The 56,357-nt window shown below is 70.3% G+C and carries 53 protein-coding genes (1 of these 53 running past the window's edge); 26 read left to right on the plus strand and 27 right to left on the minus strand.

The genetic code is table 11. From position 1 onward, the window contains the following. Positions 1-190, plus strand: a 190-nt coding sequence (locus ACIRA5_RS39355) for an alpha amylase C-terminal domain-containing protein (protein WP_403699290.1), incomplete at its 5' end; no start/stop codon positions are given. 63 nt (positions 191-253) lie between these two features. Here ACIRA5_RS39355 and ACIRA5_RS39360 read toward each other — a convergent pair. From ACIRA5_RS39360 to ACIRA5_RS39375, 4 genes are all read right to left on the minus strand, one after another. Next, the gene (locus ACIRA5_RS39360) at positions 254-2,551 is read right to left on the minus strand and encodes a HelD family protein (RefSeq protein WP_403699627.1); all 2,298 of its coding nucleotides are present in this window, start codon (positions 2,549-2,551) and stop codon (positions 254-256) included. 148 nt (positions 2,552-2,699) lie between these two features. Beyond that, a complete protein-coding gene (locus ACIRA5_RS39365; RefSeq protein WP_095857766.1) occupies positions 2,700-3,014 on the minus strand; it encodes a co-chaperone YbbN in 315 nt (104 codons plus the stop codon). A 14-nt stretch (positions 3,015-3,028) separates the two neighbouring features. Beyond that, positions 3,029-3,457, minus strand: a complete 429-nt coding sequence (locus ACIRA5_RS39370; RefSeq protein ID WP_054233164.1) for a MerR family transcriptional regulator — start codon at positions 3,455-3,457, stop codon at positions 3,029-3,031. A 28-nt stretch (positions 3,458-3,485) separates the two neighbouring features. Beyond that, positions 3,486-4,001, minus strand: a complete 516-nt coding sequence (locus ACIRA5_RS39375) for an Lrp/AsnC family transcriptional regulator (RefSeq protein WP_403699292.1) — start codon at positions 3,999-4,001, stop codon at positions 3,486-3,488. A gap of 98 nt (positions 4,002-4,099) precedes the next feature. Here ACIRA5_RS39375 and ACIRA5_RS39380 point away from each other — a divergent pair, with 98 nt between their 5' ends. After that, entirely contained in the window at positions 4,100-5,005 is a 906-nt protein-coding gene (locus ACIRA5_RS39380; RefSeq protein ID WP_403699630.1) for an NAD-dependent epimerase/dehydratase family protein, read from the plus strand. Between the two features lie 27 nt (positions 5,006-5,032). Here the strand turns inward: ACIRA5_RS39380 and ACIRA5_RS39385 are convergent, their stop codons facing one another. Beyond that, complete coding sequence (locus ACIRA5_RS39385; protein ID WP_403699294.1) at positions 5,033-5,803, minus strand: DUF2127 domain-containing protein; 771 nt, start codon at positions 5,801-5,803, stop codon at positions 5,033-5,035. Positions 5,804-5,922: 119 nt separating this feature from the next. Beyond that, positions 5,923-7,620 (minus strand): MFS transporter, encoded by a 1,698-nt coding sequence (locus ACIRA5_RS39390; RefSeq protein WP_403699296.1) that lies wholly within the window; start codon positions 7,618-7,620, stop codon positions 5,923-5,925. Positions 7,621-7,779: 159 nt separating this feature from the next. Between ACIRA5_RS39390 and ACIRA5_RS39395 the strand changes: the two genes are divergently transcribed. Then, positions 7,780-8,397: a TetR/AcrR family transcriptional regulator gene (locus ACIRA5_RS39395; protein WP_403699298.1), complete on the plus strand. Its 618-nt coding sequence runs from the start codon at positions 7,780-7,782 to the stop codon at positions 8,395-8,397. Between the two features lie 157 nt (positions 8,398-8,554). Here ACIRA5_RS39395 and ACIRA5_RS39400 read toward each other — a convergent pair whose 3' ends face one another. Further along, complete coding sequence (locus ACIRA5_RS39400; RefSeq protein ID WP_403699300.1) at positions 8,555-9,970, minus strand: cation:dicarboxylate symporter family transporter; 1,416 nt, start codon at positions 9,968-9,970, stop codon at positions 8,555-8,557. A gap of 191 nt (positions 9,971-10,161) precedes the next feature. Here ACIRA5_RS39400 and ACIRA5_RS39405 point away from each other — a divergent pair, with 191 nt between their 5' ends. From ACIRA5_RS39405 to ACIRA5_RS39425, 5 genes are all read left to right on the plus strand, one after another. Then, a complete protein-coding gene (locus ACIRA5_RS39405; protein WP_403699301.1) occupies positions 10,162-11,895 on the plus strand; it encodes an ATP-binding protein in 1,734 nt (577 codons plus the stop codon). Beyond that, positions 11,892-12,572, plus strand: coding sequence for a response regulator (locus tag ACIRA5_RS39410; protein WP_403699303.1), 681 nt, complete (start codon positions 11,892-11,894; stop codon positions 12,570-12,572). Before ACIRA5_RS39405 ends, ACIRA5_RS39410 begins: the two co-directional genes overlap by 4 nt. 200 nt (positions 12,573-12,772) lie before the next feature. Beyond that, on the plus strand, positions 12,773-14,143 hold the full coding sequence (locus ACIRA5_RS39415; protein WP_403699304.1) for an extracellular solute-binding protein: 1,371 nt from the start codon (positions 12,773-12,775) through the stop codon (positions 14,141-14,143). Next, positions 14,140-15,003, plus strand: a complete 864-nt coding sequence (locus ACIRA5_RS39420) for a sugar ABC transporter permease (RefSeq protein ID WP_352051527.1) — start codon at positions 14,140-14,142, stop codon at positions 15,001-15,003. Before ACIRA5_RS39415 ends, ACIRA5_RS39420 begins: the two co-directional genes overlap by 4 nt. Position 15,004: 1 nt before the next feature. Further along, positions 15,005-15,844: a carbohydrate ABC transporter permease gene (locus ACIRA5_RS39425; protein WP_403699306.1), complete on the plus strand. Its 840-nt coding sequence runs from the start codon at positions 15,005-15,007 to the stop codon at positions 15,842-15,844. Positions 15,845-15,856: 12 nt separating this feature from the next. Here the strand turns inward: ACIRA5_RS39425 and ACIRA5_RS39430 are convergent, their stop codons facing one another. Next, complete coding sequence (locus tag ACIRA5_RS39430; RefSeq protein ID WP_403699308.1) at positions 15,857-16,354, minus strand: GNAT family N-acetyltransferase; 498 nt, start codon at positions 16,352-16,354, stop codon at positions 15,857-15,859. 198 nt (positions 16,355-16,552) lie between these two features. Here ACIRA5_RS39430 and ACIRA5_RS39435 point away from each other — a divergent pair, with 198 nt between their 5' ends. Continuing rightward, positions 16,553-17,182 carry an XRE family transcriptional regulator gene (locus tag ACIRA5_RS39435; protein WP_403699633.1) on the plus strand — a complete coding sequence of 210 codons (630 nt, stop codon included), beginning with the start codon at positions 16,553-16,555 and terminating at the stop codon, positions 17,180-17,182. Between the two features lie 55 nt (positions 17,183-17,237). On the opposite strand, the gene ACIRA5_RS39440 is transcribed toward ACIRA5_RS39435, so the two are convergent. Continuing rightward, the gene (locus ACIRA5_RS39440) at positions 17,238-18,263 is read right to left on the minus strand and encodes an ATP-dependent 6-phosphofructokinase (RefSeq protein WP_403699310.1); all 1,026 of its coding nucleotides are present in this window, start codon (positions 18,261-18,263) and stop codon (positions 17,238-17,240) included. Positions 18,264-18,481: 218 nt separating this feature from the next. Between ACIRA5_RS39440 and pta the strand changes: the two genes are divergently transcribed. From pta to pyk, 3 genes are all read left to right on the plus strand, one after another. Beyond that, positions 18,482-20,560, plus strand: coding sequence for a phosphate acetyltransferase (pta, locus tag ACIRA5_RS39445; protein ID WP_403699312.1), 2,079 nt, complete (start codon positions 18,482-18,484; stop codon positions 20,558-20,560). 35 nt (positions 20,561-20,595) lie between these two features. Next, entirely contained in the window at positions 20,596-21,813 is a 1,218-nt protein-coding gene (locus tag ACIRA5_RS39450; protein WP_403699635.1) for an acetate kinase, read from the plus strand. A gap of 120 nt (positions 21,814-21,933) precedes the next feature. Further along, positions 21,934-23,367 carry a pyruvate kinase gene (gene pyk, locus ACIRA5_RS39455; protein ID WP_403699313.1) on the plus strand — a complete coding sequence of 478 codons (1,434 nt, stop codon included), beginning with the start codon at positions 21,934-21,936 and terminating at the stop codon, positions 23,365-23,367. Positions 23,368-23,442: 75 nt separating this feature from the next. On the opposite strand, the gene ACIRA5_RS39460 is transcribed toward pyk, so the two are convergent. The 5 genes from ACIRA5_RS39460 to ACIRA5_RS39480 form a co-directional block, all read right to left on the minus strand. Next, positions 23,443-23,991, minus strand: a complete 549-nt coding sequence (locus tag ACIRA5_RS39460; protein ID WP_403699315.1) for a hypothetical protein — start codon at positions 23,989-23,991, stop codon at positions 23,443-23,445. A 150-nt stretch (positions 23,992-24,141) separates the two neighbouring features. Further along, entirely contained in the window at positions 24,142-25,461 is a 1,320-nt protein-coding gene (locus ACIRA5_RS39465) for a hypothetical protein (protein ID WP_403699317.1), read from the minus strand. Further along, complete coding sequence (locus tag ACIRA5_RS39470; RefSeq protein WP_261688439.1) at positions 25,451-26,074, minus strand: DUF6114 domain-containing protein; 624 nt, start codon at positions 26,072-26,074, stop codon at positions 25,451-25,453. The genes ACIRA5_RS39465 and ACIRA5_RS39470 overlap by 11 nt, the downstream gene beginning before the upstream one ends. Positions 26,075-26,194: 120 nt before the next feature. Then, positions 26,195-26,827: a DUF6230 family protein gene (locus ACIRA5_RS39475; RefSeq protein WP_403699319.1), complete on the minus strand. Its 633-nt coding sequence runs from the start codon at positions 26,825-26,827 to the stop codon at positions 26,195-26,197. A 658-nt stretch (positions 26,828-27,485) separates the two neighbouring features. After that, on the minus strand, positions 27,486-28,463 hold the full coding sequence (locus ACIRA5_RS39480) for a tetratricopeptide repeat protein (RefSeq protein ID WP_403699321.1): 978 nt from the start codon (positions 28,461-28,463) through the stop codon (positions 27,486-27,488). A gap of 278 nt (positions 28,464-28,741) precedes the next feature. Here ACIRA5_RS39480 and ACIRA5_RS39485 point away from each other — a divergent pair, with 278 nt between their 5' ends. Continuing rightward, complete coding sequence (locus tag ACIRA5_RS39485) at positions 28,742-29,368, plus strand: TetR/AcrR family transcriptional regulator (protein ID WP_403699322.1); 627 nt, start codon at positions 28,742-28,744, stop codon at positions 29,366-29,368. A gap of 156 nt (positions 29,369-29,524) precedes the next feature. Here the strand turns inward: ACIRA5_RS39485 and ACIRA5_RS39490 are convergent, their stop codons facing one another. The 4 genes from ACIRA5_RS39490 to ACIRA5_RS39505 all read right to left on the minus strand — a co-directional run bounded on the left by ACIRA5_RS39490 (position 29,525) and on the right by ACIRA5_RS39505 (position 33,583). Then, positions 29,525-31,225, minus strand: a complete 1,701-nt coding sequence (locus ACIRA5_RS39490) for a methylmalonyl-CoA mutase (protein WP_382119393.1) — start codon at positions 31,223-31,225, stop codon at positions 29,525-29,527. Between the two features lie 74 nt (positions 31,226-31,299). Next, entirely contained in the window at positions 31,300-31,638 is a 339-nt protein-coding gene (locus tag ACIRA5_RS39495; RefSeq protein WP_095852548.1) for a DUF3817 domain-containing protein, read from the minus strand. A 95-nt stretch (positions 31,639-31,733) separates the two neighbouring features. Continuing rightward, positions 31,734-32,243, minus strand: coding sequence for a MarR family winged helix-turn-helix transcriptional regulator (locus ACIRA5_RS39500; protein WP_403699324.1), 510 nt, complete (start codon positions 32,241-32,243; stop codon positions 31,734-31,736). Between the two features lie 11 nt (positions 32,244-32,254). Continuing rightward, complete coding sequence (locus tag ACIRA5_RS39505; RefSeq protein WP_403699326.1) at positions 32,255-33,583, minus strand: MFS transporter; 1,329 nt, start codon at positions 33,581-33,583, stop codon at positions 32,255-32,257. Positions 33,584-33,666: 83 nt separating this feature from the next. Here ACIRA5_RS39505 and ACIRA5_RS39510 point away from each other — a divergent pair, with 83 nt between their 5' ends. Continuing rightward, positions 33,667-34,653, plus strand: coding sequence for a DUF5937 family protein (locus ACIRA5_RS39510; protein WP_403699328.1), 987 nt, complete (start codon positions 33,667-33,669; stop codon positions 34,651-34,653). Between the two features lie 20 nt (positions 34,654-34,673). Here the strand turns inward: ACIRA5_RS39510 and ACIRA5_RS39515 are convergent, their stop codons facing one another. From ACIRA5_RS39515 to ACIRA5_RS39535, 5 genes are all read right to left on the minus strand, one after another. Beyond that, positions 34,674-35,306, minus strand: a complete 633-nt coding sequence (locus ACIRA5_RS39515) for a TetR/AcrR family transcriptional regulator (RefSeq protein ID WP_403699329.1) — start codon at positions 35,304-35,306, stop codon at positions 34,674-34,676. Then, on the minus strand, positions 35,303-35,959 hold the full coding sequence (locus ACIRA5_RS39520) for a DUF4166 domain-containing protein (RefSeq protein WP_403699637.1): 657 nt from the start codon (positions 35,957-35,959) through the stop codon (positions 35,303-35,305). The genes ACIRA5_RS39515 and ACIRA5_RS39520 overlap by 4 nt, the downstream gene beginning before the upstream one ends. A gap of 23 nt (positions 35,960-35,982) precedes the next feature. After that, positions 35,983-36,732, minus strand: a complete 750-nt coding sequence (locus tag ACIRA5_RS39525) for a hypothetical protein (RefSeq protein WP_403699331.1) — start codon at positions 36,730-36,732, stop codon at positions 35,983-35,985. Positions 36,733-36,883: 151 nt separating this feature from the next. Further along, on the minus strand, positions 36,884-37,177 hold the full coding sequence (locus tag ACIRA5_RS39530) for an MTH1187 family thiamine-binding protein (protein WP_352051542.1): 294 nt from the start codon (positions 37,175-37,177) through the stop codon (positions 36,884-36,886). Continuing rightward, positions 37,174-37,521, minus strand: coding sequence for a DUF3817 domain-containing protein (locus tag ACIRA5_RS39535; RefSeq protein WP_403699332.1), 348 nt, complete (start codon positions 37,519-37,521; stop codon positions 37,174-37,176). Before ACIRA5_RS39535 ends, ACIRA5_RS39530 begins: the two co-directional genes overlap by 4 nt. 214 nt (positions 37,522-37,735) lie before the next feature. On the opposite strand from ACIRA5_RS39535, the gene ACIRA5_RS39540 reads away from it, so the two are divergent. From ACIRA5_RS39540 to ACIRA5_RS39555, 4 genes are all read left to right on the plus strand, one after another. Beyond that, on the plus strand, positions 37,736-38,368 hold the full coding sequence (locus ACIRA5_RS39540) for an AIM24 family protein (protein WP_099920624.1): 633 nt from the start codon (positions 37,736-37,738) through the stop codon (positions 38,366-38,368). Position 38,369: 1 nt separating this feature from the next. Then, complete coding sequence (locus ACIRA5_RS39545) at positions 38,370-39,020, plus strand: AIM24 family protein (RefSeq protein WP_060900269.1); 651 nt, start codon at positions 38,370-38,372, stop codon at positions 39,018-39,020. Then, positions 39,017-39,826 carry an AIM24 family protein gene (locus ACIRA5_RS39550; RefSeq protein WP_060900268.1) on the plus strand — a complete coding sequence of 270 codons (810 nt, stop codon included), beginning with the start codon at positions 39,017-39,019 and terminating at the stop codon, positions 39,824-39,826. Before ACIRA5_RS39545 ends, ACIRA5_RS39550 begins: the two co-directional genes overlap by 4 nt. Positions 39,827-39,918: 92 nt before the next feature. Next, entirely contained in the window at positions 39,919-40,395 is a 477-nt protein-coding gene (locus tag ACIRA5_RS39555) for a MarR family transcriptional regulator (RefSeq protein ID WP_352051545.1), read from the plus strand. Between the two features lie 46 nt (positions 40,396-40,441). On the opposite strand, the gene ACIRA5_RS39560 is transcribed toward ACIRA5_RS39555, so the two are convergent. From ACIRA5_RS39560 to ACIRA5_RS39570, 3 genes are all read right to left on the minus strand, one after another. Next, entirely contained in the window at positions 40,442-41,734 is a 1,293-nt protein-coding gene (locus tag ACIRA5_RS39560; RefSeq protein ID WP_403699334.1) for an MFS transporter, read from the minus strand. 473 nt (positions 41,735-42,207) lie between these two features. Further along, positions 42,208-43,164 carry a methylmalonyl Co-A mutase-associated GTPase MeaB gene (gene meaB, locus ACIRA5_RS39565; protein WP_352051547.1) on the minus strand — a complete coding sequence of 319 codons (957 nt, stop codon included), beginning with the start codon at positions 43,162-43,164 and terminating at the stop codon, positions 42,208-42,210. Between the two features lie 41 nt (positions 43,165-43,205). After that, a complete protein-coding gene (locus ACIRA5_RS39570) occupies positions 43,206-44,408 on the minus strand; it encodes an acetyl-CoA C-acetyltransferase (protein WP_099943358.1) in 1,203 nt (400 codons plus the stop codon). A gap of 146 nt (positions 44,409-44,554) precedes the next feature. Between ACIRA5_RS39570 and mce the strand changes: the two genes are divergently transcribed. The 5 genes from mce (at position 44,555) to ACIRA5_RS39595 (ending at position 52,172) form a co-directional block, all read left to right on the plus strand. Continuing rightward, on the plus strand, positions 44,555-44,995 hold the full coding sequence (gene mce / locus ACIRA5_RS39575) for a methylmalonyl-CoA epimerase (RefSeq protein WP_054233200.1): 441 nt from the start codon (positions 44,555-44,557) through the stop codon (positions 44,993-44,995). Between the two features lie 265 nt (positions 44,996-45,260). Then, entirely contained in the window at positions 45,261-49,112 is a 3,852-nt protein-coding gene (scy, locus tag ACIRA5_RS39580; protein WP_403699336.1) for a polarized growth protein Scy, read from the plus strand. 183 nt (positions 49,113-49,295) lie between these two features. After that, positions 49,296-50,231, plus strand: a complete 936-nt coding sequence (locus ACIRA5_RS39585) for a cellulose-binding protein (RefSeq protein WP_095852560.1) — start codon at positions 49,296-49,298, stop codon at positions 50,229-50,231. Between the two features lie 217 nt (positions 50,232-50,448). Continuing rightward, positions 50,449-51,399, plus strand: coding sequence for an ABC transporter ATP-binding protein (locus tag ACIRA5_RS39590; protein ID WP_403699338.1), 951 nt, complete (start codon positions 50,449-50,451; stop codon positions 51,397-51,399). Positions 51,400-51,401: 2 nt separating this feature from the next. Further along, positions 51,402-52,172: an ABC transporter permease gene (locus ACIRA5_RS39595; RefSeq protein ID WP_403699339.1), complete on the plus strand. Its 771-nt coding sequence runs from the start codon at positions 51,402-51,404 to the stop codon at positions 52,170-52,172. On the opposite strand, the gene ACIRA5_RS39600 is transcribed toward ACIRA5_RS39595, so the two are convergent. Continuing rightward, positions 52,169-53,131 carry a hypothetical protein gene (locus ACIRA5_RS39600; RefSeq protein WP_403699341.1) on the minus strand — a complete coding sequence of 321 codons (963 nt, stop codon included), beginning with the start codon at positions 53,129-53,131 and terminating at the stop codon, positions 52,169-52,171. The genes ACIRA5_RS39595 and ACIRA5_RS39600 overlap by 4 nt on opposite strands. A gap of 201 nt (positions 53,132-53,332) precedes the next feature. Between ACIRA5_RS39600 and ACIRA5_RS39605 the strand changes: the two genes are divergently transcribed. From ACIRA5_RS39605 to ACIRA5_RS39615, 3 genes are all read left to right on the plus strand, one after another. Further along, positions 53,333-54,223 (plus strand): hypothetical protein, encoded by an 891-nt coding sequence (locus ACIRA5_RS39605; RefSeq protein ID WP_403699342.1) that lies wholly within the window; start codon positions 53,333-53,335, stop codon positions 54,221-54,223. A gap of 235 nt (positions 54,224-54,458) precedes the next feature. Then, positions 54,459-55,694 (plus strand): ABC transporter ATP-binding protein, encoded by a 1,236-nt coding sequence (locus ACIRA5_RS39610; protein ID WP_403699344.1) that lies wholly within the window; start codon positions 54,459-54,461, stop codon positions 55,692-55,694. Further along, a protein-coding gene (locus tag ACIRA5_RS39615) for an ABC transporter permease (RefSeq protein WP_403699346.1) crosses the window boundary here: on the plus strand, positions 55,691-56,357 show its 5' portion. 179 nt of this gene lie beyond the right edge of the window; 667 of the gene's 846 nt are visible here — the first part of the coding sequence; its start codon is at positions 55,691-55,693; its stop codon lies off the right edge, out of view. Before ACIRA5_RS39610 ends, ACIRA5_RS39615 begins: the two co-directional genes overlap by 4 nt.

A 56,357-nucleotide genomic window follows, 5' to 3' on the forward strand; every position in this document is an offset into this window, starting at 1 on the left:
CCGCCTCGGCATCCCCGAAGACATCCCCGCCTGGCACGAAGTCCTCAACACCGACGCCGCCCGCTACGGCGGCAGCAACATCCACAACCCCCACCCCGTCAAACCCGAGCCCCACCCCGCCCACGCCCACCCCACCAGCCTCCGCCTGACCCTGCCTCCCCTGGCCACGATCTGGCTGCGCCCCGCCTGACGCCTTCAGCGGCCACGACGAGGGCGGGGCGCAGGAGCGTGAACTCCTCGCCCCGCCCGGTGGTCAGACCGTCGCCGCCCGCAGCGCCTGAGGCAGCTCGCCCTCGTACACGATCCCGAGCGCCTGCGTCGCCCGCGTCAGCGCCACGTACAGGTCGCTCGTGCCGTACCGCGCCGGTTCGACCACGAGGACGGAGTCGAATTCCAGCCCCTTGGCCTGCCGGGGGTCGAGGAGGACGACCGTCCGGGTCAGGTCGGGCTCCTCCCCCGCCGTCACGTCCTCCAGCCGGGCCGCGAGCGAGGTGTGCAGTTCGCGGGGCGCGATCACCGCGAGCCGTCCCTCGGCGGGGGTCAGTTCTGCGACGGCCTTCGCGACGGTGCCGGGCAGGTCGTCCCCGGCGGCGCGCGCCCACGGCCGTACGCCCGTCGAGCGCACCGAACGCGGCGGCGCGAAGTCCGGGTGCCGCGCGCGCAGTACGCCCGCCGCCACGTCCATGATCTCGGACGGGGTGCGGTAGTTGACGGCGAGGCGCTTGTGCTCCCAGCGGTCCTCGACATAGGGGCTGAGGATCTCCGACCAGGAGCCCACTCCGGCCGCTTCCGCGGTCTGCGCGGGGTCGCCGACCAGGGTCATCGAGCGGGTCGGGCTGCGTCGCATCAGCAGGCGCCAGGCCATCGGCGAGAGCTCCTGCGCCTCGTCGACGATGATGTGGCCGAACGCCCAGGTCCGGTCGGCCGCCGCGCGTTCGGCGGCACTGCGGTGATCATCCTCCTCGTGCCGCTCGGCCATCCGCTCGGCGTCGATGATGTTGTGCGCGGACAGGACCTCGGAGTCCTCCTCGTCCTTGTCCTCGAACTCGTAGGTGCGGGAGGCGTAGGACACGTCCAGCACGCCCTGCGCGTACGCCACCTGGGCGCGGCGTTCCTGGTCGGCGAGGGCGCGGGCCACGCGGTCGTCCTCGCCGAGCAGTTCGGCGGCCTCGTCGAGGAGGGGGACGTCGGCGGTGGTCCAGGCCCGGGTGACCGGGCGGCGGATCGCGGCCGCGTCCTCGTCCGGGACGTATCCCTCGGGGTCCGCGAGGAAGTCGGCGACCAGGCGCTGCGGGGTCAGCCGCGGCCACAGCTGGTCGATGGCCGACCAGACCTCGGGGTTCTCGGCGAGGTCGTCGCGGATCTGGGTGATGTCGCTCGGGTCGAGCAGGTTCGAACCGTCGAAGGGGTCGGTGCCGATGCGCTCGGCCAGCATGTCGGTGAGCGTGTTGAGGATGTGGCCCTCGAAGTACTCGCGGGCCACGTTGTGCGGCAGCCGCGCCTCGCGGGTGCGCTCGCGGGCGACCTGGACGAGCCCGGCGTCGAGCATCAGGATGTCCCGGTCGTGCTCGATCGCGATGACCGGGTCGGGTAGCGCCTGGCGGCTGTGGACCACCGCGGCGAGCACCTCGGCCATGTCGGCACGGCCCTTCACGGCGGCGGCCCGCGGGGCGTCGGTGGCGGTCGCCCGGACGCCGGGGAACAGTTCGCCGACGGTCGCGAGCAGCACGCCCGTCTCGCCGAGCGAGGGCAGTACCTCGCCGATGTAGCCGAGGAAGGCGGGGTTCGGTCCGACGATCAGGACGGCGCGCTTCGCCAGCAGTTCCCGGTACTCGTACAACAGGTACGCGGCCCTGTGCAGCGCCACGGCCGTCTTTCCGGTGCCGGGGCCGCCCTCGACGACCAGCACGCCCTTGTGCGGGGCGCGGATGATCCGGTCCTGTTCGGCCTGGATGGTCTGCACGATGTCGCTCATGCGGCCGGTGCGCGCCGAGTTCAGCGCGGCCAGCAGTACGGCGTCGCCGGTCGGGTCCTCGTGGCCGGTGCGTTCGTGGTCACCGAGGTCGAGGATCTCGTCGTGCAGGTCGGTCACCCGGCGGCCGTCGGTGGTGATGTGCCGGCGGCGGCGCAGGTCCATCGGCGTGTGGCCGGTGGCGAGGTAGAAGGGGCGGGCGACCGGGGCCCGCCAGTCGATGAGGATGGGGGTGTGCTCGGTGTCGTCGGCGCGGACGCCGATACGGCCGATGTGATGGCTGACGCCGGAGGTGAGGTCGATCCGGCCGAAGCAGAGCGAGCCGTCCACGGCGTTCAGCGCGGCCAGCAGGCCCGAGCGCTCGGCGACCAGCACGTCCCGTTCGAGCCTGGCCTGCATGGGTGTGTTGCCCTGCGCGAGCGCGTCGCCGACGGAGGCCTCGGTGTCGCCCCGCAGCACGTCCACGCGTGCGTACAACCCGTCGATGAATTCCTGCTCGTGCAGCAATTCATCGTCGGGAAATCCTGTGGTGCCCTCTGCGTTTGCGCCCCTGTTTGACAATTCCGCTCCCGGCCGGATATACTGTGCCCAGTGAACTTCTCCGCGACTCAATTCTTCTGAAGTCGCGAATCATTCAATATACGCAGGGAAATCCCCCGAGCGCAATTGCTCGGGGGATTTCTTGTAGTTCTGCTGTATATCGGCGAGGCCGGAGCACGCCGGAGGGTCAGAGCACGTCGGACAGCTCCTCCAGCAGCCGGCGCTTCGGCCGGGCGCCCACCATCGACTTCACCGGCTCGCCACCGCGGAACACCATGAACGTGGGCATCGACAGCACCCGGTAGGCGTTCGTCGTCAGCGGGTTGGTGTCCACGTCCAGCTGGACCACCTTGAGCCGCTCGCCCTCCTCGGCCGCCAGGGCACTGAGCACCGGCCCCATCTGCCGGCACGGCGGGCACCAGTCGGCCGTGAACTCCACCAGCACCGGGAGCTCGGCGCCGATCACCTCCGTCTCGAAGTCCGCGTCCGTCACCGAAGCCACGCCTGCCACCTTGATCACCGTGTCCGCCCTTCCAGTTCGCATACGGGTTCCGGGCCGCCCGGAACCTCCGCCTCGGCCGCCAGCTCGTCACGCGCCCGCTCGGCCCGCGCCAGCTGCGCGCCGACCTCGGCCCGTACGGCCTGCAACTCGTCGATCAGCGAGTCGAGCTCGCCCAGCTTGCGCCGGTAGACCGCGAGCGAGGCCGGACAGGAGTCGCCCTCCGGGTGCCCCGCCCGCAGACACTCCACGAAGGGCCGGGTCTCCTCCAGGTCGAACCCGAAGTCCTGCAGCGTCCTGATCTGCCGCAGCAGCCGCAGGTCGTGCTCGTCGTACGTCCGGTACCCGTTCTCGCCCCGTCGCGCGGGCAGCAGCCCCCGCGACTCGTAGTACCGAAGAGTCCGCGTGGTGGTCCCGGCCCGCGCCGCCAGCTCGCCGATTCGCATGCCCCGACGGTATTCCTTGACCCCGACGTCAACGCAAGGGCAGCAGTGGCTTACGCGGCACCGGTGAGGACAGGACGATCGAGGTCGTCGTGCGCCCCAGTGCGGAGGTCTGTTCCAGGACGTCCTCCAGGTGGAGTGTGTCCGCGACGGCGACCTTGAGGATCCAGCAGTCCTCGCCGACGACGTGGTGGACCTCGATGATCTCCGGGCGGGAGATCAGCTCCAGGGTCCTGGGGTGGCGCAGGGTGTAGCCGCCGTGCGGGTCGACGCGGACGAAGGCCTGGATGCCGTAGCCGAGGAGGGGCGGTGAGACATGGGCGCCGTAACCGGTGACGGCTCCCGTGGACTCCAGCCGGCGCACGCGTTCGGCGACGGCCGCCGGGCTCAGCCGGACGCGCCGACCCAGCTCGCTGAGCCTGATCCGGCCGTCGCTCTGCAGCAGTTCCAGGATCTGCCGGTCCACCGCGTCGAAGGCCGCCGATGTTTCGTCGGCGGTGGCGCGCGGTTGCCGTGGTTCCTTCGGTGCAGCGGTCGGATCTCCCATGTCTCCCCCTTCAGACGTGGCGCGTACGCCGGGAGAATTATGACCACAGAGGCCCGGTGGGTGCGGGAAGTGCGAGGGGGAGGAACGCCGTGCGCGAGATACGCGAGATAGGTGTCATTGGCGGAAACCGCTATTTCGGAAAGCGGCTGATTGCCCGACTGCTGGCCGCCGGAGACCACGTCACCGTCATCAATCGCGGTTCCTGCGCACCGCCCGCCGGGGCGGTCCATCTCGTCGCGGACCGCAATGACGGGAATTCCCTGGAGAAGGCGCTGGGTTCACGCACCTTCGATGTCGTGGTCGACCAGGTCTGCTACACACCGCGGCAGGCGGAGATCGCCCGACGGATCTTCGCGGGACGCACCCGGCGGTACGTCATGACCTCCACCGTCGAGGTGTACGAGTACGAGGACTCGGCGGATCTCGTACGGGAGGACGCTGTGGACCCCCGTACCGTGCCCGTCGACCTCGGACTCCCCTGGGACGAGCCGGAGTTCCTCGAGGGCCACTACGGGGAGGGCAAGCGCCAGGCCGAGGCGGTGTTCGCGGCCGACCCCGCGTTCCCGTACACGGCCGTCCGGGTGGCCCACGTCCTGGGCGGGGACGACGACTTCACCGGCCGCCTCCAGCACTACGCGGAGCGCATCCGCACGGGCGAGGCGATCGCCGTACCGCCCGTGAACCGCCCGGCGACGTACATCCACGTCGAGGAGATCGCCGACTTCCTGTTCTGGGCGGCGGGCGAGGACTTCACGGGCCCGGTCAACGCGGCCTCCCACGGGCCGCTGACCACGCGGGAGCTGTGTGAGGCGATCGCCGCGCACCTCCCGGACGGCAAGACCCTCCTGCGGCCCGTCGAGGTCGGCGCGCTCTCCCCCTTCTCCTTCAGCCGTTCCTACGGCATGGACAACTCCCGGGCCGCCCTGCTCGGGTTCACCTTCGGCGACGCACGGGCGTGGCTGCCGCGCGCCGTGGCCGAGACCCTGGGCTCCGACCGCCCGTAGCCGCGGGCGCTGACGCCGTGCGGGGCGTCAGGCGTGCGCGGCCATGCCCGCCGACTCCTCGACCTCCAGCAGCGACGCGCTGTGCCGCTCCTCCTCGAACGCCTTGCGTCCGCCGCGCAGCCCGAAGAGGCGTTTGGCGAGGGCGATGTAGAGGACGGCGAGGATGTTGAGGACCAGGGTGGCGATCTTCAGGTAGCTGACGTGCTCGGTGAGTTCGTAGATCTCCAGGGGCAGGAAGGCGGCGGTGGCGACCACCGTCAGATACTCCGCCCAGCGCTTGGCGTACCAGAGGCCACCCGCCTCGACGAGCTCGATCAGCGCGTACGCGAGGAGCAATACGGCGACGAGAACGAGCGTCGAGTGCTTGTAGCCGAACGTCTTCTGGACGGAGCCGACCACGGGCGAGTGGTCGAGGTCGTAGTGGAAATGCCTGAACACCGGCCGGAAGACATTGAGGTACTCGTTGAAGAGACGGCGGACCGCGTCCTGGCTGTTGCTGAATTTCCATACCGCTACGGCCACGAGCACGATGAACACCCCGCGCACGGCCCGTTCGATCGCCAGGAAGCGCAGGATGAACAGATCGCGCAGCACCTTGCCGCGCGGCACCAGAGGAGCTTCCTCGGCGGGGCCCGAGCCATGTGGTTCGCCCAGCACGAAGTCGCCGCAGCGCAGACAGCGCCAGGCCTCGCCGAGGCTCGTCTCGGCGCGCAGCCGCCGGCGCAGTTCCGGCTCGCCGGGCGCGTACGTCACATGACCTTTGCGCGCGCACGTCCGCCGGTCCCAGTCGATCTTCATACTCCGTGTCCTCCGCAGAACATGCCGTGCCGTGCCGGTCAGTCCGGCACGGCACGGTAGTGCATGTTCTACGAGACGGCGGCCCGACGGTCACGGTTCCGAGGCGGGCGGGGGTGGGCTCAGCGCGTCGCCGCGCCGGTGAGTTCCGGCTGTTCCTCCGCCGCCTGCTCCGGGGCCCCCTCCGGGTGCGCGCCCCCCTTCCGGGGCAGCAGGACGGCGACCAGCACGGTGCCCACGCCCAGGATCACCGCACCGATCAGGCTGGTGTGCGCCACCGCGTCCGAGAAGGACGAACCGACGGCGTCCGCCATCCGCTGCGCCCCGTGGGCGAGCTGGTCGGCCTGTGCCTTCAGCTGCGCGGCCTTCTCGGCGTTCCCGGCGTGGCCCGCCCGCGCGGCCTGCTCGCCGAGTTGCCGGGCCTTGTCACCGATGCCCTGAGCGACCGCGTAGCCCGCGCCGACCGAGTCCTGCGCCGTGGACAGGGCGCCCGCCGGGAGCTTGCTGCCCGCGGTGGCGTCCGAGAGGTGCGCGGAGTACGAACTCGCCAGCACGGAACCGAGGATCGCGATGCCGAGCGAGCCACCGAGCTCGAGCGAGGTGTCGTTGACGGCTCCGCCGACGCCGAGTTCGGCCTCGGGGAACGCGCCCATGATGGCGTCCGTGCAGGGCGAGAGCGCGAGCCCGATCGCCAGACCCAGGAGGGTGAGGGGCAGCACGAGATCGCCGTAGGAGGATGCCGCGTCGACCCGGGTGAGCAGCGCGAGCGCCGCCGTGCCGCCGACCATGCCCGCGGTCACCGTGATCTTCATGCCGATGCGCGGGGTGAGGTAGCCGGTGAGCGCCGAGCCGACGAACACGGCCCCGGCGAGCGGCAGCATCCGCACCCCGGTGTCCAGCGCGTCGTAGCCGAGGACGAACTGGAGGTGCTGGGTGAGGTAGTAGAAGGCGCCGAAGACGGCCAGGAAGAAGAGGGCGACGGCGAGGTTGGAGCCCGCGAACCGGCGGTGGGCGAAGCGGCGTACGTCGACGACCGGGCGCGGGTGGCGCAGTTCCCACACCACGAAGGCCACCAGGCCGGCACCCGCGACGACCGCGGCGGTCACGGCTTTGACGCCCCATCCGAAGTGCGGCCCCTCGATGATCATGTAGACCAGTGAGCCGATCCAGACCACGGAGAGCAGGCCGCCGACATGGTCGATGCGGTGGTGGTGCGCGGCCCGGGACGGCGGTACGAGGACGAGGGCGCCGACGATCGCGAGCGCGGCGATGGGGACGTTGATCAGGAACGTGGACGACCAGCCGTGGTGCTCCAGCAGCGCACCGGCGACCAGGGGCCCGGCCGCGATGGCGAGTCCGGCGGTGGCGGTCCACAGGGTGATCGCCTTCGCCCGCTCCTCGCGCGGGAAGGTCGCGGCGAGCAGGGAGAGCGTCGCGGGCATGATCAGGGCGGCGCCGACGCCCATCACGGCACGGGCCGCGATGACCCCGGTGGAGCTGTCGACGAGCGAGCCCGCGACCGCGCCCCCGCCGAACACGACGAGCCCCAGGATGAGCGCCCCGCGGCGGCTGTACTTGTCGCCGATCGCGCCGAGCAGCAGCATCAGCGCGGCGTACGGGACGGTGTAGCCGTCGATGACCCACTGCAGGTCCGCGCTGGACAGGCCCAGGTCCTGGGTCATGTCCGGGGCCGCGACGGTGAGGGCGGTGTTCGCCATCACGATGATCAGCAGGCTCAGGCAGAGCACCAGCAGCGCCCACCAGCGCCGGGCGTAGGGCCGGTCCATCCCCTCGACCGGTTCGTTCATGACGAGACGCATGACTACGGTCGCCCTCTCTCTCGTTCCTCTTGCACACTGATGTGCAATTGCTCAACCATGTGCAATGTACGTCTATGCACAGCACTGTGCAAATGGAGGAGGTGGAGCCCTTGTGGAGGGCACGAGTGATCACCTCGCGCGGATCCGGGGGCGTGCAGAATGGCAGCCATGACCACGGGTAGCGCCAGCCGCGCGGACGCGAACCGCCGCCGCATCCTCGACGTCGCGCTCGCCGAGCTGCTGCGCGACCCCGACGCGTCCATGGACCAGATCGCACGGGCCGCGGGCGTCGTACGGCGCACGGTGTACGGGCACTTCCCCAGCCGCGAGGTGCTGATCAGCACGTTGACCGACGGCGCGGTGGAGGCGGTGGCCGCGGCGCACGCGGCGGGCCGGGAGAGCGGCCGGGACCCGGCGGAATCACTGGTCCGCTCGACGCTCGCCGTCTGGGAGATCGCCGACCGCTACCGGCTGCTGGTCGCCCTCGCCCAGCGCAGCGTCACGGTCCAGGGCATCCGCGAGCGGCTCACGCCGGTGCGCGAGGCCTGCACGGAGCTGCTGCGGCGCGGCCTCGACCAGGGCGTGTTCGAGTCTCCGCTGCCGGCGCCCGCGCTGGCGTACGTGCACGAGCAGATGCTGTTCGCCCTCATGGAGGCGGTGAACGACGGCCTGCTGGCACCGGAAGAGGCGGGCCGCTCCGCCGCGATCACCATGCTGACCGCGGCGGGCGTACCCGCCTCCAGAGCCACCGAACTGGTGACCAAGCTGAGCGAATGAGCTTGTCCTGCACATACACCGAGCGGCCAGGTCTACGGGGGGAGAACCTGGCCGCCCGGCGGCTCGGGGCCCCCGAAGGGGCGCGGGGCTGTGTCATCATGCGGCTCCGCCGCGTGGGCGCGACCAGCCACAACGGATCCGCAGCTCCCAACGGCGCTTACGCCTTGGCGAGCTCCTTCTCCCCACCCTGCTCCGGCACCTCCGCGGCAACGACCTCGTCCTCGTCGCTGTCCAGCAGGGTCGTCTCGTCGAACGGCAGCTCCCCGGCGAGAACCCGGTTCACCCGCTCCTTGTCGACCTCACCGGTCCACGTACCGATGAGCAGCGTGGCGACCGCGTTGCCCGCGAAGTTGGTGACCGCGCGCGCCTCGCTCATGAAGCGGTCGATACCGATGATCAGGCCGACACCGTCCACCAGAGCGGGCTTGTGCGACTGCAGACCACTGGCCAGGACGGCGATACCGGAGCCGGAGACACCCGCCGCGCCCTTCGAGGCGACCATCATGAAGAGCAGCAGGCCGATCTGCTGGCCGATGCTCATCGGCTGGTCCATCGCGTCGGCGATGAACAGCGACGCCATGGTCAGGTAGATCATCGTGCCGTCGAGGTTGAAGGAGTAGCCGGTCGGCACGGTGATGCCGACGACCGGGCGGCTGACACCCAGGTGCTCCATCTTGGCGATGAGCCGCGGCAGCGCGGACTCGGACGACGAGGTGGAGACGATCAGCAGGAACTCCCGGCCGAGGTACTTCAGCAGCTGGAAGAGGCTGACCTTGGCGACGAGCTTCGTCAGCGTGCCGAGCACGATGAAGATGAAGAGCGCACAGGTGATGTAGAAGCCGAGCATGATCGTGCCCAGCGCCTTCAGCGCGTCCATGCCGGTCTCGCCGATGACGGCCGCCATGGCACCGAAGGCACCGACGGGCGCGGCCCACATGATCATGCCCAGGATGCGGAAGACCAGCTTCTGGATGTGCTCGACACCCTTCAGCACCGGCTGCCCCGCACGGCCCATGGCCTGCAGCGCGAAGCCCACGAGGAGGGCGATCAGCAGGGTCTGGAGCACCTGGCCCTCGGTGAAGGCCGAGACGAAGGTGGTCGGGATGATCCCGAGGATGAAGTCGACGGGGCCCTCGGCGGCGGCCTCGGCCTGCGTGTGCCCGACGCCCTTCACGGCCTCGGTCAAATGCATCCCGCTGCCCGGGTGGATGATGTTGCCGACGACCAGGCCGATGGCCAGCGCCACGAAGGACATGCAGATGAAGTAGCCGAGCGCGAGACCGCCGACCTTGCCGACCTTGGCGGCCTTGCGTACCGAGCCGACGCCGAGCACGATCGTGCAGAAGATGATCGGGGAGATCATCATCTTGATCAGGCTCACGAAGCCCGTGCCGATCGGCTTGAGCTCCTTGGCGAAGTCCGGCGCGGCGAACCCGACGGCGATGCCGAGCACAACCGCGATGATCACCGCGATGTACAGATAGTGGGTGCGGTCCCGCTTGGCGGCGGGTGCGGCAGGTGCCGTGTGGGTGCTGGCCACGGCTGCCCTCCTTGACGACGTCATCGGCATCATCCGGCGTGCGGCTCACGTCCGGCGGAACCCGGGGTGCGGCATGCTCCGCGGGATCCCGGAATACGGCTCACTCGGGGGATCCCGGGGTGCGGCTCGCTCCGGGGGATGCGGTGACTATCTCCCGCCCTGTGAGGGCGGTCACCCTTCCGTTCATTTAGTTCACACTTATATGGAGAGGCAGACTGAACGACATGCGCTTCCTCCCCGTCCCGCGACCCCGCAGCCTGGCCGGCCAGCTCTTCGCCATGCAGGCCGTGCTCATCGCGGTGCTCGTCGCGGGGTACGCGCTGTTCAGCTACGTCAGCGACCGCAGCCAGGCCGAGGACGCGGCGGGCCGCCAGGCCATGGCCGTGGCCCGTTCGATCGCCGACGCACCCTCCGTCCGGGACGCCATCCGCACCACGAACCCCACCAAGGACCTCCAGCCGTACGCGCTCCAGGTACAGCGGGACACCGGCGTGGACTTCGTGACGATCATGAACCCGCAGGGCATCCGCTGGACCCACCCCGACGAGACGCTGATCGGCAAGCACTTCCTCGGGCACATCGGGCCCGCCCTGCACGGCAAGTCCTTCACGGAGACGTACACGGGCAGCCTCGGGGCGTCCGTCCGTGCCGTCACCCCGGTCCTGGACAACGGCCACATCGTCGGCCTGGTCAGCGCGGGCATCAGGGTCGAGGCGATCACCCAGCGCGTGCAGGACCAGGTGACCGCCCTCATCGGCGTCGCGGGCAGCGCACTCGTGCTCGGCGGCATCGGCACCTACGTCATCAACGCCCGGCTGCGCCGCTCCACGCACGGCATGAACGCGGCCGAGCTGAGCCGGATGCACGACTACCACCAGGCCGCGCTGCACGCCGTGCGCGAGGGGCTGCTGATGCTGGACGGGCAGTACAGGGTGGCGCTGATGAACGACGGCGGGCGGGAGCTGCTGGGGGTGACGGACGAGGTCGTCGGACACTCCGTGGCCGAACTCGGGCTGCCCGCACCGCTCACGGGCGCCCTGCTGTCGGCGGCGCCGCGGGTGGACGAGGTGCATCTGACGGCGTCGCGCGTGCTGGTCGTGAACACCTCCCCGGTGTCCGGCGGCGAGCAGCGCGGCACGGTGGTCACCCTGCGCGATGTGACCGAACTCCAGTCCCTGATGGGCGAGTTGGACTCCGAGCGCGGCTTCACCCAGGCGTTGCGCTCGCAGGCGCACGAGGCCGCGAACCGGCTGCACACGGTGGTCTCGCTGATCGAGCTCGGGCGTGCCGAGGAGGCCGTCGAGTTCGCCACCGCCGAGCTCGAACTCGCCCAGACGCTCACCGACGAGGTGATCTCGGCGGTCAGCGAGCCGGTCGTCGCCGCCCTGCTGCTGGGCAAGGCGGCCCAGGCGAACGAGCGGGGCGTGGAGCTGGTGGTGTCGCAGGAGAGCGGTATCGACGACGGGCTGCTCCAGACCGGTCTGCCGGCCCGTGACCTGGTCACCGTGCTGGGCAATCTGATCGACAACGCGATGGACGCGGCGCAGGGGACGGTGGGGGCGCGGGTGACCGTCACGGCCTTCACGGGCGACTCCGGCCTGGTCCTGCGGGTCGCCGACACGGGCGCGGGAGTCGACCCCGCCCACGCGGAGGCGGTCTTCCAGCGCGGCTGGTCCACCAAACCGGCGGGGCCCGGCGGCCGGGGCCTCGGGCTGGCCCTCGTACGCCAGGCGGTGAGCCGGCACAACGGCACGCTGACGGTGGCGGAGGCGCCCGGGGGCGGGGCGGAGTTCGAGGCGCGGCTGCCGTTGCCTACGGTGGCCCCGGGCGCCCTTGCCGCACCCGTGCCGGGGGCCGCCGGAGAACCGGCCCCGGCCACCGCCGAAAGGGCCACCACCGAAGGGGCCACCGCCGAGCCCGAGTCCGCCCAGCACGCCCTGCCTGGAGGCGACGCATGACCGCCGACCCCATCCGCGTCCTCGTCGTCGAGGACGACCCGGTCGCCGCCGACGCGCACGTCATGTACGTGGGCCGGGTGCCCGGCTTCACCGCCGTCGGCAAGGCGCACACGGGCGCGGAGGCGCGGCGCGCGCTGGACCGTACGCCGGTGGACCTGCTGCTGCTCGACCTGCACCTGCCGGACGTGCACGGACTCCAGCTCGCCCGCTCCCTGCGTGCCGCCGGCTATCACGCGGACGTGATCGCGGTGACGTCCGCGCGGGACCTCGCGGTCGTCAGGGAAGGGGTCTCGCTCGGGGTCGTCCAGTACGTCCTGAAGCCCTTCACCTTCGCCACCCTGCGCGACCGCCTCGTGCGGTACGCCGAGTTCCACGCGGCGGTGGGCGAGGCGAGCGGCCAGGACGAGGTGGACCGCGCCCTGGCCACCCTGCGCGCCCCCGGCCCGGCCGCCCTCCCCAAGGGCCTCAGCGCGCCGACACTGGAACGGGTCACCCGGACGCTGCGGGACAGCGCCGAGGGCCTGACGGCTGCCGGGGCAGCGGAGTCGGTCGGCATCTCCCGGATCACGGCCCGGCGCTATCTGGAGCACCTGGTGGAGGCGGGACGGGCGGCGCGGGCTCCGCAGTACGGGCAGGTGGGGCGGCCGGAGTTGCAGTACCGGTGGGTCAAGGGCTGAACGCGCGGGTCGTCAGCCGTTCGGCGGGACATGTGACCTGGTGAGACTTATGTCCCACCGGGACATCACACGCGGCCCCGTCTCCGTGAGCCGCCGCAAGGTCGCGAGCCGCTGCAAGGTCATTGACGTGGACTAGTCCACGCTCTTACGTTCACCAGGCAGACAACTCGGCCACCAATGACGTCGGCCAGTAGGAGGTCGTGCCCGTGCGCCCCACCGCCGCCCCGCTGCTCCTCGCCACTCTGCTCACCGCGACCGCGCTCAGCGCCTGCGGATCGGGCTCCGGAAGCGATCCGGACACCGTGAAGATCTCCTTCAAGCAGTCCACGGACAACTCGATCCGCGTCATGGACACCTACTTGGGGGAGATGAAGAAGGAGTTCGAGAAGGCCAACCCCGGCAAGAAGGTCGAACTCGTCCCGATCAAGGCCCCGGACTCCGAGTACTACACCAAGCTCCAGCAGATGCTGAGATCCCCCAAGACGGCCCCCGACCTGGTCTACGAGGACACCTTCCTCATCAACTCGGACATCACGAGCGGGTACTTGAAGCCCCTGGACCCCTACCTCGACAAGTGGCCGGACTGGAACCAGTTCATCGACACGGCGAAGTCGGCCGCGAAGGCGCAGGACGGGAAGACGTACGGCGTCCCGGACGGCACGGACACCCGGGGCCTCTGGTTCGACAAGGGCATCTTCAAGAAAGCGGGCCTGCCCGCCGACTGGCAGCCGCAGACGTGGGACGAGGTGCTGGCCGCCGCACGCACCATCAAGGCGAAGGTCCCCGGCGTCACCCCGCTCAACGTCTACACGGGCAAGCCGGCGGGCGAGGCGGCCACCATGCAGGGCTTCGAGATGCTGCTGTACGGGACGGGTGACGGCACGTCGGACCCCCTGTACGACACGGCGTCGAAGAAGTGGATCGCGGGCAGCCAGGCCTTCAAGGACGCGCTCACCTTCGTGCACACGGTCTACAAGGAGAAGCTGGGCCCCGATGTCTCGGACGCCCTGGACCCGAACTTCCCCACGACGGTCCGCGGCGAACTGATGCCCAAGGGCAAGCTCGGCATCAACCTGGACGGCAGCTGGCTGCCGCAGGACTGGCTGAAGGGCGCGGGGCACGAGTGGCCCGAGTGGTCGCAGAAACTCGGACTCGCGTACATGCCGACGCAGACCGGCCAGGCTCCCGGCAAGGTGAGCATGTCCGGCGGCTGGACCTGGTCGATCCCCGCCAAGGCGTCCAACCCGGACCTCGCCTTCAAGTTCATCGAGACGATGCAGACCAAGGCGAACGCGCAGAAGTGGTACATCGCCAACTCCGGCATCGCGGTGCGGGGGGACGTGGCCTCGGACCCCGGATATGTGAAGGCGCAGCCCGGCATCAAGTTCTTCACGGACCTGGTCGCGAGCACGCACTACCGCCCCGCGTACCCGGCCTATCCCAAGGTCTCGACGGCCATCCAGGAGGCCATGGAGGGCGTGACGACGGGTGACAGTTCGGTCGACAAGGCGGCGAGCGGGTACGACGAGGAGCTGAAGACGGCCACCGACGACCAGGTGATCAGGAAGTGAGGCTGCGCCGCACTCTGACCCGCGCCCTCCCCGTCACCCCCGCCGTCGCCCTCCTGCTCCTCTTCCTGGCGGGCCCGATCGCGTACTGCGCGTACATCGCCTTCACCGACCTCCAGCTCACCGGCCAGGCGCACTCGTCCTTCGTCGGCTTCGAGAACTTCCGGGCGGCGTTCAAGGACGACGCGTTCCTGAACGCGGTCTGGCTGACGCTGGTGTTCACGGTCCTGTCGTCACTGGTCGGCCAGAACACGCTGGGCCTGGCGCTGGCTTCGCTGATGCAGCGGGCGTCGAAGCCGGTGCGGACGGTCGTGGGCGGGATCGTGGTCACGGCGTGGGTGCTGCCGGAGGTGGTGGCGGGGTTCCTGCTGTACGCGTTCTTCCGACGGGAAGGCACGCTGAACGCGATCCTGGACTGGCTCCACCTGCCCACCCAGAACTGGCTGTTCACGCTGCCGATCCTGGCGGTGTCGTTCGCGAACGTCTGGCGGGGGACGGCCTTCTCCATGCTGGTGTACTCGGCGGCCCTGAACGAGATACCGAAGGAGATCACCGAGGCGGCGGAGGTGGACGGGGCGGGTGGCTGGCGCCGTATGTGGCACATCACGCTGCCGATGATCCGCCGCTCCATCGGCACGAACCTGATGCTCAACACCCTTCAGACGCTGTCGGTGTTCGGGCTGATCTGGGTGATGACGAGGGGCGGCCCGGGGAACAGGAGCCAGACGCTGCCGCTCTTCATGTACGAGCAGGCCTTCCAGAAGAGCATGATCGGATACGGCACCGCGGTGGCGCTGCTCCTGCTGGTGGTCGGCTCGCTGTTCTCGCTGGTGTACATGCGGCTGCTGCGGACGGAGGTCTGAGATGCCACGCACGCTCGGCTCCCGCCGCAGCGGCCGCCGCCTGGCTGCCGACGCGGGCCTGCTGGTGGTGGCGGCCGCCTTCAGCCTCCCCCTGGCCTGGGTGGTCCTGTCCGCCCTCGACCCGCACGCGGGCCTCAGGGTGCAGGTCCCGGACGGTCTCACGCTGGACAACTTCGACGCGGTCCTGAAACCGGACATCACCTACACACCGCTGCTCAACAGCCTGATCCTGTGCGGGGGCGGGACGCTGCTCACGGTGGTGTGCGCGGCGCTGGCCGCGTATCCGCTGTCGCGGTTCCGCTCGCGACTGAACCGTCCCTTTCTCCTGACGATCCTCTTCGCGACGTGCCTGCCGATCACGGCGATCATGGTTCCGGTGTACGCGTTGTTCGTACGGGTGAACCTCATCGACACCGTGCAGGGCACGATCTTCTTCTTCGCCGCATCCCAACTCCCCTTCGCCATCTGGCTGATGAAGAACTTCATGGACGGCGTGCCGAAGGAACTGGAGGAGGCGGCGTGGACGGACGGGGCGTCGTCGCTCCAGTCCCTGGTACGGATCGTGCTGCCGCTGATGGGTCCGGGGGTGGCGGTGGTGACGGTCTTCTCGTTCGTGATGATGTGGGGGAACTTCTTCGTCCCGTTCATGCTCCTGCTGACACCGGACCAGATGCCGGCGTCCGTGAGCATCAACGACTTCTTCGGAAATCGGGGAACGGTGGTCTACGGACAGCTGGCCGCGTTCTCGGTCATCTACTCGACACCGGTGATCCTGCTGTACGTGCTGGTGGCCAGGCGACTGGGCGGGGGGTTCGCGTTGGGCGGCGCGGTCAAGGGGTGACGGCCGGGCGCCCTACCCGCCGAGGCCGAGGCCCACTCCCTCCTCAAGCTCCAGCACCCCCACCGTCTCATCCCCGCTCGTCTCTCCGGTCGGCTTGAATCCCAGCCCGAGATAGAAGCCCTCCGGGCCGCTCTCGCCGGGGTGCCAGGTGACCGTGAGACGGGTGCCGCCACGGCGCCTGATCTCGGCGGCCACGGCCTCGACCGCGAAGCGGCCGTACCCCCTGCCCTGTTCCCCGGCCGCGATGTTCAGCCGCCACAGCCCGGAGCGGAGGTCGGCGCCCGCCTCGCCCCCGTCCCAGTCGATGTCGAAGAAGGCCATCAGGAACCCGACGGTCCGCTCCCCGTCCATGACGAGGCGGGGCCAGGCGACACCAGGATGCACATACGCCTCGGCCAGCGACTTCACCACCGGCGCGACCAAATGCTCCTGATCGGCACGGACCTTCAACCCGATCGCGGTGTCGAAATTGCCGGGGGTGATCTTCTCAAGGCGCGGTGCGATCGTCATGTCTTCACCCTAGGTGACCGAATCAAGGGGCAGTGAGGGCAGAGCCGTATGTTCGTACGATCCGTGATTGTGGCCGAACAGACCGTAGTCACCACCGCCCCGGCCCCATATTTTGTGCGCGTGCAGCGACCGCAGGCCCAGCAGCCCACCCCGCCCTTCAACGCTCCGGCCGCCCGCAGACTGCGGGCTGCCCTCGGCATGGGCCCCGAGCACGTCGCGTACGGGATGAGAGCCTCCTACGGGCTGCCGTACGTCACTCCCGACCTCGTCCTGGCCTGGGAGAGAGGGACGACCACCCCCGGCGGGCCCGAACTCACGGCGCTCGCGGGCGTGTTGTGGTGCTCACCGGGTGAACTCATCGGCGCGCCACGGACGTTGCGCGAGCACCGCGTGTCACGCGGGCTGGCCCAGGAGGACGTCGCCCGTACCGTCGGCCTCGAACTCCTCGCCTACCAGCGGATGGAGGAGGCCGACGAGTGGCGCGGCAACGACCGGCAGTCGGTCGCCCTCGCCGACACCCTCGAACTGTCGCTGCGGGACTTCATCACCGTCACGGGACGCGACGGCAAGCTGGCCGACCTGTTGCGCAGCGCGGTGACCACGCGCTGGCAGGCGTACGTCCGTCCGCTCGGGAAGATGATCCCGCTGGACCGACGCCTCCTGGAGGACGTCCTCCAGGAGATGCACACGGAGTACCAGGGGCAGATGGTGGTCACGCTCAGCTGGAGCGGCGGACCGGCAGCCACCGACGCCGACGATTCCGGCCGTGACTTCCTCGACCGGATCGTCGATCACTTCTGGGCGATGGTCCAGAGAACCACGTACTGAGTCCGCTCGGACCGAGCTCGCACGACTCCAGGCCGTGCGACCCGGCCCGTACGACCTAGAACACCGACTCCGCCTCGTCCATCCGGTCCTTCGGCACCGTCTTCAGCTCCGTGACCGCCTGCGCCAGCGGCACCATCAGCACGTCCGTCCCCCGCAGCGCCGTCATCCGCCCGAAGTCACCCCGGTGCGCGGCCTCCACCGCGTGCCAGCCGAACCGCGTGGCGAGCACCCGGTCGTACGCGGTCGGGGTGCCGCCCCGCTGCACATGGCCGAGGATGACCGGCTTGGCCTCCTTGCCGAGGCGCCGCTCCAGCTCGTACGCCAGCGCCGTACCGATGCCCTGGAAGCGCTCGTGGCCGAACTGGTCGATGGCGCCGTGGCCGTAGTCCATGGTGCCCTCGACGGGGTGGGCACCCTCGGCGACGCAGATGACCGCGAACTTCTTGCCGCGGGCGAAGCGCTCCTCGACCATCGCCATCACGTTGGACGGGTCGAAGGGGCGCTCGGGCAGGCAGATCCCGTGCGCGCCGGCCGCCATGCCGGACTCCAGGGCGATCCAGCCCGCGTGCCGGCCCATGACCTCGACGACCATCACACGCTGGTGGGACTCGGCCGTGGTCTTCAGGCGGTCCATGGCCTCCGTGGCCACACCCACCGCCGTGTCGAAGCCGAAGGTCCGGTCGGTCGACGAGATGTCGTTGTCGATCGTCTTGGGGACACCGACCACCGGCAGCCCCGCGTCCGACAGCATCCGGGCGGCCGTCAGCGTGCCCTCGCCGCCGATCGGGATCAGCACGTCGATGCCGAACTCGCGGGCCATGTCCTGCGCGTTCTCGCAGGCCTCGCGGAGCCGGTCGCGCTGCAGTCGCGAGGAGCCGAGAATCGTGCCGCCGCGGGCGAGGATGCCGCTGACCGCGTTGAGGTCGAGGGTGCGGTAGCGGCCGTCGAGCAAGCCCGCGTAGCCGTCCTCGAAGCCGATGACCTCGTCCCCGAAATTGGTGACCGCTCGGTGCACGACCGACCGGATCACGGCGTTCAGGCCCGGGCAGTCGCCGCCTGCGGTGAGAACTCCGATACGCATCGTGCTGTGTCTCCTGCTCGCTGCTGGTACGTGTGAGCCGGTCCGATTGTTTCATGAGACGAAGGGCACCGACGATTCCCTCCTTCCCACCAGGACGTTTGTCCTGGCGGGCGCCCTAGCTACCCTCAGAGGTATTGTCAAGAGGGTTCCGCTCACCCCAGTGGGCCATTTTTCCGAGCCCCGAAACCACCCAGCGCCGCAACGGATGGAGAGCACGCGTGACCCGCAGCGTCTACGTGACCGGGATCGACCGCGGCGACGGCCGCCAGGTCGTCGAGCTGGGGGTCATGGAGCTCCTGACTCGCCAGGTCGACCGGGTGGGCGTCTTCCGTCCACTCGTCCACGACGGCCCGGACCGGCTCTTCGAGCTGCTGCGCGCCCGCTACCGGCTGACCCAGGACCCGGCGAGCGTGTACGGCATGGACTACCACGAGGCGTCCACGCTCCAGGCCGAGCAGGGCGCGGACGAACTGGTCTCCTCCCTCGTCGACCGGTTCCACCTCGTCGCCCGCGACTACGAAGTCGTCCTCGTCCTGGGCACCGACTACGCCGACACCCAGTTCCCGGACGAGCTGGCGCTGAACGCACGGCTCGCGAACGAGTTCGGCGCCTCCGTGATCCCCGTGGTCGGCGGACGCGGGCAGACCGCCGAGTCCGTGCGCGCCGAGACACGCAACGCCTACCGCGCGTACGACGGTCTGGGCTGCGACGTCCTCGCCATGGTCGTGAACCGGGTGGCGCCGGCCGACCGCGCCGACATCAGCGAGCGGATCGACCACCGTCTGCCCGTCCCCTGTTACGTGCTGCCCGACGAGCCCGCCCTCTCCGCGCCCACCGTCGCGCAGATCACCCACGCCCTCGGCGGCACGGTGCTCCTCGGCGACGACGCGGGCCTCGCCCGGGACGCGCTCGACTTCGTCTTCGGCGGCGCCATGCTGCCGAACTTCCTGAACGCCCTGACCCCGGGATGCCTCGTGGTCACCCCGGGCGATCGCGCCGACCTGGTCGTGGGCTCGCTCGCCGCGCACAGCGCCGGCACCCCGCCCATAGCCGGCGTGCTCCTCACCCTGAACGAGCGGCCCAGCGCCGAGGTCCTCACCCTCGCCGCCCGTCTCGCCCCCGGCACCCCGGTGATCTCGGTGGCCGGCAACTCCTTCCCCACCGCGGCCGAACTCTTCTCCCTGGAGGGGAAGTTGAACGCCGCCACCCCCCGCAAGGCGGAGACCGCCCTCGGCCTCTTCGAGCGGTACGTCGACACCAGCGATCTCCTCAGGCGCGTCTCCGCGCCGAGCAGCGACCGCCTCACCCCGATGATGTTCGAGCACAAGCTCCTCGAACAGGCCCGCTCCGACAAGCGCCGCGTCGTGCTCCCCGAGGGCACCGAGGCCCGCGTCCTGCACGCCGCGGAGGTGCTGCTGCGCCGGGGGGTGTGCGACCTGACGCTGCTCGGTCCGGTCGACCAGATCCGCAAGAAGGCCGCCGACCTCGGCATCGACCTCGGCGGCACCCAGCTGATCGACCCGGTCACCTCCGAGCTGCGCGAGCGCTTCGCCGAGAAGTACGCCGCCCTGCGCGCCCACAAGGGCGTCACCGTCGAGCTGGCCTACGACGTCGTCGCCGACGTGAACTACTTCGGGACGCTGATGGTGCAGGAGGGACTCGCCGACGGCATGGTCTCCGGCTCCGTGCACTCCACCGCCGCGACCATCCGGCCCGCCTTCGAGATCATCAAGACCAAGCCGGACACCAAGATCGTCTCGTCCGTCTTCTTCATGTGCCTCGCCGACAAGGTCCTGGTCTACGGCGACTGCGCGGTGAACCCCGACCCGAACGCCGAGCAGCTCTGCGACATCGCCATCCAGTCGGCCGTCACCGCCGAACAGTTCGGCGTCGAGCCCCGGATCGCGATGCTGTCGTACTCGACGGGGACGTCCGGGTCGGGCGCCGACGTCGACAAGGTGCGCGAGGCCACCGACCTGGTGCGGCTGCGCCGCGACGACCTGAAGATCGAGGGGCCGATCCAGTACGACGCCGCGGTCGAGCCGACCGTCGCGGCGACCAAGCTGCCGGACTCGGAGGTCGCCGGGCAGGCGTCCGTGCTGATCTTCCCCGACCTGAACACCGGCAACAACACCTACAAGGCCGTACAGCGCTCGGCCGGCGCGATCGCCGTCGGCCCGGTCCTGCAGGGCCTGCGCAAGCCCGTCAACGACCTGTCCCGCGGGGCGCTGGTACAGGACATTGTCAACACGGTCGTGATCACGGCGATCCAGGCCCAGACTTCGAGCAGGGCATGACCACCACCATCCTCGACCCAGAAGGCACCCCCGCAGTGACCGCCACCCGCGTCCTCGTCCTCAACTCCGGCTCCTCGTCGGTGAAGTACCAGCTGCTCGACATGCGCGACAGCAGCCGTCTCGCCATGGGTCTCGTCGAGCGCATCGGCGAGGGCACCTCCCGGCTGAAGCACACGGCGCTCACCACGGGCGAGACCCGCGAGACGACCGGCGCCATCGCCGACCACGCCGCCGCGCTCAAGGCCCTCGCCGAGGAGCTGGCCAAGGACGGCCTCGGCCTCGACTCCCCCGAGCTGGCCGCGATCGGCCACCGGGTGGTGCACGGCGGACAGCAGTTCACCGCGCCCACGGTCATCGACGAGGCCGTGCTCGCCGAGATCGAGCGGCTGATCCCGGTCGCCCCGCTGCACAACCCGGCGAACCTGATCGGTATCCGTACGGCCCAGGCGCTGCGCCCCGACCTGCCCCAGGTCGCCGTCTTCGACACCGCCTTCCACACGACGATGCCGGAGTCGGCGGCGCGCTACGCGATCGACGTGAAGACCGCCGACGAGTACCGCATCCGGCGCTACGGCTTCCACGGCACCTCGCACGCGTATGTGTCCCGGGCGACGGCCGAGCTCCTGGGCAAGGCCCCCGAGGACGTGAACGTCATCGTGCTGCACCTCGGCAACGGCGCGTCCGCCTCCGCCGTACGGGGCGGCCGCTGCGTGGACACCTCCATGGGGCTCACGCCGCTGGAGGGACTGGTCATGGGCACGCGGTCGGGCGACATGGACCCCGCGGTCATCTTCCATTTGATGCGCGTTGGCGGGATGTCCACGGACGAGATCGACACTTTGCTGAACAAGAAGAGCGGCCTGATCGGTCTGTGCGGCGACAACGACATGCGGGAGATCCGTCGCCGTGTCGACGAGGGTGACGAGCAGGCGCGGCTCGCCTTCGACATCTACATCCACCGCCTGAAGAAGTACATCGGCGCCTACTACGCGGTACTGGGCCGGGTGGACGCGATCGCCTTCACCGCCGGAGTGGGCGAGAACGCCGCTCCGGTGCGCGAGGCCGCGGTGGCCGGCCTGGAGGAACTCGGCCTGGCGGTCGACGCCAACCTGAACGCGGCTCGAGGGGACGGGCCCAGACTCGTCTCCCCCGAGGGCGCACGGGTCGCGGTCGCCGTGGTGCCGACCGACGAGGAACTGGAGATCGCCACGCAGACCTACGCACTCGTGGGCGCGTCCCACGACCTCGTCTGAGCGGCACCACGCCACCTCGAACGGGGGGCAGGTGCCACCTCAGCTGAGCGGCAGCGCGCCCCTTTGTATCTTCCGCCAGACGGAATATTCCGTAGCGAAACAAACCGATAGGATCGCCCTATGCGCCGTTCGAAAATCGTCTGTACTCTCGGCCCCGCGGTCGACTCCCACGAGCAGCTCGTCGCGCTGATCGAAGCCGGCATGAACGTGGCCCGCTTCAACTTCAGCCACGGCACGCAGGCCGAGCACCAGAGCCGCTACGACCGGGTCCGGGCCGCCGCGGCCGAGACCGGCAAGGCCATCGGTGTCCTCGCCGACCTTCAGGGCCCGAAGATCCGTCTGGAGACCTTCGCCGAGGGTCCCGTCGAGCTGGTGCGCGGTGACGAGTTCACCATCACCATCGAGGACGTGCCCGGCGACAAGCACATCTGCGGCACGACCTACAAGGGCCTGCCCGGTGACGTCTCCAAGGGCGACCCGGTCCTCATCAACGACGGCAACGTCGAGCTGAAGGTCGTCGAGGTCGACGGTTCCCGCGTCAAGACGGTCGTCATCGAGGGCGGTGTGATCTCGGACCACAAGGGCATCAACCTGCCCGGCACGGCCGTGAACGTGCCGGCGCTGTCCGAGAAGGACGTCGAGGACCTGCGGTTCGCGCTGCGGATGGGCTGCGACATGGTCGCCCTGTCCTTCGTGCGTGACGCAGGCGACGTGAACGACGTCCACAAGGTGATGGACGAGGAGGGCCGCCGGGTCCCCGTCATCGCCAAGGTCGAGAAGCCGCAGGCGGTCGAGAACATGGAGGCCGTCGTCGCGGCGTTCGACGCCGTCATGGTGGCCCGTGGCGACCTGGCCGTCGAGTACCCGCTCGAGAAGGTCCCGATGGTGCAGAAGCGCCTCGTGGAGCTGTGCCGCCGCAACGCCAAGCCGGTGATCGTCGCGACCCAGATGATGGAGTCGATGATCACCAACTCCCGCCCGACCCGCGCCGAGGCCTCCGACGTCGCCAACGCGATCCTCGACGGCGCCGACGCGGTCATGCTCTCGGCCGAGTCGAGCGTGGGCGCGTACCCCATCGAGACGGTCAAGACGATGTCGAAGATCGTCGTGGCGGCCGAGGAAGAGCTCCTCTCCAAGGGTCTGCAGCCCCTGGTCCCCGGCAAGAAGCCGCGCACGCAGGGTGGTTCGGTCGCCCGTGCCGCCTGCGAGATCGCCGACTTCCTCGGCGGCAAGGGCCTGGTCGCCTTCACCAAGTCCGGTGACACCGCCCGCCGGCTCTCCCGCTATCGCGCGGCCCAGCCGATCCTGGCCTTCACCACCGACGAGGGCACCCGCAACCAGCTCGCGCTGAGCTGGGGCGTCGAGTCGCATGTCGTGCCGTTCGTGAAGAGCACCGACGAGATGGTCGACCTCGTCGACCACGAGCTCCAGAAGCTCAAGCGGTTCAACGACGGCGACATCGTCGTGATGACCGCCGGCTCGCCTCCCGGCGTCCCCGGCACCACCAACATGGTCCGGGTGCACCACCTGGGCGAGAGCGGCCGCACCGCCTGACCCGCGGCCCCGTACGCCACTGAGGGCGCCTCCTGTGACAGGGGGCGCCCTCGGTGTTCGACGATCACAGGCGGTTTACGGCAGCGCGCCGGCCAACCGCTGATACGCCTCGAACTCGCCCCACCGCGGGTGATCCGCAAGGAGCGGGGCCAGAGCGCGCGGGGGCGCGAGCAGCTGCCGGATCATCCGGAGCGAGCGCGTCTGCGCAGGCTCCAGCTCACGCCACCGCGGGGCGAGCTCGGCTGCCTCCCCCGGGCTCATCGGCATGGCGTCCAGCGCTCGTTCGAGCACGGGGCCGGGATCGAACAGGGGGACGTCCGCACGCGGCCCCACCCTCTCCAGCAGCCAGGACCTGAGCCACAGGTCGCGCAACAGCCATTCGTTGCGCTGCGTGCCGGTCGCGCGCTCGGCGGCCGCCAGCAGGGCCGGCCAGGCCTCGGCGATCGCCCGCCACTGCTCGTGCCTCACCCCGGCCGGGTCCGCCTGGATGCGGGCCGCGAACTGCTGGGCAGCGGCCATCCACTGGCTCACGTCCCCGTGGGCGGCGTCCGTGCCCGCCGCCGACCAACGACGCGCGTGCGCGTCCAGGTCGAGCCGGCCCAGCCCGTCGAAGAGGCCACTCATCAGCACATCACCCCCGCTGCCGCACACGTTTCCCTGCCGAGCTGTTCCGTTCCGCTCCGGTCAGGACTGTGGCCCGGCTCTCCGCGTGAGCGGAGGAACCGGGCCACCGTCCTGTGCGGCTCCCGAACGGGTCTTGGTCGTGACCGGCCGTCAGCCGGTCTCGTACTGGTGCAGCCCGGGGATGGTCAGCGTGCCGCCGAACTGACCGGCCTGGACGACCTTCACCTTGGTGAAGTAGATCAGCGGTATGTTCAGCGGCGGCGGGTTGTCCGGGCTGAACGTGATCGGGATCAGGCCGAGCAGGTTGCCGGAGATGCTTTCGGTGTACATCACCGTCTTGCCGTTACGGATGGTGGACGTCGTACCGCTGCCGGCCTGCACGTGGTACGTCTTGCCGGACTGCTTGTCGTTCACCGTCTGGTGCAGGTCACCGATGTCGGTGCCGTCGGAGATGACGTACTTCAGGACCTTCTTGACGGTGCCGTTGGCGGTCTTCACCTTCACGATGCCCTGGTAGTCCGCGCCCTTGAGGAGCAGCGAACTGGCGTTCAGGTACCAGGGGTCGTCGGGCAGGGTCACCGGGTTGTCGACGCCGCCCTCGGCGTCGGTGGCGACCGGGCAGTCCGCCGCGTCGGTGGTGGAGCTCGCGGACGGGCTGGGGGACGAGGTGACCGCGTCGGTCGTGTCCTTGACCGCCTTGGTGGTGTCCTCGACCGCCTTGGTGGCCGTGTCGGTCGTGTCCTTCACGGTGTTCTTGACCGTGTCGGCGACCTTGCCGGTGGTGTCCTTGAGCGTGTCGGACGTGGTCTTGTCGCCGGTGTCCTTGGTCGCGCTCGCCGAGGCGGACGCGGAAGCCGACGGCGTGGGGCTAGCGGTGGCGCTCGACGTGGAGTCGCTGCCGCCGGTGAAGATGCCCGTGATCGCGTCGCCGATGGTGCCCAGCAGGTCGCCCCCGCTGCTCGCGGAGGCCGACGGGGTCGCCGTCGAAGCGCTGCCACCGCCACTGCTCTGCGCCGACTTGCTCGCGGACGGCGTCGGCGTGGACCCGGCCTTGTCGTCGGAACCTGAATCCGACGAAGAGGTCTTGTCCGGCGACGAGGACGTGCTGGCCGAGGGGGTCGGCGTGGGCTTGTCGGCGGACGCGGAGGCGCTCGCCGAGGAAGAGGAGGACGCCGAAGCGGAGGGGGTCGGGCTGGCCGACGTGTCCTTGCCGTCCACGGCCTCGACGCACTTCTGGTACTCGTCTGCGGTCAGGCTCTTGGCGGGCGAGTGGTCGTCGGCCCGGGCGAGTGTCGGCGTGAACCCCATCCCCATGAGAACCGCGGTCGGCATCGCCGCGATGGCGACGGCCTTGCCCGCGGGCACGTGGAACCTGGTGAACAGCGGCTTCCTCGGGGCCGCGTGGCGCGGCCCGGTTCTCACCCGGGACTCGTCCACCTCGGTCCCGCGGGTCACCTCGTCAGCCGGCACTGTGCCTCCCGTTCGCCCCGTGAGCGGAGCTCATTCCTGACAGGTCCCTCGGCTCGCCCGACTCGTCGGCGACCGCGGGGCCCGCGCTGTCGGCACCGTGCTGGATGCCCGTGGACTCCGGGCTCTGCGGCAGGTGCGGGGTGTTCGGGGTGGTGTCGGGGGCGCCCGGGGCGCCGCCCTCGCTCTTGTGCACCGGCGCGCGCTGCTCCTCGCCGGGCTCTCCGGGAACCCAGGAGACCGCCATCGCGCCGCCGGTCATGGCGAAGAGGAAGCCGATGAGGAAGCCACCGAGGTTGGACACCGGGATGGAGACCAGCGCGAGCAGGATCGCCGCGACTCCGGCGAAGGTCCGTACGTGCTTCTGGAACCAGAGACTGATGCCCAGGACCCAGAGCAGCACGCCGATGATCAGGGAGCCGGCGCCGGCGGTGGTGGACATCGCCAGCGTCAGATGGCCGATCTGGAGGTTCGCATACGGGAAGTAGGCGATGGGGAAGCCGCCGAGCAGGATGAACAAGCCGGCCCAGAACGGGCGGTCGCCCCTCCAGGTACGGAAGTTCCGCCGGAAGACTTGGAGATAGTGCTCGCTCTGCCCGGGTGACTCGGCGCTCATGGAAACGGCTCCCTGGAACGGCTTTACTGTGTGGCGTACGCGCTTGAGTAGTTCACGTACTGCGGGAAAAGGTGGGGCGGGCGGGGCAGCTGCCGGCTCCCCCGCCCGCCCCTGGAGTGCCTAGTAGCACTCCTTGACGCCCTTGGACAGCGACATCTTCAGGCCGCTGAGCTTGAACGTACCGGCGGTGGTCGCCCACGCCGTCTGCTTCACATCAGTCAGGTCGGCCGAGTCGGCCTGCTGGGCGAATCCGTAGGGGTTCGCCTGGTCACCCTTGCCAATGCCCGGACCCTTGCTGGCGTCCTTGGCCGCAACACCGATGTCGATGTTGTGGAACACCGCGTCGGCCTGCAGGTCCTCGACGTCGATGTACAGGTTCTCGGCCTGTACCGGCGTGCCACCGCCGCCCGCCTTCAGGACCAGACTGACCGATCCGAGCAGCGGGATGTTCGGGGTGACCACGGACTGGCACATGTTGGTGATCGACGCGGACTTGAACGCCGAGACCGCGACGGGGTGAGCCGTCTTCTGGCCGTCGAGGGTGTACCCCGAGTCGATGGCTCCGTACTGCGAGAAGCCTTCACCGTGGAGCGAGTCCGCCGTCACCTTGAACGACTGACCCGACACACTGAACGACGCGGCGAGAGCGCCCTGCGCGAGGGCGACACCTATCGCTGCCGTGGCGGCCACGCTGGGCACCATCACGACCGCGAACCGCTTCCATCTGGTCCCGCCACGCACCTGGGACTCCATATTTCCTCCTTCTCGGACGTACATCTCCTGGCCCTGACTGACCCATGTCGGCGGCTCAGCCGGGCAGGGATGGGAGAAGTGCTACGTCCTCGGGAAGGAGAGCGCCCGTACTCGTCGAGCGCCAACTGCGCCCGACATCACCGGCGATCACCCCCGAGCGACAACCACTGGTCGCGCCTGACACGCATCACGCACAACCTGCTGGACAGGCTCCGCCGAACGGCAGAGACCCCCCTGTCCAAGGGCCGGCGCCACTGCCGCCGCCCCTACTCGGTGGGGACCCAGAAAACCCCTTGACCCGATTGGCTGTCGGGGTAGGGGGAATGGACCGAGCGTCGCCGATCGTGGTGCATTCTGGCCGCCCGCACAAGGGGGTTCGTTACTGGCTAGTAACGGCCGGATAACCGAACAACGACCCGGCGGTATCGGTCGGCAACTCTGGGTGGCACCAAGGGTGACGTCAAAACAGTTGATCCGCGGACAGAATCCGACAGAACAACGCCCCTGACTTACTCCCAGTAACAGCGGCCGCGTTTACCAAGTTTTGGTAAAGCGCGGCCACCTGCCGCTCTCTCGGCAAATCTTTCACCTGGGCAACACAGGCCCTGGCGTTTAGGAACAGGTCAGCACACCGGGCGGAACCCGGTCCCGGAGTCGATCAGAACAGCGCCCGCGCCAGCGCCCGGCGCGCCGCGATCACCCGCGGATCGTCGCCGCCCACGACCTCGAAGAGCTCCAACAGCCTCAGCCGTACGGCATCCCGGTCGTCGCCCGCCGTGCGCTGCACCGTGTCGATGAGCCGCCCGAACGCGTCTTCGACGTGCCCGCCCACCAGGTCGAGGTCCGCGGCAGCGATCTGCGCCGGTACGTCCTTGGGCTTCTCGGCGGCGTCCTTGCGCACCTGGAGCGGGTCGGCGCCCTGCACGCGCTGCAGCAACTCGGCCTGCGCGAGGCCGAGCCTGGCCTCCGTGTTGCCAGGGTCGTCGCTCAGCACGTTCTTGTACGCCTGTACGGCGCCGCCGAAGTCACCCGCGTCCAGGGCCTGCACAGCGGCCTCCAGGAGCGCGTCGTAGGGCCCTGCCGGCACCTCGTGCACCGCCGGTGCGCTGTCGGGCTCGGCGTCGGGGTCGACCGTCAGGCCGGTCAGGCCGAAGCGCTGCTCGGCGACCTCGACGAGCTGGTCGAGGGTCCCGCGGATCTGCGCCTCTCCCGCCGCACCCTGGAAGAGCGGCAGCGCCTGCCCCGCCACGACGGCGAACACGGCCGGGATCCCCTGGATCCCGAACTGCTGCATCAACATCTGGTTGGCGTCGACGTCGATCTTGGCAAGGACGAAGCGTCCGTTGTACTCGACGGCCAGCCGTTCGAGTACCGGGCTCAACTGCTTGCAGGGCTCGCACCACTCGGCCCAGAAGTCGATGACGACCGGAACCTCGGTGGACCGCTGAAGGACATCGTGCTCGAATCCCGCCTCGTCGACATCGATGACGAGGCCTGCGGGAGACACGGCCCCGCCTCCGCCGCCCTGCCTGGCCGCTTCGGCGCGCGCCTGCTCCGCCTTCGCCTTGGCCTCCTGGGCCGCCTTCACCGCGGCGAGGTCGACGACTCCGCTCATGGACATGTTCCGTGGCTGCATGAGTACATCCTCCCCCTTCCTCGCGCACGTGTGAAAAGCGCTGTGAAAGCCGGGCCGCTTTACGACGCGACCCGACTCGATCCGTGCTGTCGGGCGCCGGGTCCCCACCTGGCGCCCATGGTTGTCGCCCGCCCACGAGTCACCGTGTACGAGCTTTCGCTACGGCTCGTAGCGTAACTGTCCCGCGGCTCCCCTGTCCGCCATACACCGGTGATCTCCCTCACGACTTCACACAACCGCCTGATTTGGCCGGCCGGGGCGGCGGATAAGGTCCTGACATGCACAGTCGCGCCACCACCCCCCGCACGGGACGCCCGCGCAGCGCTGCCGCGGACGCCGCGATCCTGCAGGCGACGCGCGCGGCGCTGGTCGAACTGGGCTGGTCCAAGCTGACGTTGGGGGACGTGGCGAGCCGGGCCGGGGTCGCCAAGACGACCCTCTACCGCCGCTGGGCGGGCAAGAACGAGCTCGTGGTCGACGCGGTGGCCGTCCTCTTCGACGAACTGGAGCTCCCCGACCGGGGGAGCCTCGCCGCCGACATCGAGGGCGTGGTGCTCCAGTTCGCGGCGCTCCTGAACCGGCCCGAGACCGCGACGGCCCTGATGGCGGTGGTGGCCGAGTCGACCCGTGACGAGCCGCTGCGCGAACGCATCCGTACGTCCATCGTCGACCGTCAGAAGCGGCTCGTCGTGGAGGGGCGGGCCCGGGCCACCGCGCGCGGCGAACTCCCTCCGGAGTCCGACCCCGAGGTCGCCGCGCGTACGGCGGACCTCATCTTCGACGTGGTCGCGGGGGCGGTGGTGCATCGCACACTCGTCAGCGCGGAGCCGGCGGACGAGGAGTGGGTCCGCGCGTTCACCCAAATGCTCCTCCTGGGCCTGACCGGCACGACACCCACCACCTGACCCAAGCGGGCCGGGGTGGGTGGGCCACGGTCACCGACCCCGCCCTCAAACACCGGCCGGCCCAAGGCCTTTGGGGGCGCGGGGAACCGCGCGCCCCGCCCCACGCACCCGCGGTCGAAGAAGGGCGCCCGGGGTCTGGGGCTGAGCCCCTGGAGGTCAGAAGCCCGCCGGTTCCGTGTACACCCCCCACTCGTCCCGGAGCACGTCACAGATCTCGCCGAGCGTGGCCTCGGCCCGCACCGCCTCCAGCATGGGCACGATCATGTTCGACCCGTCCCGCGCAGCGGCGAGCATCGCGTCCAGCGAGGCCCGTACGCGCGCGTCGTCGCGCCCACCCCGCCGCACCCCCAACTCCCGTACCTGCTCCCGCTCCACTTCGTGACTGACCCGCAGGATCTCCAGATCCCCGGTCACGGACCCGTGGTGGACGTTCACGCCCACCACCCGCTTGTCACCCTTCTCCAACGCCCGCTGGTACTGGAAGGCCGACTCGGCGATCTCCCCGGTGAACCAGCCGTCCTCGATGCCCCGGAGGATGCCGGAGGTGATGGGACCGATCGGGTGCTGCCCGTCGGGATGCGCCCGCAGCCCCCGCTCCTTGATCTGCTCGAAGATCTTCTCCGCGTCGGCCTCGATCCGGTCGGTGAGCTGCTCGACGTACCAGGAACCGCCCAGCGGGTCGGCGACGTTGGCGACGCCCGTCTCCTCCATCAGCACCTGCTGCGTCCGCAGGGCGATCTCGGCGGCCTGCTCGGACGGCAGCGCGAGCGTCTCGTCCAGCGCGTTGGTGTGGAGGGAGTTCGTGCCGCCCAGAACGGCCGCGAGCGCCTCCACCGCCGTACGGACGACGTTGTTGTAGGGCTGCTGCGCCGTCAGCGAGACACCCGCGGTCTGCGTGTGGAAGCGCAGCCACTGCGCCTTCTCCGACTTCGCCCCGTACACGTCCCGCATCCACCGCGCCCAGATCCGCCGCGCCGCCCGGAACTTGGCGATCTCCTCGAAGAAGTCGAGGTGCGCGTCGAAGAAGAAGGAGAGGCCGGGGGCGAAGACGTCCACGTCGAGGCCGCGCGAGAGCCCCAGCTCGACGTAGCCGAACCCGTCCGCCAGTGTGTACGCCAGCTCCTGCGCGGCCGTGGAGCCGGCCTCCCGGATGTGGTAGCCGGAGACGGACAGCGGCTTGTACGCGGGGATCTTCGCGGCGCAGTGCTCCATCAGGTCGCCGATGAGGCGCAGGTGCGGCTCGGGCTGGAAGAGCCATTCCTTCTGGGCGATGTACTCCTTGAAGATGTCGGTCTGGAGGGTGCCGTTCAGGACGGACGGGTCGATCCCCTGCCGTTCCGCCGCGACCAGGTACATGCAGAAAACGGGTACGGCCGGTCCGCTGATCGTCATCGACGTCGTGACGTCACCCAGCGGGATGTCCTTGAACAGGACCTCCATGTCGGCCGCCGAGTCGATCGCGACCCCACAGTGCCCGACCTCGCCGAGGGAGCGCGGATCGTCGGAGTCGCGCCCCATGAGCGTCGGCATGTCGAAGGCGACCGACAGTCCGCCGCCGCCCGCGGCGAGGATCATCTTGTAGCGCTCGTTCGTCTGCTCCGCGTTCCCGAACCCGGCGAACTGTCGGATCGTCCACGTACGCCCTCGGTAGCCGGTCGGGTACAGGCCGCGGGTGAAGGGGTACTCGCCGGGCCAGCCGATCCGCTCGAAGCCGTCGTACCTGTCCCCCGGCCGTGGCCCGTACACCGGCTCCACCGGGTCACCGGAGAGCGTGGTGAAGTCGGCCTCACGCTTGCGCGAGGTGTCGTACCGGGCCTGCCAGCGGCGGCGGCCCTCTTCGATGGCGTCAGCGTCCATGCTTCGAATTTACTAGGACGTCCTAGTAAATGTCGATGGGGAACCGCCACGGACCACTCCCGTGGCGGTAAGGGTTACGCCTTGACGACCGCCGGAGAGTCCTCCGCGATCTTCGACTCCAGCTCCTGGGTGACCTTCCGCTCCACGAAGAACGCGGCCGTCGGAATGGTCCCCGCGAGCAGCACCCACAGCTGCTTGCCCACCGGCCACTTCGCCTTGGCGCCCAGGTCGAAGGCGAAGACCAGGTAGACGACGTACAGCCAGCCGTGCGCGATGGCGACGACGCGGGTGAAGTCCACGGCACCGTTCATGTCGAGCACGTACTTGGCGATCACACCGAGGGTCAGCAGGACCAGCAGCACACCGGTGACGTAGGCCATCACGCGGTAGCGGGTCAGCACGCTCTTCTTCATGGGGATGAGCGTAACGACCCCTTTTGCGCGATCTACGAGCACCCCCGCCCCGGCGCGCCCGGGTACCTCTGCTCGCCTCTTTCCCTGTTCCTCGTCTAGTCCTCGTCGAAGTCGCTCGCGGCGATGCGCAGGGGCCGCAGCATCGCGAAGATCTCCGCGCACTCCTCGGAGTCGTAGGCCCCGAGCCCGAAGTCCATCGCCATCAGGTCGCGGGTCGCCGCGTCGCAGGCCTCACGGCCCTTCTCGGTGATGGAGGCGAGCGTGCCGCGCCCGTCGTTGGGGTTGGGCCGCTTGTCGACGAGCCCGGACTTCACCAGCCGGTCCACGGTGTTCGTGACGGAGGTCGGGTGCACCATGAGGCGCTCTCCGATCTTGGACATCGGGAGCTCGCCGGCCTTGGAGAAGGTGAGCAGGACCAGTGCCTCGTAGCGCGCGAAGGTGAGCCCGTACGGCTTGACGACCGCGTCGACCTCGGCGAGCAGGATCTGGTGCGCGCGCATGATCGAGGTGATCGCGGCCATGGACGGCACGGATCCCCAGCGCTGCTTCCAGAGTTCGTCGGCGCGGGCGATGGGATCGAAGGCAAGGCTGAGCGGCTTCGGCACGGCATAAGACCTTACCCGCCGGTCATATGCTGGTCAGCCCCGTCTCGCCTTTCGGTCCCGGACCCCTCCACGACGGGGGTCGCGGCCCCCTCCGTACGCCGCGCCTCCACCGCCAGCAGTACGCAGCAGACGGTGCCGAGCACCCCCGCGCCCGCGACGGTCGCCCGCACTCCGGCGAACTCCGCCGCCACCCCCGACAGCGCCATCCCCACCCCCTGGACGGTCATCAGACCGGCGGTGTTCAGCGTCATCGCCCGTCCTCGCAGCTCCTCGGGCACGGCCCGCACGAACCACTGGTCCAGGCCGAGCGAGTACGCGGATCCGGTGCCCGCGAGCAGCAGCAGGGCCAGCGACCAGCCGAGGTCCGGCCGCAGGACGTAGCCGACGTACGGCAGCAGGGTGACGCAGACGAGCGGGAGGGCGAGCCGGGTGCGGGTGGCGGGCCGCAGCCTGGAACCCGCGAACAGCTCCCCCGCGATCGTGCCGACGGGCAGGGCGCACATCAGCAGGCCGAGCCCGGCCGATCCGGCGCCGAGCCCGTCGGCGTAGGGCGCGGCCAGCGCCTCCGGCGCGACGGCGAACATCGGCGGCACCCAGAACAGCAGGAGCAGGGCCCGTACCCGCCGATCGGCGAGGATCCGGCGGGTTCCGTGGAGCGAGTCCCGCACCAGCGCGCCTGCGTGACGGGCCCGCGCGGGCCGTCGCCGGGTGCCGAAGCGCAGCAGCACGGCGGAGGTCAGGAAGGTGCACACCGTGATGAGCAGCGCGCCGCGCGGTGACACGACGGTGAGCAGCACGCCGCCGAGCCCGAACCCGGCGAGCAGCGCGCCCTGCGAGACGATCCGCAGCAGGGAGCGGCCCAGTACGAACAGATCGCCGTCGCCGAGGACGTCGGTCAGCGTCGCCGTCCGCGCCCCCTGGAAGAGCGGTGAGACGACGGCGAGCGCGCAGCGCATGGCCAGCAGTACGGCGATGGGCGCGCCCGGCACCACCATGACGGCCACGCAGCCCGCGCACACCAGGTCGCACACCACGAGGACCCGGCGGGCCGGGAAGCGGTCCGCGGCGCCGGCGAGGAGGGTGCCGCCGACGAGGTACGGGAGGAAGCCGAGCGCGAACGTCAAGGCGCTCATCAGGGGCGAGCCCGTCAGGTCGTAGACCAGGACGGACAGGGCGAGCTCGCTGACCACGAGCCCGAGCAGCGAGAACGCGTGGGCGGCGAATACCGCGCGGAACTCGCGTACGGCGAAGACTCGGCCGTAGCCCGTGGCTTCGGGGGCGTTCGGTGGGGTGGGCGGCATCGTTGTGGTCTTCGTCTCCGCCATCTCTGCTTCCGGCATGGGCAACAGCGTGCGCACCCGGCGGGCCGGCCCGTAGAGTTTCGGCTCCAGCCGAATCTTCCGTTCTTCAGGAGTGCCGTTCCTTGCCTTCCCTTCTGCACTTCGGGGAGGACGACCTCCTCAACTGCCGTTTCGCGGTGTCGCCCCTGTGGGAGACGCAGGAGGCGGTTCGCACGCTCAACCGTCCCGCGCGGCACGGCTACCACGCGCACTGGTTGCGCCGTATCCGCGCGGCCGCCGCCGGACTCGACCTCGCGACGCTGTGGCTGCTGATGCCGCAACGCGGCTACTGCCCCGACTGGCTCTGCCCGCCCCCGATCGGTCCTGCGGCCACCTTCGAGGAGGAGATCGCGGCGGTCCGAGCGGCCGACCCCGAGGCGGCCCGAGAGGAGACCGCGAGGTCACTCGCGGACACTCCGGGCGCCCTCGAATCGCCTCGATGCCGGTCGCTGCTGAAGGACCCGACGCGCATGGTCCAGGAGCTGGCCGACCTGATGGAGACGGCCTGGCACACGCTCGTCGAGCCGGACTGGCCGCGGCTGCGCGCCCTGCTGGAGGCGGACATCGCGTTCCACTCGCGGCGGCTCGCGGAGGTCGGTCTGGGCGGGCTGCTGCCGGAGATCGACCGCCGGTTCGGCTGGCGCTCCCACACGCTGACCATCGAGTGGAAGGGCCGCCACGAGCGGGACCTCGCGGGCCAGGGCCTGATGCTGGTGCCCAGTGTCTTCATCTGGCCGGAGGTGGTCAGTTCCTTCGATCCCCCCTGGCAGCCCACGCTCGCCTACCCCGCCCGCGGCATCGGCGGCCTGTGGGCCGAACCGACGGACCACACCCCCGACGCCCTCGTACGACTCCTGGGACGGGGCAGGGCCACTGTCCTCACGGCCCTGGACGAACCCACCACCACCACAGCCCTCGCCCACCGCCTCCGCCTCGCCCCGTCGTCCGTCTCCGCCCACCTCACGGTCCTGCGCGCCGGAGGCCTGCTCACCTCACGCCGTTACGGTCACCAGGTCCTGTACGAACGCACCCCCCTGGGCATGGCGCTGGCGTCGGGTCCGGAGCAGTAGCCCACCCCGCGCCGCGCCGGTCAGCCGCGCGTGGTGCGGCGCAGGTGGTGGCGGATGGCTCGTTGGGCGACCGGGCCGAGGGTGTCGAGGGCGGCGACCAGGGCGGCCAGTTGTTCCAGGGCGTCGAGGGCGGCCCGGGAACCCTCGGGGTCGACCCCCTCGTACAGCTCGATGCCGACGAAGGACGCGGCGACGGCACGCGCCAGCCCGGCCGGATCTGCGAACTCGCCCAGCGGGGTCGGCGCGAGGACCCGGACCAGGACCCGCTCGATCTCGGTGATCCACAGATCGAGCCCCGCCGAGGTCGCGGGCGCCAGACGCGCGTCCGCCTGCGCCCCGGCGAGCAGCTGCCCCAGGACGGCGACGTGCCCCTCGGCCCGCTCCACCTCGTGCATCTCGCGCCCGAACGCCAGGAGTTCCGCCAGCGACCCGACCTCGGCGAGCCGTTCCCGGTAGTGCGCGACCCGCTGCTCCGCCCCGTGGCGGACCGCGGCCGACAGCAACTCGTCCACGGACCCGAAGTGGTAGAAGACGAGGGCCTGGTTGACCCCGGCGGTCGCCGCGATCGTACGGGCCGAGGCCTTCGCGATCCCCTGCTCGGTGAGCGTCCGCAGGGCGCCCTCCAGCAGTTTCGCCCGGGTCGCCTCGCTCACGCGCGCGCCTCCTCGCGGACGGGCCGCAGCCCGGGCCGCACCCCGCGGGTACGCACGTCGGTGTACGTCGCCCGGAAACTGCCCTCGTAACCGAAGAGCGGACCGAAGTGGCGGTTCACGACCCGGACCCGGATGTGGAAGCGGCCCGTGGAGTCGTCGAAGGACTCGCGTACCTCCGCGTCGGCGCCGATGAGTCCGGGGACGCGGACGTCCACCGGGCCCTCCCGGAAGCGGTGTTCACCGGAGCGGATCAGCAGGGAACCGTCGGGCTCGGCGCGCAGGTGCAGTTCGCTGGCGAGGTGCTGATGCGTGCCGAGGTAGTCGAGGACGCGGTCGCCCTTGGGGCTCAGTACCATCTGGGCGTCGAAGCGGCGGGAGCGGCCGGGCAGGTCGAAGGTGCGCACGAAGCTCACCGTCTCACGGCCGAAGGTGTCGGCGTAGGGCACGTTCTCGATCATGAAGGGGACGTTCCGGCCCGCACGCGGGACGAGGATGTTGCGGGTGCCGCCGAGGGCCAGGAACGGCTTCACGAAGCCCCTCCCGTGCCAGACGCGGTCCATGACGCCGTGGCCGGTGCACGCCTCGCCGCCGGCCAGGCCCACGGAGAAGCGTCGCCGCAGCTCGGGGTGGAGGCGGTCGAAGTCGGCGCCCATCGCGGTGCGGAAGAGGGAGGGGGTCACCGCTGCTCCAGGGTGGCGAGGACGCGCGGCGCACGGGCCTGCGCGATCGGGGTGCGCAGGCAGCGGCGGGCGGCCGGGGTGCCGGGCAGCGGGGGCGCGAAGAGTGCCAGGAGGGCGGCGACGACGGCCAGTACGGGGGTCGAGTAGAGGGCGAGCGGCGCCAGCGGGCCCGCCGCGTCCACGAGCGCGCCGTACACCGTGCCCGAGCAGGCGGCCAGAAGGACGAAGCCGCGCACGGCGCACTCGGCGAGCCAGTGGCGCAGCGCCCGCTCCGGTGTGATGCCCCGCTCCAGCCAGATCCGCAGCCGGTCGAAGGACCAGGCCGTGGCCCAGCCGATGAGGGGGCGGAAGAGGAGCCGGTCGGCCACGGCCCCGAAGCGGCCCCAGCGCGGGCGGTAGTCGTACCCGGTGAGGAAGCGGACGCCGTCGGCGTCGGGGACGTAGCGCCAGTAGCCGCTGCCCTCGGCGAGGAGGGAGAGCGGGTGCGGGGAGGCGAAGCGCAGGGCGGAGGTGCGGGTGCCGTCGGGGCGCTCCTTCTCCCCGGCGCAGGCGCCCGTCCCGGCGACGGTCAGGAAGGGCAGCACCCGGGTGGCGTACCGGAAGCGCTGCGGCTCGCCCTCGATGCGCGGGAGGTAGTCGATGGAGGTGAACCTCAGGTCCCAGCGCTGGTGCTGCGCGGGGTCCTGCGTCCGTGCCCACAGGTCGTCGAGATCGCCTCGTACATGTGCCTCTACGTAGAGCCCCATTGACCGAACCCCCAGATCAGTGACCACTTTTGAGCGATCGCTCAATCGATCGCGCCTTGAGATTACCGGGATTTGAGCGATCGCTCAAACAATCGGGCGCGAAAAACCCCGGCCCACTGGACCGGGGTTTCGGGTCTTCCCGCCGGACGCCCTACGCGGACAGATGCCGCTCCACCGTCTGCACCTTGGAGGTCAGACCGTCCGTCACACCGGGGCGGATGTCCGCCTTCAGGACGACGGAGACGCGCGGCGCCCGTGCCTCGACGGCGGCGACGGCGCGCTTCACCACGTCCATCACCTCGTCCCACTCCCCCTCGATGGAGGTGAACATGGCGTCGGTGCGGTTCGGCAGCCCCGATTCACGCACGACCCGGACGGCGTCGGCGACGTACTCCCCCACGTCCTCGCCGACGCCCAGGGGCGTCACGGAGAAGGCGACGATCATGAGGACTCCACGACTCCCTCACGGCGGGCACGGGAGGCGATGACCGCGTCCTCGCTCTCGCGCCGCAGCTTGCGCTCGGCGAAGAAACCGCCGGTGGGCAGCACGGAGAGGACGAAGTAGAAAGCCGCCGTCTTCTTGCTCCACTTGGCGCGGTTCCAGGCGTCCGCCCAGAAGATCACGTACAGGATGAAGAGGATCCCGTGGAGGGAGCCCATGACGGGCACCCCGTTGAAGTCCGTGGTCCGCTTCAGCACCGAGCAGAGGAGCAGCAGCAGGAAGGAGACGGCCTCGGGGGCCGAGACCAGGCGCAGGCGGCGGAGGGCGGTGGCGGTCTTTATGTCCACGGGTCACCTTCGGTGGGAGATTCGCTTTCGGCGGGGAGCCGCTTTGTGAACGTAAGCACAAGCGTCCACCATTGTGGCACCCGAGCCGGGGCACCCCCGCCCCGGGGTGCGGGCCGGTGATGTCCGCTTGGCCCCTAAGGGTCCGCTCAGGGGTGAGATCCACCCGTGGGCCCTGTCCGCGTTCCCGCCCTGCCGCTACCTTCACCACGTGGCGATGTTCCGACTTCAAGGCAGCAAGGTGCTGGCCGTCGACATGACCGGGGACGCCGTGAAGGCGAAGAACGGCTCGATGGTCGCGTACGACGGTCAGATGGCGTTCAAGAAGCTGAGCGGCGGTGGGGAGGGGATCCGCGGGATGGTGACCCGGCGCATCACCGGTGAGCAGATGACGGTGATGGAGGTGAAGGGGCAAGGGACCTGCTGGTTCGCGGACCGGGCCTCCGAGATCAACCTGGTGAACCTCCAGGGGGACAAGCTGTACGTCGAGTCGAGCAACCTGCTCGCGACCGACGCGGGCCTGCGGACGGGCACGTCCTTCACGGGCCTCAGAGGCGCCTCCCAGGGCAACGGGCTGTTCACGACCACCGTCGAGGGCCACGGCCAGGCGGCGATCACTTCCGACGGCCCGGCGGTGGTGCTGCGTGTCAGCTCCCAGTACCCGCTGACGGTCGACCCGGGGGCGTATATCGCGCACCAGGGCAATGTCCGGCAGTCCTTCCAGGCCGGCGTGACCTTCCGCACGTTCATGGGCGAGGGCGGCGGCGAGGCCTTCCAGATCCGCTTCGAGGGCGACGGACTGGTCTACGTACAGCCCAGTGAGCGCAACACGATCGCGGGGGACCTGTGACATGCCGTTCCGCGAAGTGAACTCCAAGATGATCGAGGCGACGGTCCTGCCCGGCCAGCGCCTGTTCAGTCAGCGCGGCGCGATGCTCGCCTACAAGGGCGAGGTCTCCTTCACACCCAACGTCCAGGGCGGCCAGGGCGGGATCATGTCGATGATCGGCCGCAGGGTCGCCAATGAGGCCACCCCGCTGATGACCGTCGAGGGCAGCGGCACGGTCTTCTTCGGGCACGGCGGCCATCACATCCAGGTGATCAACCTCGCGGGCGACACCCTGTACGTCGAGGCGGACCGGCTGCTGGCCTTCGACGGCACCCTCCAGCAGGGCACGATGTTCCTCGGCTCGCAGGGCGGGGTCATGGGCATGGTCCGCGGCCAGGTGACGGGCCAGGGGCTCTTCACGACCACGCTCAAGGGGCACGGCGCGGTGGCCGTGATGGCCCACGGGGGCGTGATCGAGGTCCCCATCTCCCCCCAGCGCCCCATCCATGTCGACCCCCAGGCGTACGTGGCGCACCACGGTGACGTACGCAACAAGCTGTCCACGGCGCTCGGCTGGCGCGACATGGTGGGCCGCGGCTCGGGCGAGGCGTTCCAGCTGGAGCTGAGCGGCAGTGGTGCGGTGTACGTCCAGGCCTCGGAGGAGAAGCTGTGAGCGCGTACGGGACTCCGGGCGGCCCGGTGATCTACGACCCGATGACGCTGCCGGTCGACGACAACGTCAACAAGTACACCTTCTGCGTGGAGCTCAAGGGGAGCCAGTGGTTCCTGCAGAAGGGCAAGATGATCGCCTACTACGGGTCGATGGATTTCAACGGCATCGGGCACGGCCGGCTGGACCGTCTCGTGCGCACATCTTTCCATTCGCCTCTGCACGCGAGCGACTGGGTGGTGGCGGAGGGCTCGGGCAAGATGCTCCTCGCCGACCGGGCCTTCGACGTGAATTCGTATGACTTGGACGAGGGCAACCTGACCATTCGCTCTGGCAACCTGCTCGCTTTTCAGCCAAGTCTCGCGCTCAAGCAGTCGATCGTGCCGGGCTTTTTGACGCTGATCGGAACCGGCAAGTTCGTGGCGGCCTCTAACGGTCCGGTGGTGTTCATGGAGCCTCCCATCCGGGTGGATCCGCAAGCGCTTGTCGGCTGGGCCGACTGCCCGTCCCCGTGCCATCACTACGACCACGGGTACATGACAGGCCTCATGGGCGGTCTACGTGCACTGACAGGCCTCGGCGGGGCCTCTGGAGAGGAGCACCAGTTCGAGTTCGTAGGGGCCGGAACGGTCCTGCTGCAGTCCACGGAGGTCCTCATGGCCGAGCAGGCCACGGGAGCCGTTCCGCATGAGCCGGGCGTGCCCGGCGGTGGCGGGGTACCTGGTCACCAGGGGCAGCACGGTCAGCAAGCCGGCACACCGCGTCTTCCCGGACAGCTCGGGGACCTCCAGCGTCGCTTCGGTCTGTGAGCGGTAGTCTGCGGAGTGTGACGTCGAACGCGTGCGCGTAGTCACACCACCCTCACTAGTTCGCCTTTCAACATTTTAGGTAGACTTCATTTATGGAGACCGAGACGGCCACGCGCTGGCTGACCGATGCGGAGCAGTGCGCCTGGCGCACCCACCTGGAGGTCAACAGGCTGTTGACGTACCAGCTCGAAAGGGATCTGCAGCCGTTCGGGCTGACGATGAACGACTACGAGATCCTGGTCAATCTCTCCGAGTCGGAGGGCTACCGGCTGCGGATGAGCGACCTCGCGGCCGCCACCCTCCAGTCCAAGAGCCGGCTCTCGCACCAGATCACCCGCATGGAGAACGCGGACCTGGTCCGGCGCGAGAACTGCGAGTCCGACCGCCGGGGACTGTTCGCCGTCCTCACCGAGCACGGCATGGAGACGATGAAGAAGGTCGCCCCGCACCACGTGGCGTCCGTACGCAGGCACTTCATGGATCTGCTGTCCCCGGAGGCCCTGGAGGAGCTGCACAAGTCGTTGCGGCCGATCGCGGAGCATTTGCGGGGGCAGCGAGGCAAGCCGTAACGCTCCGCCGAGTGCGTGACAGGCGGCGGGCCGCCGATGGGTCGTCCTACCCGTGACGGCTGCTGCTCTGCGCGTGCGGGCCGATCTGCGACTGCGGGCCGTCCTGGGCTGGTCGCGCGGTTCCCCGCGCCCCTCTGGGGCGCGGGCCCGCCCGGCGCACGGAGAGGAGTCCCGCCGCCACCGCCACCGTCCCCGACAGGGCAAAGCAGAGGCCCAGGGGCAGGTGGCCCACCAGAAGGCCTGCTCCCGCGGTGCCGCTCGCGCTCCCGGCGTTCACCGCGGTGTTGACCCAGGCTCCGGCCTGGGTACGGCGGCCCGGCGAGGCCGCCTCGTCGGCGATCAGGTAAGACGTCGTGAGAGCCGGGGCGACGAAGAATCCGGCGCAGGCCACGGCGACGGTCAGGGTGCCGAGGCCGGGAGCGAGGCCCGCGGCCGCCAGGGCGAGGCCCAGGCCGCCCGCCAGCAGCGGCAGCCGCGCCCGTGCGGGCTTACGCCAGTCGACGGCGCCGTTCAGGAGGCCGCCCAGGGCGCTGCCCAGCGACAGTGCGGCGAGCACCCAGGCCACCACGTCGTTCCCGTGATGGTGCCGGGTGGCGTAGGCCATCACGAGAAGGTCGACGGCTCCCACGGACAGACCGACGCCCGCCGCGACGACGACGGGCTGCACGAGCGCGCGCCCGTCGCGGAAACGGCGCCCTGCACGTGCGACGGGCTTTGTGACGGCCGGACGTACGCCCGCCACGGCCGGCGACAGGACGAAGGCGAGGGTTCCGGCCCACACCAGCAGGGCGCAGAGCGCGAGCGCGGCGGCCGGGGGTGCGAACTGGACGACCGCGCCCACCAGCAGCGGACCCGAGACGAAGAGGATCTCCTCGGCGATCCCGTCCAGGCTGTACGCCCGCTGCAGGACCCGGTCGTCCTCGATGACCTCGCCCCACAGGGCGCGCACCGTGGGGCCGAGGGGCGGCGTGCAGGCGCCCGCGGCGACGGCGAGGGCGCCGAGGGCGGGTGCGGGTGTTCCGGGCCGCCAGGCCGCTGCCGCGAGGGTCGCGAGCAGGGTGGCGTAGAGCGAGGCCATCGGGATGAGGGCGCGGCGGGGGCCGTGGCGGTCGATCAGGGCCGCCCTCACGGGTGACAGGAGCACGCTTGCGGCGCCGAACAGTGCCATGACCGTGCCGGCGGCGGCGTACGAGCCGGTGGCCTCGGTCACGCTGAGCATCACGGCCAGCGAGACCATGCCGTAGGAGAGTCTGCCGATGAGGGCGGCGGTGAAGGTGTGGCGGGTGTGGGGGATGTGGAAGAACGCGGCGTACGAGGGCCGCGGCGCGGGCGCAGACATGTAGGGGTTCCTCGGCCTGGAGGCGGAAAGGGGTCGCCTGAGTGCCGCGACGGCTCACCCACCGGTGTTCGTCGCGGGCCTGGGCGGGCCCTATGCCAAGAGGAGGAACATGCGCCTTAACGTAACAGCGAGCGCCGGAAGTCGACAGGCAGCCGTTTCCTCGCCCCCGCCGCCCCTACCCGTCCCATCCCAGGGGCTCCGCCCCTTCGACCCCACCGGGGGCTACGCCCCCGAACCCCCGCATCGCCCTGACCGGCCTCGTCCTCAAGCGCCGGACAGGCTGAAGATGCGCGCCAGCGCCCTTCAGGGGCGCGGGGAACTGCGCGACCAGCCCCCACCGGCCCGCAGCCAAACGAAGACGCGCAAACCAGGATCCGGGGCGAAGCCCCGACCCAGGGGGCGCGGGGAACTGCGCGACCAGCCCCCACCGGCCCGCAGGCGAGGAACGCGCCCGGGGGTGAGGAACCCCCGGCTCAGGCCTCCGTCAGGCCCTCCACCAATGAGTCCGCCGCCCGGTAGGGATCCAGCTCGCCCGCCACGATCCGCTCCGCGAGCGCACTGAGACGGCGATCACCGTGAAGGTCACCGATACGCCGGCGCAGCGCCGTGACGGCGATCGTCTCGACCTCCTGGGACGCCCGGGCGAGGCGGCGCTCGCCGAGGACACCGTGCTCCTCCATCCAGGCGTGGTGCTTCTCCAGGGCCTCGACGACCTCGTCGATGCCCTCGCCCCGCGCCGCGACCGTCTTGACGATCGGCGGCCGCCAGTCCCCGGGGCCCCGGGACTCGCCGAGCCCGAGCATGTGGTTCAGCTCACGCGCGGTCGCGTCGGCACCGTCCCGGTCGGCCTTGTTCACCACGTACACGTCGCCGATCTCCAGGATTCCGGCCTTCGCCGCCTGGATGCCGTCACCCATGCCGGGGGCGAGCAGGACCACCGAGGTGTCGGCCTGGGACGCGATCTCCACCTCCGACTGGCCCACACCGACCGTCTCCACCAGGATCACGTCACAGCCCGCCGCGTCCAGGACGCGGATGGCCTGGGGGGCCGCCCAGGCCAGCCCGCCCAGATGGCCTCGCGTGGCCATCGAGCGGATGTAGACGCCGGGGTCGGAGGCATGCTCGGACATGCGCACACGGTCGCCGAGCAGGGCGCCTCCGGAGAACGGCGAGGACGGGTCGACGGCCAGGACCCCCACCCGCTTGCCCTGCCGCCGGTACGCGGTCACCAGCGCCGAGGTCGAGGTCGACTTGCCCACGCCCGGAGAGCCGGTGAGCCCGACGACGTACGCGTTGCCGGTCAGCGGGGCCAGCGCTGCCATGACCTCGCGCAACTGCGGGGACGCCCCCTCCACCAGGGAGATCAGCCGGGCCACGGCCCGCGGCCTGCCTTCCCTGGCCTGGGCCACCAGCGAGGAGACGTCCTGCATCACAGCTCCGTTCAGATCCGTTCAGGAAAGAGACAACGGCTTCAGGCCTTGGGTACCCGCACGATCAGCGCGTCACCCTGCCCGCCGCCACCGCACAGCGCCGCCGCGCCGACCCCGCCGCCGCGCCGCTTGAGCTCCAGGGCGAGGTGCAGCACGAGACGGGCGCCGGACATCCCGATCGGGTGACCGAGGGCGATGGCACCACCGTTGACGTTCACCTTTTCCGTGGATACGCCGAGGTCCTTCATTGACTGCACGGCGACCGCGGCGAACGCCTCGTTGATCTCGATCAGGTCGAGGTCGGAGACGTCGAGGCCCTCCTTCTTCAGGGCGTGCAGGATCGCGTTCGAGGGCTGGGACTGGAGGGAGTTGTCCGGACCCGCGACGTTCCCGTGCGCGCCGATCTCGGCGATCCACTGGAGGCCGAGCTCCTGAGCCTTGGTCTTGCTCATCACGACCACGGCCGCGGCGCCGTCGGAGATCTGCGAGGAGGTGCCCGCCGTGATCGTGCCGTCCCGGGTGAAGGCGGGGCGCAGCTTGGCCAGCGACTCCGCCGTCGTCTCGGCGCGGATGCCCTCGTCCTTGCTGAAGACGACGGGCTCGCCCTTGCGCTGCGGAATCTCCACGGGCGTGATCTCCGCCTCGAAGATGCCGTTCTTCTGGGCGGTGGCCGCACGCTGGTGGGAGAGGGCCGCGATCTCGTCCTGCTCCGGGCGGGCGATGCCCAGGCGTGTGTTGTGCTTCTCCGTCGACTCGCCCATCGCGATGTTCTCGAAGGCGTCGGTGAGACCGTCGTACGCCATCGCGTCGAGCATCTCGATCGCGCCGTACTTGAAGCCCTCGCGGGACTTGGGGAGCAGGTGGGGCGCGTTCGTCATGGACTCCTGGCCGCCCGCGACCACGATGTCGAATTCACCCGCGCGGATCAGCTGGTCCGCGAGCGCGATGGCGTCGAGGCCGGACAGACACACCTTGTTGATCGTGAGCGCCGGGACGCTCATCGGGATGCCCGCCTTGACCGCGGCCTGGCGCGCCGGGATCTGGCCCGCCCCGGCCTGCAGCACCTGACCCATGATCACGTACTGCACCTGGTCGCCGCCGATCCCCGCACGGTCGAGGGCGGCCTTGATCGCGAAGCCTCCGAGGTCGGCCCCGGAGAAGGACTTCAGCGAGCCCAGCAACCGTCCCATGGGCGTTCGGGCGCCCGCGACGATCACCGAGGTACTGCTGTTCGTTCCAGACATGAGGTGCGATCCCCTTACCGGCTGCACAGCCGAGGAGTGAACGAGGGTTTACTTGAATGTACTGAGCGGTAGGCCACCCGTCATCCGGCAGTCAGTGTGATCGCGCGCACGTTGCGTAACCGCCGTATGAGCGCTGCACTGACTCCATGCTGACGCGAATCGACCACATCGGTATCGCCTGCTTCGACCTCGACGCGACTGTCGAGTTCTACCGGGCGACGTACGGCTTCGAGGTCTTCCACTCCGAGGTCAACGAGGAGCAGGGCGTCCGCGAGGCCATGCTCAAGATCAATGAGACGTCCGACGGCGGCGCCTCCTACCTCCAGCTCCTGGAGCCGACCCGCGAGGACTCGGCCGTCGGGAAGTGGCTGGCGAAGAACGGCGAAGGTGTCCATCACATCGCGTTCGGTACGGCGGACGTCGACGCCGATGCCGCCGATATCAGGGAGAAAGGCGTACGAGTGCTCTACGACGAGCCCCGACGCGGCTCCATGGGGTCACGAATCACGTTCCTTCACCCAAAGGATTGCCATGGTGTCCTGACAGAACTGGTCACTTCGGCGGCTGTTGAGTCACCTGAGCACTGACCTCCGTATATCTGGGCCGGTAGGGTTGGGGGTGGCCGCTGCCGTTTCGGGGCGGCTCAGGGCCCGTCCGGCGACGGGCCCTGAGGTCATGCCGTCCTCAGGACGGCGTGGTCAAGGGCCGGGGTCCAGGTTTCGGGGGACGAGCGTCGGGGCGGCAGCCCGTGCTCCGCTGTTGATCTGACACCATTCCCCGGGGGCCCCGTTCGGCGGATGGACGGGGTTCGTTTGGAGAGACTTGCGACCAGGGGACGGATGGGACCGCGCAGTGCGGGGCTACGAACGCCAGGAGCGAGAGCCGGCGGCTGACGTCGACCACCTCTCTCGGTTCGAGGCCGAGATGGAACGGCTGAAGACCGAGCGGGAGAAGGCCGTCCAGCACGCCGAGGACCTCGGCTATCAGGTCGAGGTGCTGCGCGCCAAGCTGCACGAGGCGCGCCGCAGTCTGGCGACCCGGCCTGCCTACGACAGCGGCGGCGACCTCGGCTATCAGGCCGAGCAGTTGCTCCGTAATGCCCAGATCCAGGCCGATCAGCTGCGCGCCGACGCCGAGCGCGAGATGAGCCAGGCCCGGGCGCAGACGCAGCGCATCCTCCAGGAGCACGCTGAGCAGGCCGCCCGGTTGCAGGCCGAGCTGCACCAGGAGGCGGTGGCGCGCCGCCAGCAGCTCGATCAGGAGCTGGCCGAGCGCCGTCAGACCGTCGAGTCGCACGTCAACGAGAACGTGGCGTGGGCCGAGCAGCTGCGGGCCCGCAGCGAGCAGCAGGCCCGCCGGCTCCTGGAGGAGTCGCGCGCGGAGGCGGACCAGGCGCTGAGTGCCGCCCGTGCGGAGGCCGAGCGGACCGCCGCCGAGGCCCGCCAGCGGCTGACGAACGACGCCGAGTCGGCCCGCGCGGAGGCCGAGGCGCTGCTGCGCCGGGCCCGTACGGACGCCGAGCGGCTGCTGAACGCCGCGTCGACGCAGGCCCAGGAGGCCACCGACCACGCCGAGCAGTTGCGCAGCTCCACGGCGAACGAGTCGGACAGCGCCCGCCGCCAGGCCACCGAGCTCAGCCGGGCCGCCGAGCAGCGCATGACGGAGGCCGAGTCGGCGCTGCGCGAGGCGCGGACCGAGGCGGACAAGGTCGTCGCCGAGGCGAAGGAGACCGCGGCCAAGGCCCTGGCGAGCGCCGAGTCGGCGAACGAGCAGCGCACGCGGACGGCGAAGGAACAGGTCGCCCGGCTGGTCAGCGAGGCCACCAAGGAGGCCGAGACCACCAAGTCCGACGCCGAGCAGGCCGTCGCGGACGCCAAGACCAAGGCCGAGAAGATCGTCGCGGAGGCCGAGGAGACCGCGCGGAGCCTCACCGCCGAGGAGACCGCCTCCCAGCTCTCCAAGGCGGCCCGTACCGCCGAGGACGTCCTGAACAAGGCGTCCGAGGACGCCAAGGCGACCAGGAAGGCGGCGGCCGAGGAGGCCGAGCGGATCCGCACCGAGGCGGAGTCCGAGGCGGACCGGCTGCGTGCCGAGGCGCACGACATCGCCGAGCAGCTCAAGGGCACGGCGAAGGACGACACCAAGGAGTACCGCGCCAAGACGGTCGAGCTGCAGGAGGAGGCGCGCCGGCTGCGCGGCGAGGCCGAGCAGCTGCGCTCCGACGCCAACGCCGAGGGCGAGCGGATCCGCTCCGAGGCCCGGCGCGAGGCCGTCCAGCAGATCGAGGAGGCGGCCAAGACCGCCGAAGAGCTGCTCGCGAAGGCCAAGGCGGACGCGGACGAGCTGCGGAACACGGCCACCGGCGACAGCGAGCGGGTGCGCACCGAGGCCATCGAGCGCGCCACGACGCTGCGCCGCCAGGCCGAGGAGACCCTGGAGCGCACGCGCAAGGAGGCCGAGCGCAACCGCGAGGAGGCCGTCGAGCTCTCCGACACGATCAAGGCGGAGGCCGAGCGGGCCGCCGAGGCGCTGCGCGAGGAGACCGAGCGAGCCATAGCGGCCCGTCGGACGGAAGCCGCCGAAGAGCTGACCCGGCTGCACACCGAGACCGAGCAGCGGCTCGCCTCGGCCGAGCAGGCGCTGAGCGACGCACGGGCGGACGCCGAGCGGATCCGCCGCGAGGCCGCCGAGGAGAGCGACCGGCTGCGTTCGGAGGCCGCCGAGCGGATCCGTACGCTCCAGGCGCAGGCCGAGGCGGAGGCGGAGCGGCTGCGCGACGAGGCCGCCGCGGACGCCTCCGCGTCGCGCGCCGAGGGCGAGAACATCGCCGTACGACTGCGGTCGGAGGCCGCGGCGGAGGCCGAGCGGCTGAAGTCGGAGGCCCAGGACAGCGCCGACCGGGTACGGGCCGAGGCGCAGGCCGCGGCCGAGCGGCTGGCCACCGAGGGCGCGGAGACACTGGCCGCCGCCCAGGAGGAGGCCGCCCGGCGCCGCCGCGAGGCCGACGAACTCCTCGGTTCCGCGCGCCAGGAGGCCGACCAGGAGCGCGAGCGGGCCCGCGAGCAGAGCGAGGAGCTCCTCGCCTCCGCGCGCAACCGTGTCGACGAGGCCCAGGCCGAGGCCGTACGGCTGGTCGAGGAGGCCGACCGGCGCGCGACCGAGATGGTCTCCAGCGCCGAGCAGACCGCGCAGCAGGTGCGCGACGCCGTGGCGGGGCTGCACGAGCAGGCCCAGGAGGAGATCACCGGCCTGCGCAGCGCCGCCGAGCACGCGGCGGACCGGACCAGGACCGAGGCGCAGGAGGAGGCGGACCGGGTCCGCGCCGACGCGTACGCGGAGCGGGAGCGGGCCTCCGAGGACGCGAGCCGTATCCGGCGCGAGGCGGCCGAGGAGACGGACGCCGCCAAGTCGCTCGCGGAGCGTACGGTTTCGGAGGCGATCGCCGAGTCCGAGCGGCTGCGTTCGGAAGCCGCCGAGCACGCCCAGCGGGTGCGCACCGAGGCCTCCGACACCATCGCGAACGCCGAGCAGGACGCTTCGCGCAGCCGTGCCGAGGCCCGGGAGGACGCGAACCGGATCCGTTCGGACGCGGCCACGCAGGTCGACACGCTCATCACTGAGGCGCGCTCCGAGGCGGAGCGGCTGACGAACGAGACGAACGCCGAGGCCGAGCGCGTGCGCGCGGAGTCCGTGGCCAAGGCCGAGCGGCTGGTCTCGGACGCGACCGGGGACGCGGAGCGGCTGCGGGCCGAGGCTGCCGAGACGGTCGGTTCCGCGCAGCAGCACGCCGAGCGGATCCGCAGCGAGTCCGAGCGGGTCAAGGCCGAGGCGGCGGCGGAGGCCGAGCGGCTCACCTCCGGTGCCCGCGAGGAGGCCGACCGGACGCTGGACGCGGCACGCCGGGAGGCCAACAAGCGGCGCTCCGAGGCGGCCGAGCAGGTCGACACCCTCATCTCGGAGACGGCGTCCGAGGCGGACAAGCTGCTCGCCGAGGCGCAGCAGAGCGCGCAGAAGACCACGGCGGACGCCGAGTCGCAGGCCGACACGATGGTGGGCGCGGCACGCAACGAGGCCGAGCGGCTGGTCTCCGAGGCGACCGTCGAGGGCAACACCCTGGTGGAGCGGTCCCGTGCGGACGCGGACGAGCTGCTGGTCGGCGCGCGCCGGGACGCGACCGCCATAAGGGAGCGGGCGGAGGAGCTGCGCGACCGCGTCACCACCGAGATCGAGGAACTGCACGAGCGGGCCAGGCGTGAGTCGGCCGAGGCGATGAAGACGGCCGGCGAGCGCTGCGACGCGCTGGTGCGGGCCGCCGAGGACCAGCTCGCCGAGGCCGAGGCGAAGGCGAAGGACCTGGTCTCGGAGGCCAACTCCGAGGCGAGCAAGGTCCGTATCGCCGCGGTCAAGAAGGCCGAGGGGCTCCTCAAGGAGGCCGAGCAGAAGAAGAGCTCGCTCATCGCGGAGGCGACGGAGATCAAGGCCGAGGCCATCCGCGAGGCGCGGGCCGCGGTCGAGGAGGGCAAGCGCGAGCTGGAGGTGCTGATCCGCCGGCGCGAGGACATCAACGCCGAGATCTCCCGTGTCCAGGATGTCCTGGAGGCGTTGGAGTCCTTTGAGGCCCCGTCCGCAGGCAAGGACGGTGGGGTCAAAGCGGGCGCTGCCGCCGGCGCAACTCGTTCGAGTGGCAAGTCGTCAGAAGGCTAGCCATAACCGCCCATTCCGTGCTTTGTGCGGACCTTTGCCACAGGTTCTGGCAAGCCGTCTGACAGTTAGCCACCCAAAAGGAGTCTCATTCTCCAGATCAAACACGCATCCGCTCGATGACACACCGCTTTGGCCCCTAGGATTCCCCCTATCACCTCACCGGTCTCATTCGACAGGAACCCCATGAGCGACACTTCCCCCTACGGCTTCGAGCTTGTGCGGCGTGGGTACGACCGCGCTCAGGTGGACGAACGCATTTCGAAGCTCGTCTCCGACCGTGACAGCGCTCTGGCCCGTATCACTGCTCTCGAAAAGCGCATCGAGGAACTCCACCTCGAGACGCAGAACGCCCAGGCCCAGGTCACCGACGCCGAGCCGTCGTACGCGGGTCTCGGCGCGCGTGTCGAGAAGATCCTCCGCCTCGCCGAGGAGGAGGCGAAGGATCTGCGCGAGGAGGCCCGTCGCGCGTCCGAGCAGCACCGTGAGCTCGCCGAGTCGGCCGCCCAGCAGGTCCGCAACGACGCAGAATCGTTCGCTGCAGACCGCAAGTCCAAGGCCGAGGACGAGGGCGTCCGGATCGTCGAGAAGGCCAAGAGCGACGCCTCCCAGCTGCGCCAGGAGGCGCAGAAGGACGCGCAGTCCAAGCGCGAGGAGGCGGACGCCCTCTTCGAGGAGACCCGTGCCAAGGCCGCGCAGGCCGCCGCCGACTTCGAGACGAACCTCGCCAAGCGCCGCGAGCAGTCCGAGCGTGACCTCGCGTCGCGTCAGGCCAAGGCCGAGAAGCGCCTCGCGGAGATCGAGCACCGCGCGGAGCAGCTCCGCCTGGAGGCCGAGAAGCTGCGCACGGACGCCGAGCGCCGCGCCCGCCAGACGGTGGAGACGGCCCAGCGCCAGGCCGAGGACATCGTGGCCGACGCGAACGCCAAGGCCGACCGCATCCGCTCGGAATCCGAGCGCGAGCTGGCGGCGCTGACGAACCGTCGCGACTCGATCAACGCTCAGCTCACGAACGTCCGCGAGATGCTCGCGACGCTCACGGGCGCCGCGGTGGCCGCCGCCACCACGCCGGCCGAGGACGAGCCGATCTCCCGCGGGGTTCCGGCCCAGCAGTCCCGGTAGGTTCCGGCAGTTTCCGGCAGCACTCCGGCCCGCGCTCTCTTCTCGGGAGCGCGGGCCGTTGGCGTGCCCCGTGAGGGGCGCGCGGCTGTGACATGGTGCGGCTCCGCCGCGTGGGCTCGACAAGCCACGATGGGGCGGCAGTCGGAGACGGTGAACATGCGGCAAACACACGGCCGCCCAAGTGGCACGGCCCCAGAGCGCGTCCTACCGTGTGCGCATGATCGAGCTAGAGGGGCTGACCAAGCGGTACGGCGAGAAGGTGGCGGTCAATCATCTGACCTTCACCGTCAGACCCGGTATCGTCACGGGGTTCCTCGGTCCGAACGGCGCGGGCAAGTCCACGACGATGCGGATGATGCTCGGCCTCGACCGCCCCACCGCGGGCGACGTACGCATCGACGGTCAGCACTACGACCACCTCAAGGACCCGCTGAAGTACATCGGCGCCCTGCTGGACGCCAAGGCCATGCACGGCGGCCGCAGCGCCTTCAACCACCTCCTCTGTCTCGCCCAGAGCAACGGCATCCCCAAGGCGCGGGTGGACGAGGTCCTCGACACCGTGGGTCTCACCTCGGTGGCCAGGAAGAAGGCCAAGGGCTTCTCGCTCGGCATGGGCCAACGACTCGGCATCGCGGGCGCGCTGCTCGGCGACCCGCGGATCCTGATGTTCGACGAGCCGGTCAACGGCCTCGACCCCGAGGGCATCCACTGGATCCGCAACCTGATGAAGTCGCTGGCCGGCCAGGGCCGTACGGTCTTCGTGTCGAGTCACCTCATGAGCGAGATGGCGCTGACCGCGGAGCACCTCGTCGTCATCGGCCAGGGCCGCCTCCTCGCGGACACCTCCATGGCCGACTTCATCGCGCAGAACTCGCGGTCGTACGTCCGTATCCGCTCCCCCCAGCGTGAACGGCTGCTCGATGTCCTGCACGGGGCGGGGATCACCGTCGTCGAGAGCGGCAGCGGGGCGCTGGAGGTGGACGGCGCGAAGTCGGAGCAGATCGGTGAGCTGGCCGCGCAGCACCAGATCGTGCTGCACGAGCTGAGCCCCCAGCAGGCCTCCCTGGAGGAGGCGTTCATGCAGCTGACCGCGGAGTCGGTGGAGTACCACGCGCACACCGATGCCCCACCCCGGCAGTGGGGCGGCGGCTGGAACAAGGAGACCTGAGCATGGCGGCGACCCAGGTCCTCAAGTCCGAGTGGACCAAGATCCGGTCCGTCGCGTCCACCGTCTGGACGCTCAGTCTCGCCGCGGTGGTCACGATCGCGCTGGGCATCCTGATCTCGCTGCTGTCGAACAACGAGTTCGACAAGATGGGCGACAAGGACCGGCTCTCCTTCGACCCGACGTTCATCAGCTTCGCGGGGATGACCCTCGGTCAGCTCGCGATGATCGTGTTCGGGGTGCTCGTGATCGGCAACGAGTACAGCACCGGGATGATCCGCACCTCGCTGGCCGCGGTCCCGCAGCGCGGCACGTTCCTCTTCGGCAAGATCGCGGTGGCGACGGGCCTCGCCCTCGCCGTCGGCATGATCACCAGCTTCATCGCCTTCTTCCTGGGACAGGCGGCGCTCGGCACGCACAGCGCGTCGATCAGCGACTCCGGGGTGCTGCGCGCGGTGATCGGCGGCGGCCTCTACATGACGCTGATCGCGGTCTTCTCGATGGGCGTCGCGACGATGCTGCGCAGCCCGATGCTCTCGCTCGGCATCCTCATGCCGTTCTTCTTCCTGATCTCCAACATCCTCGGCGCGGTGTCCGCGACCAAGAAGATCGGCCGCTATCTGCCCGACCAGGCCGGCAGCAAGATCATGCGGGTGGTGACCCCGATCGGCGACGACACCCCGTACGGACCCTGGGGCGGCCTGGCGATCATGGTCCTGTGGGTGGTCGCGGCGCTCCTCGGGGGCTATCTGCTGCTGAAGAGGCGGGACGCCTAGGGCCTGGGGTCCTCTCCGTTCGGGTGGGGTTCCAGGGCGTCGAAGTCCGTCCAGCCCTCCCAGCGCCACACGTCCTTGTCCAGGTCCGGCTGGAGCGGCACGAAGCGGCCGAGTTCGAAGTCGCCCGCCTCCAGGTCGAACCAGCGCTCGTCGGCGACCTCGGTGCCCAGGCCCACGGTCCGCGCCGTCAGCCGGACGAGGAGCTTGACGCCGTGAGAGCCGGACAGCTCCTTGCCCTGGATACGCCGGAACGGCAGTTCGGCCACCGGTGCCTCGACCGGTATCCACACGGTGAACGGCGCCCCGCGCTCGACCGCGAGCCAGTACCGCTCGTCGGCCGGTTCGCCCTGCGCGTCCAGTACCTTCAGCCACTGCTTGTAGATGACCAGGCTGCCGTCGTGCGGGGAGCGCTCCAGGTAGCGCAGATGGGCCCGGGCACGCAGATCCACGACGGACAGGTTGTCGAAGCGGTTGTAGAAGCGGACGGCGATGATCGCGTCCTCACTGTCGGCGTGGCGCCTCGAGTAGCCGGGGAAGTCCGCGGTCCAGGCGTGCGAGACGCTGGCCCGCTGCCGCCAGACGAACGGCCGCAGCGCGAACATCTTGATCAGGACGATGCCCAGCAGCACCGCGGGCACCAGGGAGCCCGTGACGGAGGCGACCGTGGCGAGCAGCTGGTGCGCGGTGCTGTCCGGCTCGGGGCTGAGATTGTCCGTACCGACACTCGCCCGCAGCACCGCGAGGCTGAGGTCGAGGAGCCGCTCCCCGTTCGAGAACCGCTGCGCCATCGACCTCGACGAGTGCTCGGTCAGCGTCCACGCGGTCGCGATGACGACGGAGAGCCCGGCCAGCGCGCCCAGCGTCATCAGGAGGAGGGCGTGGACGGTACGTCCGGCGATCCACCAGCGAACGGACGTACGGAAGCGCGGATGGGCCCGTCCCCGCCCCGAGGACCCCACCCGACTCCACCCGCGTCTCATCAACCTCAACTCACGTCCCCCGTAACCCACTTCGCCCCCACTCGTACAATGGGACGGCATGATTCCCGGTGTCCGTTCCGGCCAACCCCGCCCAGACGGGGAGACCAGGCCCCGTCCCGGGTACAACTCGCGTGGAACGCTGTTGCCGGTATCGCGCGACCACCCCCGAAGGGCGTCACCGTGACGACGAAGGACCGAAGCCTGCAGGCGCTGGGCCTGGACGACGTGCCCGCGAAGCAGCCGCTCACCTATCCCGGCCGTCCCACCACCGAGCCCTCGCTGCTCACCGGCGGCGAACTGCTCCAGCTCGACGTGCGGCCACTGCGGCTCGGCGAGTGGTACGTGGAGGAGCGCCAGGAGCAGCAGCGGCTCGACGAGGCGCTCGCCGACCTCGGCCAGGTCGGCACCGGGCACCGCCACCCGGTGATCGCCGTCGGCTCCAACGCCTCCCCCGGCCAGGTCGCCCACAAGCTGGCCCGGCTCGGCATCCCGGCGGCGGTGCCGATGGTGCCGGTGCGGGTGCACGGCATCGGGGTGGGCTGCTCGGGACACATCAGTCCGGCGGGGTACGTGGCGGGGACGCCGTACGTCGACCCGCGCGCCGAGACCATGCTCGTCGTCACCTGGCTGGACTCGACGCAGCTGAAGGCGGTCGACGACACCGAGTTCCCGGACTACCGACGGGCGATACTCCCGGGCGACGCGTTCGCGATGACGATGCCCTCCGGGGAGCGGCTCGGCGGCGCGTACATCTACTTCAGCGCGCACGGAGTGCTCGCCGATCCGGCCACCGGGCAGCCGCGTCCGGGCGGCGGCGACCAGGCGCAGCTGCTCGCCGCGCTGCTGGCCGACTCCGCCCGGCTGCGCGAACTGCTCGGCCCCGACCCGGCCACCTGGGTACGGCGCGCAGGAGCCGACCGCGCGCTGCGCGAGCGGGGCACGCTGGTCTTCGGTGAGGAGGGCTGGGTACTGCCGCAGACGGACTTCCTGCCGTACGTCGACGACGCGTCCGAGCTGCGACTGTACGACGATCTGCCGCCGCTGGACGACTCGCTGCCCCGTCGGGCGTGAGGCGTGTTCGGTATCGGGTGCGGAGGTTCCGTTTCCAGCCTGACCAGGCGGGACGGGTACCTGACAAAGGTAGGGTGCGGGTAAGGCCCCAGGTAAGAGCGTTCTCCCGCCCGTCCCCCGCGTGACCTGCACATTTTTACTTCCTCTTGAGTGGAACCGTCAGCGCCCCGCTATCCTCCTAACCCTTACGGGGGCGTGCGCCCCGACGTCCTGAACCTTTCGATGGGTGCGGAGCATGATCGAGGCAGTCGGCCTGACGAAGCGCTACGGCGCCAAGACGGCCGTGTACAACCTTTCCTTCCAGGTGCGGCCGGGTGCCGTCACCGGCTTCCTCGGGCCCAACGGCTCGGGCAAGTCGACGACGATGCGGATGATCCTCGGCCTCGACAACCCCTCCTCGGGGCAGGTCACCATCGGTGGCTTCCCCTACCGCAAGCTGCCCAACGCCCCCCGTCAGGTCGGCGCGCTCCTCGACGCCAAGGCCGTGCACGGCGGCCGGCACGCCCGCAACCACCTGCTCTGCCTCGCCCAGCTGTCGGGCATCCCGGCCCGCCGGGTCGACGAGGTGCTCGGCGTGGTCGGGCTGCAGGACGTGGCCAAGAAGCGCTCCAAGGGCTTCTCGCTCGGCATGGGACAGCGGCTCGGCATCGCCGCCGCGCTCCTCGGCGACCCTCAGGTGCTGCTCTTCGACGAGCCGGTCAACGGCCTCGACCCCGAGGGCATCCTGTGGGTCCGCAACCTGATGAAGGCGCTCGCGGCGGAGGGCCGCACCGTCTTCGTCTCCTCGCACCTGATGAGCGAGATGGCGCTGACCGCCGACCACCTGATCGTGATCGGCCGCGGTCAGCTGCTCGCCGACCAGAGCATCAAGGACTTCATCTCGCACAACTCGGCCGACTTCGCCCGGGTCCGCACCCCGGAGACCGAGCCGCAGCAGCGCGAGAAGCTCACCGCGGCGCTGACCGAGGCCGGCGGCCAGGTGCTGCCCGAGCAGGACGGCGCCCTGCGCGTGATGGGACTGCCGCTGCCCCGCATCAGCGACCTCGCGCACTCCGCCGACGTACGCCTGTGGGAGTTGTCGCCGCACCAGGCCTCGCTGGAGGAGGCGTACATGCGGATGACACAGGGCGCCGTCGACTACCGCTCGACCATCGACCAGAAGGCCGGGCTCCAGCAGGAGCTGCCGCCGGGTGCCATGCCGCCGCCGCAGCTGCCGGTCGCGGGACAGGGCCAGCCGGGCTGGTACGCACCGCCGCCACCCCAGCAGGGCGGGCAGCCGTTCGCGATGCCCCAGGGCACCCCGCAGGCGGGTCCCTACGGCGCTCCGGGCATCCCGGGTGCGCCGGGCGCCGCGGACGTCAACCCGTACGCCCAGCCCGCTCCCCAGACCCCCGCGCAGCCGCCCGTCGCGCCCCCGGCGCCGGCCGCTGCCGCCACCCCCGACCTGACCAAGCCCGAGGACGCCCGATGAGCACGCCCCCGCCCCCGATGCCGCAGCAGGCCGCCGCTGCCCCCACCTGGCAGGCGGCGCCCGGCACTTCGTACAGCTCGCCGATCCCGGTCACCCGCACCCACCTCGGCCACGCGCTCACTTCCGAGTGGACGAAGATCAAGTCCGTGCGCTCGACGCTCTGGACGCTCGGCATCTTCCTGCTCCTGGTGGTCGGCATCGGCTTCCTGGTCGCCGCGCAGACCCAAGACTCCGACTTCACCGACGTGCCGTACACGATCCCGGCCTTCTTCGGGCTGATCCTGGGCCAGATCTGCCTGATCACGCTGGGCGTCCTGGTCGTCTCCTCCGAGTACGGCACGGGCATGATCCGCACGACGTTCACGGCCTCGCCGCAGCGCCACCGGGTGCTCACCGCCAAGTTGATCATCTTCTTCGCGGTGGCGTTCGCCGTCTCGGTGTTCTCCATCGGCCTGGTCGGCCTCATGACCTCGGCCATGCACAGCGGCTCCTCGAACGTCTCGTGGGGCGGCACGGTCGTCAAGGGCGCGCTGTACGTCTCGCTCCTGGGCGTCTTGTCCCTCGCGGTGGGCTCGATGCTGCGGCACTCGGCGGGCGCGATCACCACGATGCTCGGCGTCGTGCTGGTGCCCGCGATCCTGCCCGCGTTCCTGATGATGTCGC

The organism is Streptomyces sp. NPDC096311, assembly GCF_044763085.1.
Lineage (GTDB): Bacteria > Actinomycetota > Actinomycetes > Streptomycetales > Streptomycetaceae > Streptomyces.

Coding starts and splice junctions, on each gene's coding strand:
- ACIRA5_RS39385 (WP_403699294.1), bottom strand. CDS start 5,803: ATGAAGATCGACTGGGACCGGCGGACGTGCGCGCGCAAAGGTCATGTG.
- ACIRA5_RS39410 (WP_403699303.1), top strand. CDS start 11,892: ATGACCGCCGACCCCATCCGCGTCCTCGTCGTCGAGGACGACCCGGTC.
- ACIRA5_RS39595 (WP_403699339.1), top strand. CDS start 51,402: ATGGCGGCGACCCAGGTCCTCAAGTCCGAGTGGACCAAGATCCGGTCC.
- ACIRA5_RS39425 (WP_403699306.1), top strand. CDS start 15,005: ATGCCACGCACGCTCGGCTCCCGCCGCAGCGGCCGCCGCCTGGCTGCC.
- pyk (WP_403699313.1), top strand. CDS start 21,934: ATGCGCCGTTCGAAAATCGTCTGTACTCTCGGCCCCGCGGTCGACTCC.
- ACIRA5_RS39400 (WP_403699300.1), bottom strand. CDS start 9,970: ATGATGCCGATGACGTCGTCAAGGAGGGCAGCCGTGGCCAGCACCCAC.
- ACIRA5_RS39375 (WP_403699292.1), bottom strand. CDS start 4,001: ATGGGAGATCCGACCGCTGCACCGAAGGAACCACGGCAACCGCGCGCC.
- ACIRA5_RS39525 (WP_403699331.1), bottom strand. CDS start 36,732: ATGGGGCTCTACGTAGAGGCACATGTACGAGGCGATCTCGACGACCTG.
- ACIRA5_RS39480 (WP_403699321.1), bottom strand. CDS start 28,463: ATGCAGCCACGGAACATGTCCATGAGCGGAGTCGTCGACCTCGCCGCG.
- ACIRA5_RS39485 (WP_403699322.1), top strand. CDS start 28,742: ATGCACAGTCGCGCCACCACCCCCCGCACGGGACGCCCGCGCAGCGCT.
- ACIRA5_RS39395 (WP_403699298.1), top strand. CDS start 7,780: ATGGCAGCCATGACCACGGGTAGCGCCAGCCGCGCGGACGCGAACCGC.
- ACIRA5_RS39405 (WP_403699301.1), top strand. CDS start 10,162: ATGCGCTTCCTCCCCGTCCCGCGACCCCGCAGCCTGGCCGGCCAGCTC.
- ACIRA5_RS39530 (WP_352051542.1), bottom strand. CDS start 37,177: ATGATCGTCGCCTTCTCCGTGACGCCCCTGGGCGTCGGCGAGGACGTG.
- ACIRA5_RS39555 (WP_352051545.1), top strand. CDS start 39,919: ATGGAGACCGAGACGGCCACGCGCTGGCTGACCGATGCGGAGCAGTGC.
- ACIRA5_RS39495 (WP_095852548.1), bottom strand. CDS start 31,638: ATGAAGAAGAGCGTGCTGACCCGCTACCGCGTGATGGCCTACGTCACC.
- ACIRA5_RS39440 (WP_403699310.1), bottom strand. CDS start 18,263: ATGCGTATCGGAGTTCTCACCGCAGGCGGCGACTGCCCGGGCCTGAAC.
- ACIRA5_RS39560 (WP_403699334.1), bottom strand. CDS start 41,734: ATGTCTGCGCCCGCGCCGCGGCCCTCGTACGCCGCGTTCTTCCACATC.
- ACIRA5_RS39570 (WP_099943358.1), bottom strand. CDS start 44,408: ATGTCTGGAACGAACAGCAGTACCTCGGTGATCGTCGCGGGCGCCCGA.
- ACIRA5_RS39520 (WP_403699637.1), bottom strand. CDS start 35,959: ATGGGCGCCGACTTCGACCGCCTCCACCCCGAGCTGCGGCGACGCTTC.
- mce (WP_054233200.1), top strand. CDS start 44,555: ATGCTGACGCGAATCGACCACATCGGTATCGCCTGCTTCGACCTCGAC.
- ACIRA5_RS39370 (WP_054233164.1), bottom strand. CDS start 3,457: ATGCGAATCGGCGAGCTGGCGGCGCGGGCCGGGACCACCACGCGGACT.
- ACIRA5_RS39505 (WP_403699326.1), bottom strand. CDS start 33,583: ATGCCGGAAGCAGAGATGGCGGAGACGAAGACCACAACGATGCCGCCC.
- ACIRA5_RS39430 (WP_403699308.1), bottom strand. CDS start 16,354: ATGACGATCGCACCGCGCCTTGAGAAGATCACCCCCGGCAATTTCGAC.
- ACIRA5_RS39460 (WP_403699315.1), bottom strand. CDS start 23,991: ATGAGTGGCCTCTTCGACGGGCTGGGCCGGCTCGACCTGGACGCGCAC.
- ACIRA5_RS39475 (WP_403699319.1), bottom strand. CDS start 26,827: ATGGAGTCCCAGGTGCGTGGCGGGACCAGATGGAAGCGGTTCGCGGTC.
- ACIRA5_RS39545 (WP_060900269.1), top strand. CDS start 38,370: ATGCCGTTCCGCGAAGTGAACTCCAAGATGATCGAGGCGACGGTCCTG.
- ACIRA5_RS39470 (WP_261688439.1), bottom strand. CDS start 26,074: ATGAGCGCCGAGTCACCCGGGCAGAGCGAGCACTATCTCCAAGTCTTC.
- ACIRA5_RS39540 (WP_099920624.1), top strand. CDS start 37,736: ATGTTCCGACTTCAAGGCAGCAAGGTGCTGGCCGTCGACATGACCGGG.
- ACIRA5_RS39390 (WP_403699296.1), bottom strand. CDS start 7,620: ATGCGTCTCGTCATGAACGAACCGGTCGAGGGGATGGACCGGCCCTAC.
- ACIRA5_RS39435 (WP_403699633.1), top strand. CDS start 16,553: ATGGGCCCCGAGCACGTCGCGTACGGGATGAGAGCCTCCTACGGGCTG.
- ACIRA5_RS39585 (WP_095852560.1), top strand. CDS start 49,296: ATGAGCGACACTTCCCCCTACGGCTTCGAGCTTGTGCGGCGTGGGTAC.
- ACIRA5_RS39610 (WP_403699344.1), top strand. CDS start 54,459: ATGATCGAGGCAGTCGGCCTGACGAAGCGCTACGGCGCCAAGACGGCC.
- ACIRA5_RS39490 (WP_382119393.1), bottom strand. CDS start 31,225: ATGGACGCTGACGCCATCGAAGAGGGCCGCCGCCGCTGGCAGGCCCGG.
- meaB (WP_352051547.1), bottom strand. CDS start 43,164: ATGCAGGACGTCTCCTCGCTGGTGGCCCAGGCCAGGGAAGGCAGGCCG.
- ACIRA5_RS39590 (WP_403699338.1), top strand. CDS start 50,449: ATGATCGAGCTAGAGGGGCTGACCAAGCGGTACGGCGAGAAGGTGGCG.